We start from the raw sequence: 57,671 nt of genomic DNA on the forward strand, positions 1-57,671 counted from the left end.
CCCCGGCCGTGAAAGGGAAGTCGAGCGAGGAGCTTTGGGGCAGCACGGCGCGCACGCGCGCCAGTTCATCTCTGGACCAGCGTGCGACCTCGCGCCCATTGATCAACACCTTCCCGCTCGAAGGACGGATCTCGCCGCTCAGCGCGCGTAGCAGCGTAGTCTTGCCCGCGCCGTTTGGGCCGACGACGGCGACGATTTCGCCCGGTTCCAGAACGAGCGAAAAATCGCGCAAAAGAGCGCGGCCGTCGCTTTCGACTGAGATCTTCTGTGCTTCGAGCATCCTTGCTTCAAGCGTTGATCGCGCTGAATCGTAATCACCAAACGGCAACTTCGCGCGCGGTCCAAGCAGGGCTATCTTCAACTGCTCCGGCGTCGGTTGCGTGCCAACAGCCACAAGAAGAATGGCGCGCCGACTAGCGCCGTCACGACGCCGACTGGAAGTTCCGCCGGCGCCACCAGCGTGCGCGTTGTCGCGTCGGCGACGAGCAGCAAACAGGCGCCGAACAGCGCTGTGCCCGGCAGCAGCCAACGGTGGTCCGGCCCGATAATGAGCCGGAGCAGATGCGGCGTCACCAAACCGATGAAGCCGATGGCGCCCGTAAAAGCGACGCTTGCGCCGACGGAAAGCGCGACCAAGACGACGGCGCGACGCTTGACGCTTTCGACGGCAACGCCGAGATGCGCGGCTTCCGCTTCGCCGAGAAGCAACGCGTTCAACGCTCCGGCCACGCGCGGCAGGAGCAGCAACGCCGTCAAAACGAAAGGTGCGACGGCGAGCAACGTGGTCCATGTCGCGCCGCTCAGGCTGCCGAGGCTCCAAAAAGCTATGTCGCGCAACTGCGCGTCGGTTGCGATGTAGGTCAGAAAACCGATGGCCGAGCCGCTGAGCGCATTGATCGCGATGCCGGCGAGCAGCATCGTCGCCGCGCCCATGCGGGCGAAGACGAGCACGAAAGCGGTCGTGATCAATCCGCCTGCAAAAGCCGCGCACGGGACAAAGAACAGCGCCGCTGTCGCGCGCAGGGCAAAGCCCGCTCCTCCGCCAATGACGATCGCCGCAACCGCTCCCAGCGCTGCACCGCTCGACACGCCGACCAATCCGGGATCGGCCAGCGGATTGCGAAAGATCCCTTGCATCACCGCGCCCGCCGTCGCCAGTCCGGCGCCGACCAGCGCTCCTAGCAGCACGCGCGGCAACCTGATCGCCAAGAAGACCGCTTCTTGTCGTCCATCAACGGCGAGGTCGAGGCCGAGTTTTCGGGCGAGGATGGCGAGCGTTTCGTGCGGCGTGAAAGCTGCTGGTCCAACGCTCAATGAAAAGAGCGCGACTACGATGAAAAGAACGGTCAACAAGACGATAAGGTTACGCCGCGTGCGGACGAGTCTTTCGGTCGCTTGCATGGCGAAAGCTCAGCCATCATTGTTCTTTCCCCGCTTCGGGATAAGGTTGATGAATCTTCCAGCAGAGTTCGCGCACGGCGGCGCCCGTGCGCGGCCCAAAGCCGAGCAGCAGCAGGTCATCGAGCGCGACGACGCGGTTAGCGCGCCCCGCCGGAGTCATCGCCAAACCGGGAGTGCGCAAAAGGGCTTCGATGCCGCCCATGCTCTGAAGTCCGCGCGATGGGACGAGGATGACGTCGGGAGCGGCGGCGATGGCTGATTCAGGCGAGAGCGGCTTGTAGCCTTCGACATCTGAAACGGCGTTGATGCCGCCTGCCAGTTCGATCATCTCGTCAGGCGCGGTGCCTGTGCCAGCGACGTTCATCGCGTTGGGGCCACGCGCGATAAGGGCCAAGACGCGCGGGCGTCCCTTTTGTTCGGCGACGATGCGTTGCGTTTCGACCAGATCGCGTTCGAAAGAACGGACCAGTTCTTCGCCGCGCTCTTCCAACGCAAGAACGCGCGCGACGGCGCGGATCTTCGCCTTGACTCCTTCCACCGAATGTTCCGATGGGATGATCACGAGAGCAACGCCGGCGGATCGAATTTGCTCGATGGCCGCTGGTGGTCCAGCATCCGCAGTCAAAAGGACCAGCGTCGGACGAAGCGAAAGCACGCCTTCGGCGGAAAGCTGACGCATGTAGCCGACTTGCGGTAAGCGGCGCGCTTCCTCCGGATAGAGGCTCGACGTATCGACGCCGACTAAACGATCGCCAGCTCCTAGGGCGTAGACCGTTTCGGTGACCGATCCGCCGATGGAGACAACGCGCGCAGCGTTCCCCGTGATCGACGATCCCTTGGGCGCGCAGGCGGCGAATGCGAAAAGGCCGAACAGCGCGACGAGTTTCAGTTTAAAAACGGAACCGGTCATGAATCTTCACCAGATACCATGTCGCTTCAATGAGCAGCGGCGCTCGCCAGCGGTTCTTCGTCTTCGAAGATGGCCGAGTTCTGGCAATAGCATTCGATCACCGCGCGCGTGAAGGCGGCAAACTCTTCGGCTGTGAAGGTCAAGATGACCTGCCCGGCCCGCACGTGAAAAGCACGACAAGATGGGCAGTGCCAAACCCAGAGCGCATGACCGGCATGACTGCTCGGCGCGTGCATGATCCAACCTCCGTCTGTAAGGCCGCTCGAAAGCGAGCGGCAATGGATGATCTCGCTTTTCGATGATGCTCCCTGTTCGCATGCAGAGAAATCCCGCTGAACTTGAGCGCTGAAATGGAGGGCAGAGCGTCGCGCGCGAAAACTCCTGCGCGAGAAAAGAGTTCGAACGGCGCGCCCGTGGTCGGTCGCCAAAGCTTTGTGTGCATAGAGAGACCGAGCGGCGTGTTGAAGTGGTGGTGCATGGTCCGAGCGGTTGGCCCCGTTCAAGATCATCTCCGCGCAAATGGGTGAGAGCGTCGAAGAGCAATGCGCGTCCGGAAAGAAGCGCGATTTCATGCTCTTCCTCCCCGCCTTGGACGCACATGCGTTCGGCAGCGATTATCTGGAAGAGACGAATCGAAGCGGCGCTCGGTCTCTCTACGCGCACAAAGCAAGCTACGGAAAAATCCTCCTTGCCGGAAAGCTCTGTTACGCGGTCTCGTCGAGCCAGAAATCGCCCGGCTTTAGCCGCGGGGTGGGTCAACGAATGCGATCGTCTGCGTGAGCGATCCTCATCGGCGATCCATGTTCGCTCGTCGAACACAAAAGCGACCGAAGCCGAGCGAAGGTTCGCTGAGTCGCAGTTCAATATAGAGGGCAGTTCGATTCCAGAAACGCTCGCTGAGGAGGCACTGAGTAGGTGCCTCCCGTTGGAGGATCTGCGCTGAAGAAGGAGAAAGATCGTCAAGCGCAAAGCTTGGTGCCGAGTCTGTGCCGCCCATCCGGAACTACGTTCCGGCGCAGTGCGCTCCAGCGGCGATGTTGGGTTTGAGGCGCGCTTCTCCCATCCGGAACTACGTTCCGGCGCAGTGCGGCGCTTATACAAAGCCTGGCGCCGAGTTTGTGTCTTCTGATGGGAGATCGGCGCCCTCCGTTTTCGCGTTTCAATGAAATTGAAAATCATTTCCAATTTCGAAAGACGAGGATAATCGCTTGCGTCCCGTTTGTCAACCGCCGAGGCGAGCGCGCTGCCCCGTGATCCGTTCTCGTCTTCCAAACAAGAATCGAGCGGACGAATCTGTGGGCGACCGCAAACGGCTATCGCCATGGTCGACCGGCGAAGGACGGAATCGAGCGAGGCGAGCGCAGTTAACTAAAAGATCGAACGCCGAAGTTGATGGGTTGAACAAAGCGCCGACGTAAGCGAATTGGCCAGGCGGCGAGCGTTTGTTCAATTCTATTTCGAGGAGCGCAGAGTTTGCGCGGCCGCCTCTTCGACGATCTCTCGAGCGCGTCGGCGTGCGCCTTCCAGATCCTCACGGCGCAGCATTTCGATGATCTCGGAATCAACGAGCCTATACCAGAGCGCGACTCGCGGCGCAAAATCGGGAATTCGGCGCATGATCTCTTCGCGCAGTTCGGCGGCGATCTCCAAGAATGCCCCATACTCCGGTCCGATCTCCGCCGCCATTCGATCGCGCAGGCGAACGGCCAGTGCCGGAGCCTTGCCTGAAGTCGAGACGGCGATCGTAAGATTCCCTTGACGGTGAATGGCTCCAGCGATCAGGCTGCAGTGGGGCAGGTCGTCCACGGCGTTCAAAAAGACGCGCCGTTCTTCGGCCTCCCGCCAAACGGCGTGATTGGTTTCGCCGTCTTCACAGCAGATGGCCAGCCACGCGCCGAGGAGGTCGCCGCGCTGGTAACGGCGACGAACGAGTTCAATGCGTCCAGCGGCGGCCCACGCTTCGAGCGCGCTTGTGGGCTCGGCCCCGATCACAGCGACGTGCGCGCCTGCTTCGAGCAACGCGCGCGCTTTGGCCTCGGCCATCTTGCTGCTGCCGATCACCACGCAGCGGCGACCGCGCAGATCGAGGAAAGCCGGATAAAAGCTCGTCGGATTTCGTTCCGCAGACATCTTGAAATGACGAAGCGTGTGACGCGGCTCTGCGCGCGACCTTTTTGAACGGTCTTCGGAACGGCGTGGCGCCGCGGTTTCAGTCCAACGGCACATGTTCGCCGCGCGGAATCAACCGGCGCTGACGCTCTCGACGCGCACGCCATCGGCGCGCATGGCGAGCGTGATGGTCACGCCTTGACAACCGAGAGTCAAAGCGAAATGTCCGAGCGTGCGCATCTCCACGTGCACGGCCTCAATGCGGCGTCCTACCAAAGCTTGCAGCGCACGATTGACTGAGGCGATCTCGTTCTTGAGTTCGCGCCCACGTGCGGTGCGCAAGAGGATCTGCGTCCAAAGCTTCTCGCCGTGAGCGCCGGCCTGTCTGCGTGCGCGCCCTGTTTGCAACGTCAGCACGGCCAGCCCTTGGAGCAGATCGAGCAAGTCTTCAGGGATCGGCTCACCATTGCGCGCCGCTTCTGCCAGCCGCAACGCCGCTTCTCGTCGCGCGCCGGAGAGCGCAGCGGTCAACTCTGTTGCCTCTGCCGCAACCAGCGCCGCTTCCTCTTCGGCGAGCGTCAGTTCTTCGTCGGCTGGCACTTTTCACTCCGTTGCGCTTTGACCGAGGATGGCATGCGCTTCGTGTTCGAAGCCGCCCGTTTCGATCGGACAGTGAATGCCGCACTCTTTAGGTGCGCCTTGTTCCCACCACCAACGTCCGGCGCGATCCTCTTCACCTGGCCCGATGGGGCGCGTGCACGGGTCGCACCCGATGCTCGTGTACCCTTGGGCGTAGAGCGGGTGTACGGGCACGTCGTTCTCTTCGAGATACGCCCAAACTTCTTCTTTGGTCCAGTCGGCCAGCGGGTTGACTTTCACGATGCCGTCGTGGTCATGGTCCAGTTCGACCTTGCGGATGTTGGCGCGCGAAGCCCATTGTTCACGTCTAAGGCCTGTGATCCACGCATCGAGCCCGGCGAGCGCGCGCACTAGCGGGCGCACTTTGCGCACTTGGCAGCAGAGCAGGCGCAGCGGCACCGAACGGCGAAAGAGATTGAGGCCGTGTCGTTGGACGAGTTGCTCCACTTCGCGATGATCCGGAAAGATGATCTCGAAGCGGGCTTGCGCGTAGCGTTCGCGCACGTGGTCAATGAAGTCGTAGGTTGCCGACGGCAGCCGACCCGTATCGACCGTGATGACGCGCACGTCAGGGCGCAGCGAAACGGCCATGTCGAGGATAGCCATGCCTTCGGCTTGCAGCGCGGTGACTACGGCCACTCTGTCGCCGAAGGTGCGTAGCGCCCAAGCGATCACCTCGATGGGATCGTGGTCGTCTAACTCCATGGCGATCTCGCCGATCTCTAGGTCATCGAAGATGACACGCTCGCTCATCTGCTCACCTCCTCTGCTATCCGCCCGAAAGCGCCGGTAGGATGATCAACTCTTGGCCGGCAGACAACGGCGCGTCCAAACCGCCGAGCGCGCGCACGTCCTCTTCGCCGATGAAGAGGTTGATCGATGGGAGCAGACCTCCGTCGGGCGCGATGATCTGATCCACAAGTTGCGGAGATCGCTGGCGGAGTTGAACGAGAGCTTCGCCCACCGTGCGCGCTTCGACTTCGATTCGATCGGCGCCGCCAGTTAGTTCGAGGAACATGCCCGGAACGCAAACGACTGGACGCGCGGGCCGCTCCTCCTGCGTCGCGCTCGTTTGCGCCAACGCGATGGCGCGCAGTTGATCATCCGTGCGCGCATCGACGAAGGCGCGAAAATCCGTTGCGCCTTCGGACTTGGCTGCAAGCCACGCTTCGACTAAACGTCCGATGACCTCGGCGATCTGATCTTCCGGCACGCGGCGCAGCAGCGGTTTGCCGATGGCCGTTTTGGTTCCGAGCCCGCCGCGCAAACACACGTCATAGGCTTCCACGCGCACGCCCTTGATAGGGTGCGTGGTCGTTGTTCCTTGCAGCCCTATATCGCCGACCCAATGGTGCGCGCAAGCGTGCGGACATCCATCCATGAAGATGCGCAGCGTTTGAACCTCTGTGCCGAAACGGCGCTCCAGTTCGGCCAGTATCTCGCGGAGCTTGCCTTTGGTCTCGGCCACCGAGTAGTTGCAGAAGCGATGGTCGGTGCAAGCGATGGAACGCCCGTAGATCGGATTGATGTGCGGCGAAAGACCAATCTCTGCCAAGCGCGCGCTCAACCAATCCAATCGGCTCTCGGGTATCCCCGTGATGATCAAGTTCTGCAAGCGCGTAAAGCGCACATCTCCGCCGAGCGCGCCCACCGCTTCGCCGAGGGCGATCAGTTGGTCGCCGCTCACCCAACCCATCGGAACCGGCACGCCCATGTAGAAGAAACCTTCGCGCTTTTCAGCATGCACGCCCATGTGGTCCGAATCGGCCGTCGGCAAAGGCGCGCGCCCGTCGCACAGTTTGCGTCCGAGCCGCTCTTCGACCATGGCGCGCACGCCTTCCGGCCCATAGTCATCAACCAAAAACTTGATGCGCGCTTTGGCGCGGCTGACGCGGTAGCGCAAGTTGTGCTGCCATACATCGGTGATGGCGCGCAGCACTTCGACGGCTTCTTCCGGATGGATGAGAACGCCGAGATCGCGCGCCAGACGCGGCGTCGAGGAGAGTCCACCGCCGACGCGCACGGCGAACGCCGGCTGCCCGCCGCGGAGCGTGCCGATCAGCGCGACGTCGTGGATCTCGGGCGCGTTGCATTGGGCCGGACAGGCGCTGATCGTGTACTTGTGTTTGCGCGGCAGATTCGAGTAGTCGCGGTTGCCGTAGAAGAAACGGGCCACCTCGTCGATCACCGGGCGCACGTCGAATATTTCCGCCCGATCCACTCCGGCGACCGGACAGCTCGTCACGTTGCGCACGGTGTCACCCTCGCCGCCGACGGTGGTTAGCCCGGTCGCCGTGATCTCTTCGAGCACGCGCGGCAGCTCCTCGAGCCGCACCCAGTGGAACTGTATCCCTTGGCGCGTGGTCAATTCTCCGTAGTTCTTCCCGTAGCGCTGCGACAAACGCCCGAGCGCGATCAATTGTTCGGGCTCGAGGCGTCCGCCGGGCACCTTGACGCGCACCATGAAGGTCCCGACCTTCGGTTTATCGTGCGTCAACCCCCACCAGTTGAGCCGCACGATGTCCTCTTCGGGGATCGCTCCGTAGCCGCGCGCGATCAGCGCCGGCAGCTCCTCGATGATGTCGAGCGGGAACTTCTCATGCTTCAAACGCTCGATCGAATTGCGCTTGTGGACCAGTTCCCATGTCGGCTCGACGCGGCTTCTGTCGCTCGTACGCGAAACGGTCATCGCCTCGGCCCCGCCCGATCTGTGTTCAATATAACGGAAGTAATGTAAATCATAACGACGCCAGTGTCAAGCCGGTTTCGCGCCCTCCTTGACCGTCAGTGCGGGGCGCTCTTCACTGCGGTTTACGAGAACGAGTCCGCTTGGGGTCAGCGCAAGCGTGCGACGCTCGTTTCCAGCTCGCGTGTGACCGCTGCTGGGTCTTGGTCAGCGGAGAATCTTTGCGGCCCGCCGATGCAGAGGCGAACGTGCCCGTGTGGGGCGGTGCGGCGCCTTTGTTCTTTCAGTTCGAAGAGACCTTCGAGTTTGATTGGGACGACTGGGACACAGAGTTGCGTAGCGAGCAGGCCGACGCCTTTGCGGAAAGGTTCCATCTTTCCGGTTTCGGTGCGCCGTCCTTCGGGAAAGACGAGCAGGCTCCAGCCGCGATCGATCAGCTCGCCAGCGACCGAGAAGCTGCGACGAAAACCGCTTCGCTGCGGCAGCGGAAAGACGTTGAAGAGCGCGACGACTAGCGCGTACTGCGCGATGAGTCGCAAGCGCGTAAGGAGCGGGAGCGAAGGGTCGGGCCAGCGCCACGCGCGAAGCAGTTCGCCGTCCATGGCGATGGCCAACCGGTGGCGAAAGCGTGGCGGAAGGGCGACCAAGATCAACGCCTGATCGACCATGGTGACGTGGTTGGCGATAAACAGCGCTGGGGCTGAAAGCTCGCGCAAGCGTTCGCGCCCCGTGATCTGCGGGTGTGCCATCAAGCGGACGAGCGGCCAGACGAGCGCGTAGAAGAAAGCCACGCGGATCCATGTGAACGGGAATCGTCGCGGCCAATCGGCGTACGGATAGCGTGGCGAGGCGACGCCGACGCGATCGCGCTGGATCATCCGTTCGAGATCAGCGACCGTCGTCTCGTCCGTGATCATCTGTTCGTCAAGCGAAACTTGGAATCTATCTTCGAGCAGGCTCAAAAGTTCGACCCGTCCGAAGGAGTCAAGCCCAAGATCGGTCGCCAGTTTCGCTTCCGGCGGCACGCGCTTGTTTCCCGTCGCGTCTGCAAGTTGCGCGACGAGGTCGCCCAATCCGTGCGCGGCGCGCTCTGACGTGCCGAGGCGGGCGCGCACTTCGTGGCGCTTGATCTTCTGCGTCGGCGTGCGCGGGAAATCCGGCTCCGGCCAGATGGCCCAGCGGCGTATGCGTTGATGCGGAGCGAGCATCCCGTTGGCCTGTTCGACGGCGCGTGCTGCCGCGCGCGTCGCGTCGGCGGTGGTGTCGGCGAGCAGCAGAACTGCCAGAGGCTCTTCGCGCCCATCCTCTTCGAGACGAACGACGCACGCATCGCGCACTTCGGGTTGACGACGGAGCGCCGCTTCCAGATCCTCTGGGTAGACGTTCATGCCCGCCGCGGTGACGATCACGTCTTTGCGCCGCCCTTTGAAGATGATGTTCCCTTCGGCGTCGAGTTCGCCGAGATCGCCCGTGTGCAACCAGCCTTGATCGTCAACGGCGGGTTCCAAGCGTCCGGTCCAATAACCGCGCGCCACTGCCTCACCGCGCACGAGTATTTCGCCGTTTTCGGCGAGTTTGATCTCGCTCGATGGCAGCGCGCGCCCTACGGTGCCGCTTCGTGCTCTGAACGGATGATTGAGCGCGATGAGCGCCGCCGTTTCGGTCATCCCATAACCTTGGATGACGACGAAGCCGAGCCGTCGCCAAAAGCTCTCCGTCTCGGGACGCAACGTCGCGCCGCCGACGATGAAAGCCCAGAACTTCCAACCGAAGAGCTTATGGACTTCGCGAAACGCGAGCCAACGTTTAATTGCCGACATGTGCGCCGCGCGGTCGAGCAACCGCCGCTTCTTGTCCAAGATCCCACGCGCTGCCCACTCGCGCTCGATCTGTTCGCGCATGCTGTCGAGCAGGCGCGGGACGGCGACGATCACCGAGATTCGTTCGCGTTTGACCGTCGCGATCACCTCCGCTGGATTGAGCGAGCGCTGAAAGTGGACCTCGCCGCCGATGAGCGGCGGGATGAAGAGCCCCATGAATTGACCGAAGACGTGGCTCAAGGGGACGAGATCGAGAAAGCGGATCGGGTGGACCGGCCGTTCCCACTTGAGATATCGCTGCGCTTCGCGTTCGATCGGTGCGAGGTTGGCGAGTATGTTGTGGTGTGTCAGGCAGACGCCACGCGGTTCGGCCGTGGTTCCCGACGTGTAGATGATCTCTGCGATGTCGTCCGCATCGCTCTGGTCCAGCGGAAGCGGTTCGGTCGGATGACGCGCCGCTTGTTGAAGCAGCATCGCAAGCGTCACGGCCCGCTCTTCTACGCGTTGCGCTGCGTCGTGCAAGAGCAGTTTGGCTTGCGTTTGGGCGAGCACTCGCGCGCGCAAGTCGTCAGGGGTGCCGACATCGAGCGGGACCACTGCCGCGCCGCGCAGGCAGCATCCCCAGAAAGCGGCTGCCCACTCGGCGGAGTTGGCCGCCCAGAGGATGACGCGGTCGCCGCGTTGGATGCCGCGCGCTTCGAGTTCGCGGGCGACCTGTCGCGCGGTATCCACAACCCAGCGATAGGAACGGCGCACGGTGCGCAGTCCGCTCCGCTCGGCAAACGCCGTGGCGTCGCCGTGGCGAGCGTAAACGTCAAGCAGACGTGCGAGCGTCCTTCTCACTTTTCGCCCTCGCTTTCGGGGAGCCATCTCGGCAAGATCATTTTCGGCTCCGGCTGCGCCCGACCGCAAGTCGAGCCGCAGCGCCCGAGTTTCGCTTCGGTTCGATGCGCGTTACGCCCCGCCAAACGTTTTGTTCGATTCCGGCTTTGTGCTAGACTTCGGCGCCGGGATGGAGTTCATCGAAAAATCGCGCATCATGGATGAAGTGCGCGTCAACCGCGCGTTGGCTCGACTCGCCTCCGAGATCGTCGAAGACAATCAAGGCGTGCAAGACCTCTACTTGATCGGCATTCGCCGACGCGGGGTGCCATTGGCCGAGCGCATCGCCGACAAGATCGCCGATCTCGAAGGCGTGCGCCCGCCGGTCGGGACGCTGGACATCACGCTCTATCGCGATGATCTTTCAACCGTCGGTCCGAATCCGGTGGTCAACCGCACAGAGCTGCCGCTCGGCGTTGTGGATCGAAACATCGTCTTGGTTGATGATGTGCTCTATACAGGGCGGACGATTCGCGCCGCGCTCGATCAATTGATCGACTTCGGGCGCCCGCGCCGCGTTCGCTTGGCCGTCTTGATCGACCGCGGCAAAGAGCATCGCGAGCTGCCAATTCAGGCCGATTTCGTCGGCAAATTCGTGCCGACCAAAAAGAGCGAGATCATCAAGGTGATGCTCACCGAGTTCGACGAAGAGGAGGGGGTCGCCATTGTCGAGCGGCCCGGGACGCGAACTTGATAGGGATCGAACGAAGCGGCTCCGCGGAGCCGCTTTTTTTGGGCCGCGCGGTTGTTCGAGCGAGCGACGGATCAGCGATGTTTGCGCGCAAGGATTTGCTCGGCATACGCGACCTGACGGCGGATGAGATCACGCATCTGCTCGACGTTGCCGAGTCTTTCCGCGATATCTCGCAGCGCGAGATCAAAAAGGTGCCGGCGCTGCGCGGGCGCACGGTGATCAACCTTTTCTTCGAGCCTTCGACGCGCACGCGCACGTCGTTTGAGATCGCTGCCAAAAGGCTCTCCGCCGACACGATCAACATCAGTGCCTCAAGTTCAAGTGTCGTCAAGGGCGAAACGCTGCTCGACACGGCGCGCAATCTTGAAGCGATGGCGCCCGACCTGCTCGTCATTCGCCATCCATCGGCGGGCGCGCCCCATATGCTTGCGCGCATCTGCCGTGCCGGCGTGATCAACGCGGGCGATGGCGCGAACGAACATCCGACGCAGGCGCTGCTCGATGCCTTGACCATACGGCAGCACAAGGGACGGATCGCCGGTCTCAAAGTGGCCATCATCGGCGACATCCTCCACTCGCGCGTCGCGCGCTCGAACGCCTACCTGCTGACCAAACTCGGCGCTGAAGTCCGTTTGACCGGACCAGGGCCGCTCGTCCCAGAGGCTTTCGGCGCACTGACCGAAGGCGGACTGCGGTTGGAGCGAAACGTCGAACGCGCGCTCGAGGGAGCCGACGTCATCATCGTCTTGCGCATCCAGCGCGAGCGTCAAGATGCGGCCTTCTTCCCGTCTTTGCGCGAGTACGCGGTCCACTACGGCCTCAACCTGAAGAGATTGGAACGCACGGCGCCCGATTCGATCGTGATGCATCCGGGTCCGATCAATCGCGGCATCGAGATCGCTTCGGAGGTCGCCGACGGGTCGCGGTCGCTCATACTGGACCAAGTAGCCAACGGACTCGCCGTGCGTATGGCCGTGCTCTACCTTTTGCTCGGTGGCGGCGTCTCATCCCACGGCGACGAAACGGCGCGTCCGCCCGTCTCGGCTGTGGCCGACGAACGGCGCGCGTAAAAAGCGGCCGATGCGGCGCGCGAAGCTTCGCGCCGGAGCGTTGCGCGCGAGTTGGCGGTTGTGCGCTCGACGCGCGAAGCTTGAAAGGGTGAGAGGTTTATCGAGGGATCCGAGACCAGATCGTTTCAACGACTTCAAGATGAAACTGCTGATCGCCAACGGTTACTTGATCGATCCGACGCAAGGGATCAACGCTGGAAAGAGCCTATTGATCGAAGACGGGCGCGTCGTCGGCACGATGAGCCATTCCGATCCGGTGCCAGAAGACGCGATCTTGTTCGATGCTACGGGATTGATCGTTGCGCCTGGCTTCATCGACCTTCACGTTCACCTGCGCGAGCCGGGGCAAGAGTACAAAGAGACGATCGCCACGGGCGCGGCTGCCGCGGTAGCCGGTGGCTGGACCAGCATCTGCGCCATGCCCAACACCGATCCGATCAACGATAACGCCGCCGTCACACGCTTCATCGTCGAACAGGCGGCGCGCGCCGGTTTGGCCAATGTCTTCCCAATCGGTGCGATCACCAAAGGATCGCGCGGCGAAGAGTTGGCCGAGATGGGCGAGATGCGCGAGGCGGGCATCGTCGCCGTCTCCGATGATGGACGCCCTGTCCCTTCGGCGGGCATGATGCGTCGTGCGATGGAGTATGCGCGCGGGTTCGACTTGCCGGTAGTGGACCACTGCGAAGACCGATCGCTGGCTGCTGGCGGTGTGATGCACGAAGGAGTTTGGTCTTTGCGCTTGGGGTTGCGCGGCATCCCAGCGCTGGCTGAAGAGTTGGATGCGTGGCGCGATTGCGCCTTGGCTGAACTCACGGGCGCGCGCGTGCACATCGCGCATGTCTCCACGCGCGGCGCCATCGAAGCCGTGCGCCGCGCCAAGGAACGCGGAGCGACGGTGACGTGCGAAGTGACGCCGCATCACTTCACGTTGACGGATGAGGCCGTAGATGGCTACGACACGAACACCAAGATGAATCCGCCGCTTCGCAGCCGCGACCATCTGGAGGCGGTCCTCGAAGGGCTGCGCGACGGGACCGTGGATGCCATCGCCACCGATCACGCGCCGCACCACGCGGATGAAAAAGCTTTGGAGTTCGATCGCGCGCCGTTCGGCATCACGGGGCTGGAGACGGCAATCGGGCTGGCTTTCGATCGTCTCGTCCATCGCGGCGACATCAGTCTGGAACGATTGGTCGACCTTTGCGCGACCAACCCGGCGCGCATCTTCGGTCTCGAAGGGCGCGGCACGCTACGCGCAGGGGCGTGGGGCGATGTAACGGTGCTCGATCCAACGCTCCGTTGGACCTTCGAGGCGCGCCGCTCTCGTTCGAAGAGCCGCAACACGCCTTTCGATGGTTGGACCTTTCAGGGCGCTGCGGTTGCGACCATCGTCGCCGGACGAGTGCTCTACGTTCATCCTTCGGCGGAAGGGCGTTTGCGTCCCGCCGCACCAGCTTACGATGTCGGTTGAACGGAGAAGCAGGAGCGAACGGGCCGCTTCGCTGACCAGCGAAGATGCCCTTGGATGCGGGATCGCTAACAAGATGCGAGCCATCATCATGGCCCTATGTGCGCTGGTCGGCGAAGGGGCTCGTGGATGCGGCAGTCTCTGTCCTTTCGCTCATCCCTTAAATTGATCTGCGCGCAATGCAATCCGCAATCGGTCCGACGGTGAAGTTTGGAAGTTAACACTTCACGCGGTTTGAAGTCGCTGAACGGATTGATTGACTTATACGAGGTCCTATTGACATTTGACCAATGTGGGCGCGCGTCCGCGTTCGAGCGCGAAGGTCCCGATCTGCTCTTGCGTGTCGGTGAGCGTCACGGTTAAGGTCATGCGTTCGCCTTGGACGCGCCCCGTGTAGCGCGCCGGGTGTTCATCTTTGACGCCGACGCGCGTCGGGCCGGGCGTCTCGCGCACGTGTTTGCCGCTGGCTTCGAATTCGCCGCGATCGTTCAACGCCAACGGTCCTGTGATTTCACCGTGCGCACAGTCGTATTCGACCTGCGCCCCACGCTCATCAACTTGTAGGCCGATGCCTCGGCCTCCCCAAAGCCCGGTCGCCACGGTTCGCCTTTGCATGCGAGCTTCTTCTCCGGTGGTGGATCGCTTCGTTTCGGTGGAAGATGGCGCGCGGCGCGTAGCATCCTTGGGGCGCGCGCCGCAAGCTCCGTCTTGGATGTAGAGCGCTGGCAGCATCACAAACGCCACAAACGATCCGAGCCTTCTCATACGCTCACACTCCCGCTCATAGGTTTCGATTCTAACGGCGCCGATGTGCTGATGACAACTCGCTAGGTCGGTCGCATTGAACGAAAGGCCATCGATGGCGGTCGCTGCCTCAATAGAACTTATAAGATTTATAAATGGAAGCGATAAGAATTTTTGTCTTGACAACTGCGGCAGCGCCGCCGTATAAAGCCAGACGCTCTGAAAAATACAGAGGGCGGTATGCGCGATCTCGTCGCTCGATCGCGATGCGGATCTTTTCGCGCAAGCGAGGAGCTGCCAGTAGATTTATATCCCTCTTGCGATTGAGTTTGATGTTGCTTCTTCATAGGAAGTAGGAAACAGGCAACATCCGAGATTGAAGTGAGCGGTTAGCCAAGTTCCTCGCGAAAGCTTTCGGCAAGCCGTTATCAGTGAAGGCGGCAATTGAGCCGTTCAGTTCGCATACCCGCTCGATAAAGACACAAACGGAACTTCCCCTTCAAGGGGCATGAAAGTTCCGTGCGTCGAGCAAGAGAGCTCTTCAAGACCAAAAGCGATCTCTTCAAAACTTCGGAGGGATCACATCTCGGCTCGAAGGCCATTTTAACGAGTGTAGCTTCTCCTTATCGTGCGGCGGAGCTCATAAAACATCCGAAGGAGCGAGGGCTTACCGGGCAGGGCGCTTTCGAGTTCGGTTCGAAAAGCGGTGAGCTAGCAGTGGTTTCGCGTCAATTTGCCTTTAAGATAGGGAAGGGCACGCCCGAACCCAATGCCTGGGGAGAGACCGACCTCTACCGCCAGCAATCGGAGACCGCTCCAGCGGACGCGCGGTCTCGTCTAGCCAGGAATCCTCCGGCTGCGAGCCGTGGGGAGCGACGAGAAGCGGGAGCGCATCTCAGCGGCGGGCTACGTTCAACCGATCAGCGTTCAAAGAGAGAGCGCACGTGGTTGCGTCCGGCGACGGGGCCTTCGGTGCGCCTTGCGCCGCTTTGCAAAGGGTCATTCTTTTCGTTCGGTGGTGTCGGTTTCACTCGATCCGGCGCCACCTTCGTTTTTGTTTTCGGGGATTGAATTCGGAGGTAACAGAAAGATGTGGGTGGGACTCAACCTCTGTCCCGGCGGTATGACCCCCATCTTGCGTTCGCAACAGAACTTCAGGAGGCGTCATAACGATGAGGTATCGCATCTTTGCTTTAGCCGTTTCGCTATGTCTCGCCGCGGGGCTTATTTGGTCGTCGCTGCCGCACTCGGCGGCGCACGCCGAAGCTGCGCCGCCGACGCGCAAAGTGCGCGTCGAAAACCCAGAAGCTGGGCGCATGTTGCGCGCCGGCGGAGCGCGGTTGATCGCCGATTACGGGAGCTTCGCCCTGTATGAAGCGAGCGAGACTCTGGCCACTACGCTCAGCCAAACTGGGCGCGCCGAGTTGGCCGACGATTACAACCACATACTGCTGAACGCGGGCATCGTCAACACGGCTGCGCCGGAGACGAAAGCGCTCAGCAACGAGATCACCTACTTCGAAGGCAAACGCCTGCATCTCGTTCAGTTCGCCGGTCCGATCAAGCCCGAGTGGTACGACGAGCTGCTCAAGACGGGCGTCGAAGTCGTTACTTACATTCCGAACAACTCTTATCTCATCTATGGCGATGCGGCGAGTCTGAACCGCGTCCACGAGATGAAGACGCAAAGCGCCTTCTTGCAATGGGACGGCGCTTACCTTGGACAGTACAAGGTAGACCCAGCAGCGCGTGCCGCCCAAGTGGGCAAAGAGGCTCTGGCCAACGATCTTTACGCCATTCAGATGGTCGCCGACAAAGCGGCCAACGCCGATACGTTGGGCGTCATCGAGCGTTTCAAGTTGGATGAGATCTTCCGTCAGGAAGAGGCGCTCGGTTACTACAACGTCATCGTCCGACTAAGACCGGAAGCCTTGGATGAGATCGCCGCTCAACCCGAGGTCGTCTCCATTCAGCCCTACTTCATCCCGCAGAAGCGCGATGAACGGCAGAACATCATCGTCTCCGGCTTGCTCAACGGCAACGCGCCGAGCGGGCCTGGGTATTACGATCTGCTCGCCAGTTGGGGCTTCACACAGGAGCAGTTCGATGCCTCGGGCTTCGCCGTCGATGTCTCCGATAGTGGCATTGACAATGCGACCACCTCGCCAAACCATTTCGCGCTCTATCGTTTGGGTGTCCGTCCGGGCACGAGTCGCGTCGTCTACAATCGCTTGGAAGGCACGCCGAACACGGGCAGCACGTTGCAAGGGTGCGATGGGCACGGCACGATCAATGCGCACATCGTCGCCGGTTACATCCCGCCTTCGTTGAATGGCTTCCCGCATGTGGATTCGAGCGGCTACCGCTACGGGTTGGGCGTCGCTCCGTTCGTGCGAGTCGGTTCTTCCGTGGTCTTCGACCCAGACCGCTTTACGCGCCCGAACTACTTCGACCTTCAAGCGCGGGCTTGGCGCGACGGAGCGCGGATTAGCACCAATAGCTGGGGATCGCGTTCCAACACCTACACCTTGGACTCGCAGCAATACGATTCGCTCGTGCGCGATGCGCAACAAAGCGGCTCCGCCGTTCCTTCCCCGGGCAATCAGGAAATGGTGATCATCTTCGCAGCGGGCAATTCTGGACCTGGAGCTAACACGGTTGGAAGCCCGGGCACGGCGAAGAACGTCATTTCCGTTGGCGCTGCTGAGAACGTGCACCCGTTTGGCGGCAACGACGGCTGTAGCATCAGCGACGCGGAAGCCGATAGCGCCAACGACGTCATCTTTTTCTCAAGTCGTGGGCCGACCGCCGACGGACGCAAGAAGCCGGACATCCTCGCGCCGGGGACGCACATCACGGGCGGGGTCTTTCAGGTGAGCAATCCGCCTGTCAACGGACAAGCTGATTCATGCTTCGATGCTGGTGGCGTTTGCGGCGGTCCGGGAAGCAACTTCTTCCCCGCCGGTCAAGAGTGGTACACGACCTCTTCGGGCACGAGCCACTCGACGCCGGCTGTGGCTGGCGGTGCGGCGCTCGTCCGCCAGTACTTCATCAATAACTTCGGTGGCCCAGCTAGCCCGGCGATGACCAAAGCTTACCTGATGAACTCGACGCGCTACATGACCGGCGTTGGAGCCAACGACACGCTCTGGTCCAACAGCCAAGGCATGGGCATGATGAACCTTGGCCGCGCTTTCGACGGCGTGCCGCGGATTTTGCGCGATCAGCGCGCTGCGGACAAATTCACCGCGACTGGACAAGAACGGATCATCACTGGACGAATCGTTGATCCGACGAAGCCTTTCCGCGTGACCTTGGCGTGGACCGATGCGCCTGGGCCGACCAGCGGCTCGGCTTGGCGCAACGATCTCGATCTGATCGTCAGCGTCGGCGGGCAGACCTATCTTGGCAACGTCTTCAACGGCGCTTCTTCCGTCACGGGCGGAGCGCGCGATGATCGCAACAACGTCGAGAGCGTCTTCTTGCCGGCAGGCGTCAGCGGCCCCTTCGTCATTCGCGTGCGTGCGGCCAACATCAACTCCGACGGCGTGCCGAACGACAGCGATCCGCTCGATCAGGATTTCGCGCTCGTCGCCTATAACGCGCAAGAACAACCGTCCCCAGTGATCACGGGCGTAAGCGCCGACATCACCGTCGAGAGCTGCCCGCCGGGCAACGGCGTTATCGATCCGAGCGAGCGCGTGACGCTCAACGTCACCTTGCGCAACGACGGCACGGCGAGCGCTTCCAACTTGGTGGCGACGTTGCAGCCGTCGGCCAACGTGATCGCGCCGAGCGAGCCGCAAAATTACGGCGCGCTCGCCGTGGGCGCCTCCGCATCGCGTTTGTTCTCGTTTACGGCGGCGGGCAATTGCGGTGACCAGATCACGCTCACCTTCCGTTTGCAGGACGGTTCGTCTGACTTGGGCACGGTGACCTTCACCTTACGTCTCGGCCAACTCGTCGTCAATACGGCGTTTGCCGAAAACTTCGATGGCGTGACGCCGCCGACGCTGCCTTCCGGCTGGACCACGTCGCAAACTGGTGCCGCGCCGTTGTGGGTGACCAGCAACGTTGCGAGCGATACGGCGCCCAACTCCGCTTACAGCGCCAGCGTCCCGTCCGTGGGAGTCAATGAGTTGGTCACGCCGCCGATTAGCATCCCAACCAGCACGAACTTCCAACTCACATTCCGCCACCGTTACCTATTCGAGAGCGGCTCCACCATCGGCTTCGACGGCGGCGTGCTTGAGATCAAGATCGGCAGCGGTGGTTTCCAAGACATCATCGCCGCTGGCGGAAGCTTCGTCACGGGCGGCTATGTGCGTGCCTTGAGCACGAGCTTCGGCAATCCGCTCGGCGGACGCCAAGCTTGGACCGGCAGCACCAACAACGCCTTCATCACAACGACGGTGAACCTGCCGCCGAGCGCCAGCGGCCAAACGATTCAACTGCGTTGGCGCGCTGGGTTCGATCGGAGCGTATCGCCGACGGGGGCCGGTTGGTTTATTGATTCGATTCAGATCTCCGCTTCCAGCTACGTCTGCACGCCTTGCATGGGCGAGCCGAGATTGCTCACCAAGTCGCAACTTTCTTGTGGCCCAAATGGCGCGATCGTGGCGACGATTACGGTGAGCAATGCGGGCACTGGCGCGGCGAACGACGTCGTGTTGACCAACGTGCGGCTCGGCTCAACGTCGGGCACGCCATTGCCGCAATCTTTGGGCGACCTCGCCCCAGGCGCGTCGGCGACGGCGACCGTGCAGTTCCCGGCTGGAACCAGCGGCAACATCTTGCGCGTGGGGGGAACGTACAGCGGCGGCACGTTCGGCGGCGGAGCGCGCGTCACTCCGCCTAGCTGTCCGTAACGGCGCTCATGATCCGCACGAAACCCTTTAGGAGGTAAAAGTCGAAAATGAAAAGGAATCCGTTTGTGAGTTTGGCGGCGGCAGCAGCGTTCTTGCTGCTGCCCGTCGCGGTGAAGGCTGATCCGTTCACCTTCACGCTGAACAACCCAATTCAAACTGCGTCGCCCGGTCAAACGCTGAGTTTCTTCGGGACTCTTTCCAACGGTGGTCCGCCTATTATCTATTTGAACGGTACAAGCTTCAGTGTGCCGTCGGGCACGTCAGTCGACGACAGTCCCTTCTTCAGCAACGCTCCCGGGTCTCTTAATCCGGGGCAGTCAACCGGCAGCATCTTGCTGTTTGAAGTGACGATCAGCCCGAGCTTTACGGGGAACCTGATCACTGGCACGTTCTCGATCGTGGGTGGTCCGAACCAAGAGAGCCAGAACATCCTCGGGACGCAAGATTACCGGATCATCGTCCAGCAACAGGAGCCAATCCCCGAACCGGCGACCATGTTGTTGCTCGGAACCGGATTGGCCGGCGTCGCCATCGCGCGGCGCAAGAGACGTGCGCGCCGTTGAAGTGGGCGCTAAGTGATGAGGTGCGGATCATCACCGCTCTGCTCGGAGGAGAGGCTTTCTCCTCCGAGCTTTCCTCTTCTGTTTTTCCGCGCTGGATGACCAGCCCCGCCTCTTCAGCATGGAACCGTTGTGGACACTCATGGACATGCTCTCTCATGAACGGATGCGTGTCGCGGCTTATTTGAAGATTACGTGTTGCGGTAGCTCATGGACAGGCTCTCTCATGCGCGGCGCATCCCAGTGGGCTTGCTTCCTGCTTCATCCGCTGGCTTTGCCGCAGCGGCCACTGCCGATGGCAGCCCCTCGTCAATGCAAGAGGATCTGCAATTAAGCTACTACCGGCGAACTGGGGCGAAGCGTCCCCAGCAAGAGCGGCGCTCCTCTACTTAACGCTTGTGTGAAATAGAGTGGGTATTTCATTCGGTCTTGCAGATTTCATGGCGCCTGAACCGACGTCACTCGCTTTGCATCATCTCCGGCGTTGGAGGACCGCTTCGGTCGTGACATTGCAACCGGAATGCGATAGGATTCATCCAAACTTCCGTCGTGACGCGCCGCGTTCTTGAGCTGGTGCGTGCGCCTTGAACGCTCTCCCCCGAGCGTTATCGGCTCTCTGATGGGGGAAGAGGATCGGATGAGCGGCATGTCCCCCGATCGGATCGCTGGGCGTGCCGCTCTTCGAATTATGGCGCAAAAGGGGATACGGGGAGGGTTAAGATGCAAGCAGTCGAACGACAAAAGCCTTTCATCGTCGCGTTGACTTTGATCGTGGCGCTTGTCGTCGCGCCCGTCGGGGCGCAAACGCGCATCAGCGCGCCGAGCAATCGTTACAGCACGCGCGATGATGTGCGCCTCGGACAAGAAGCCGCCCGTGAGGTCGAGCGTCAGCTCCCGCTGCTCAGAGATGAGTTGGTGCAAGATTACATCGAGCGGGTCGGGCAACGTTTGGTGGCTGCGATCCCGCCGGAGTTTCAACATCCGGAGTTCCGTTACAATTTCAAGGTCGTCAACGCGCGCGACATCAACGCCTTCGCGCTGCCGGGTGGTCCTCTTTATATCAACCGCGGCGTGATCGAAGCGGCGCGCAGCGAGGGCGAAATGGCAGGCGTGATGGCGCACGAGATCTCGCACATCGCGTTGCGTCATGGAACGGCGCAGGCGACCAAAGCCCAATCGGCGAAGTTTCAGCTTCCGGCGATTGCGGGCGCTGTGCTCGGCGCGATCATTGGCGGCGGTCTCGGAGATATCATCGCCGGTGGAACGCAGACCGGACTCGGCCTCTACTTTCTCAAGTACAGCCGCGAGTATGAAACGCAAGCGGACGTGTTGGGCGCACAGATCATGGCGCGCGCCGGCTACGATCCGCGCGATCTAGCCAACATGTTCCGCACAATCGAGCGTGAGAGCGGACGCGGTGGCCCGGAGTGGTTGAGCAGCCACCCCAACCCCGGCAATCGCTACGAACGCATCGAACGCGAAGCGGCGATGTTGCGCGTCTCCAACCCGATTCGCAACGCTGAGGAGTTCGAGCGCATCAAAGCGCATCTGATCACGATGGGGCGCGCGCCATCGATGGCCGAGATACAGCGTGGCGGCGGGCGTTATCCGCAAGACAGCGGCAGACCACGCGCAGGGCGCGTCGAACCGCCGTCGAGTAATTACCGAACCTACACGGGAGGCACCCTCTTCAGCGTCAGCGTGCCCGATAACTGGCGCGAGCTGAGCGGAAACGGTGCCGTCATCTTCGCCCCTGATGGAGCTTACGGCCAAGTGCAAGGCCAGTTCGTCTTCACGCACGGCGTGCAGATCGGCACGGTCCGCGCCTCGAGTTCGGATCTGAGGCGCGCAACCGACGAATTCATCGCTTCATTGGTGCAGGGCAACGCGTATCTTACGGAGCGAAGCGGCTACCAGCGGGGTTATTTGAGCGGGCGTGAAGCGCTGCGAACTCGTTTGTCGGGCCAATCTTACATCACCGGACGAACCGAGGTCGTCGATGTTTATACGGCCTTGCTTAACAACGGCGATCTCTTTTACCTGATCACGGTCGCGCCCGATAACGACTACAGCGCTTTCCAAACGGCTTTCCGCAACGTCTTGCGTTCTTTGCGCATCAACGGCTGAGGCGAAAAACAGATCTCGCGGCGATGGGGCGGCGAAGACCGACAAACTTTTCGCTGCCCCGTTGCTCTTTGTCAAGCGTTGGCGCATCCTTCCTGCGACCGTAACGTATTTGGCCCAAAGCGAACTGTCTGCCCGCGCATTTCATTGAGCGAAAATTCGGTTGTGTGCAACGCGCGAGGTCAGCGCGTTCCTGAGATGCTTCCGATAGCGCGATGGGATCGAAAGCGAGCGCGAAAGATCGGTCGTGATGATGCCGCTCGTCTTTTCGCCACGAGAACAGACGATGCCTTTGCCGTCGGGCGACCAAGCGGAATCGAAGATCGAATTGGAAAGGAGGGCGTTTCGGCGGCGTGTCGGCCCACCGTTGAGCGACAGCGTTCGGATTTTTGACCTCCCCGCTCGTGACAGTCAAAGGCTCGAAGCCTTTAGTTTCACCGAAGCCAAACGCTCTGCTCCGAAACGAAGACGGGCGGCGAAGATACCGCCCGTCCCCTCTACCCGCTTTTGCCCCTTGATGGACGGAGGGAAAAGGATTTAACGGATCGGTGGCCCGATCAGGGCAACCCGAGGCGATTGACGATCACGCATCGCGTGTTGCTGTATGGTCCGACCACTGCCCCTTCGGGCGTGTCGAACAAGCCCGCGATGCGATAGAAATAGGTTCCGTTGTTGCGTCCTGTGATGTCAAAGGAGTTAACGCTTGCGCCGACCTCGGCCAGCGTGCGGAAATCATCGGCGCTGACACGTATGTCTTCGATGTACCAGCCAAGAGGCGCAGCATCCGGCGGACCGTTCAGCAGATCGCTCACCATGCGGAAGCGAAGCAGGATCGACCGTCCGGCGAAGGCTGAAAGATCGACCGTTCGCGTGCCGATGAAGTTATCTGCGTAGATGGCGACGGTGGTCCAATTCGCGCCGCCATCGGTGCTCACTTCGACGAAGCCGTTGTCGAAGCCGTCTTCAAAGTCCTGCGTCGTTGTGAAGGTGAGCGTTGCTCCGCCGGTCGGTAGCGTGATCGGGCTGCGCAGCGTGAGCGCTTCGTTTTGGTTCGCCAAATCGGCGATGTAGTAGGCGAGGCTTCCCGTGTTCGGATTGTTCTGCGTGGTCCACTGCGCGCTGCCGCTCCACTTCGAATTGCTTCCGGCGATCAGAGGTTCATCGGCGTTGTCGAAGAAGAGCGTCTGGCTGCGCGTTGCCTCTTGGATGCGGAAGCCGATGGGCAACGGTCCGCCGTTGGGCGGCGTGTAGCTCCAACGCAAGCGGTAGTTGCCGTTGGTGTCGGTGGGGCAACCGGTGGTGGCCGGTTGCTCCGTCCCTTCAATGGGGGCTTGATCGGGCGCAGCTAGGTTCGATACTTGCGCGCGCACCGCGCGATAGTAGAAGGGAACGCGCAACGTGCGCCCCGAGGAGGAGTGCGTCGCCGTGACGTACCACTGAAACTCCGTCGGATCGACCGTGATGCGACGCCCATCAGCGATGACGCGCACGAAGAAGGAGACTTGACCCCCTGCTGGGACGCTGACCGAATTGATCGGATTGCCGTTCGCATCGGTGAACGAGATTTGGAATCCCGGATTGTCCGCGTTGCGGTTGTTCTGGAAAGCGAGCGCATAGGGGCCGCTCCCGCCGCCGCGCGTGATGTCGCGAATGATCACTTCCTGCGTGCGCACGAGCGTCCCATTCAATCCCACCACTGGAACCGCTCCGAAACTGGCGCTCGGCAGCAGCACCTTGAGCGCGCCGTTGGCTTCGTATTGCGGCGGGTCGTTAGCTGGCGGCGTATACTCTTCTTTAAGCAGCAATGTTGGCGCGACCATGATGGCACGCGCGTCGAGCGCGCCAGCGACGTTGATCAAGCCGGCGCCCATGTCGTTGATGGACGCGACCGAAGCCGCGCCATCGCCTTGCGGGACGCCGCGTCCGTTGCGCAAGTTGGTTGCCGTGTTCATCAAGAGCGCGCGCGAAATGGTCACCGCATCGAACCGTTTCGAACGATACTTCGGATCGGAGATGTCGGTCGCGTCGAGTCTCAGTTCTTCGCGCACGCGTTGACGGATGAGCGCTACAGCACCGGCAGCGATCGGACCGGAGAAGCTAGTCCCATTGGCTTGCGTATAGCCGGTCGGACTTGCCAACCCGAGCGCTTCATCGGGCAAGCCGTCGGGCGTGGCCGCTCCGACGATGCCGACGCCCGGAGCCGTCACGTCCGGTTTGATCGTACGGAAGCGCGCGTTCGGATGATCATTGGGGCCGCGTGAACTGAAGCCCGCCATGTTCGGCTCGAAGGCGTCGAGCGTAATGCTATCGGAGAGGCGAAGGGGCAGCTCCGAGACGAGGCCCGGCGTGGGATCGCCTGCATCGTTGTCGGTGGACGAAAGAAGGTCGAGCAAGTATTCGCCGTCGTTCGGATTGATCGTATAAGTCGGAATGCCGCCCGCGACGACCACAGCGGTTGCGGACTCTACGGTAGTAACGATCAGAATCGCTGCTGGACGAAACGGCGCAACCGAATTAGCGATCGCGGCAAACGCGCCCGTCCCTTTGACTACGGCGATGCGATTGGTAACCGATGGCGGGATCGGATTGGCTGGATTGCGCCGATCAACGAAGACGTAGTGGGCGGAGAGCGAACCATTCGGCAGCGGTCCGCCGCCTGCGACCGGGAAGAGCTTCATGCCTTGTCGCGCGTTCGGTTGCGGCACGTTCTGCTCGGAGGCGGTCCCGGTTTCGGGTGGCGGTCCAGCCGTGGGCGCACGCGTCTCGCCCGGAATCTGATTGGGCGCAAGCACATCTGCGCCCGAAGTCGAGCCGGGATCGAGATTGGCTCCCACAGCGATGGCCAAAGTCGCTGCTGCTGGCGAGCCGACCGTGCCCGGCCCAGGGCCGCTGTTGCCTGCCGAGGCGACGACAATGGTGCCCGCCAGCGCGGCGTTGTTAGCGAAGATCGCCGTCGAGCCTTGTGGGTTGCCCGCTGTATCGCCGAGCGAGAGATTGATCACGTCGGCGACGGGTTTACGCACGGCGGTAGTCGTCAACGGGCCCCCGCTCGCCCCGACCAGTGTGTAAGGCGAAGCGGCATCTTCCATCGCCAACTCGATGTCGCCCAAGCATTGCGGCGCTGGTCCACAGACCTTGTAAGCCATGATGCGCGCTTGCGGCGCGGTGCCGTGAAGCTGCGTTCCGCTCGGCGTCGGTCCGATGCCGGTTCCGTCGCGTCCCGTTCCGTAGCCAGCGCGCGGCGGCGTGTTCCCATCCACCGCGTAACCGGCAGCGCACGCGGCCACCAGCGTTCCGTGACCGAAGTCGTCCGTCGGATCGCCGGGCGATGAAAGCGCGTAGTAGTAGATCACCTTGCGGTTGTCGTTTGGGCTTTCGGCCATACCGGAGATGCGCGGCAGCGGCGTGCTCTGACCGATACCGCCGAACATCGGGTGGCGCCAATCAACGCCCGAATCGATGATGGCGATGTTAATGTTCTGTCCTTCGAAGCCATCTCCGTTGCGGTTGGTCGAAGGCGCTTCCGGATGGCCCGGCGCGCCGCGCGGTTGCAATTGCTGTTCGTTGCCATAGACGGCCAATCGGCGTGCTAACGGGTCGAACTGCGTGCCCAATATGTAATCGATCGCGCGGTCGAGAAGGAACCTCGTCGGTTGCAGTTCGCGAATGGATTTGACTTCTGGCAGCGAGCGAAGTCGCGCCAGATCTTCAGCCGCCACGTAGAGCACCATGCCGTTGAACAGGTAAGTGAAGCGCCATTCCACGCGGCGCGTTGAACCGTCGGGTTGCGGCACGTCAGCGCGACGCAGCATGGCGCGCACGCCGCGTCCGGCGAGCGAGGAGAGAAACTGGTCTTGCGCTTGAACTAGATTGCGCGCGTATCCGGTGAGATCGTCGAAGGTCAGCGCACGCCCCAAATTTTCGAGCGAAAGGCGACGCAACACACCCGGCGTCTGATGTAATTCGACGAGCACCGGGCGCACTTCGCCGCCAACCGATTGCCGAAAATTGGCGAGATCCGGCGGCTCGGCGGTGATCAGTCCAGCGCTTTGCGGCGGTGCCGACGCCGCTTCCGACGAGCGCACGCCGACGGCGAGAGCTGCTAAACCGATCACTGCCAGCAACGTCAACAAAAGGCCGAACGCACTGCGACCTTTGCGGGAAAGTTCACGCTCCATGACTCCTCCTTTCTTCTTCGAACCTTTCGCAAAAGCGAGGCGATCATCGCTTCAGCGCGCGACGCCGACCGCGCGCATATGCCGCGAGACCAGCCACACCAGTGCCTAAAAGAAACATGGTCGCCGGTTCGGGAATAGCGTTAGGTGGCGCTTGCAATTGAGTTGCCATGAAGCGCGTGTAGAGGCCGAAGTTCCCCTCGGCTATCTGCCCGTTTGCCGGATTGCCGAAGGCGTTGTAGACGCGTCCCGTCTCGGGCGAAAAGCCCGCGAGGAAAAACTCGCGCCCTGTTCCGGTCGCCGAATTGATGACGATCTCGATCAGAAGATCGCCGAGACTTGAGTTGTAGATGAATGGGGTTGCGAAGTTGATAACTAAGTCGAAGTTGTTGGCGCCGGTCAGAGTTGCCGTTACCGGTCCGGAATAGACGATCGTGTAGTCTGATCCGCGATTGTTGGCGAAGTTGTTGCTCGGACTCGACGGCGTGGTTGGTGCCGTCGCCGCGTAAACGCTTAGGTTATACGCTGCCGGACTCGGATAGAAGCTCGTCGGCGTCGTGGTCGAGGCGAAGGCGATCTGTGTGATGCTCCAGACGCCCGGAAACTTGTTGCGCGTGTAGATCTGTTGATACGTTCCCGTGTAAGCCCCGTTGGTTTGAAAAGGGTAGTTGTTCGCGCTCGCGTTGCTGCCGATGATGATCGTATCGGCTTGAGCCGCCGCAGAGAGCAGAAGAGAAGCAAGCACAGCGAGGTAGAAAGTACCGCGTAAGTTGAGCATTCGATGGGATCCTCCTTTGCAAGTCTCCGTAAAACTAAAGATGATTGCCCAATGACGAAGAACGCCGAAAGTCGCATCCCTGCGCTCGCTAAAGACTGCGCTTCAGCAGACGAAAAGACCGAACACGCCTGCCGTGCCGCTCGCTTAGCTGACCTCGATCTCTTGACTCGCTAGACATATACGAAGCGAGCGTTCTTTTCGGATTTACCTCTTGCTGGATATATACGAACCGAACGCGCATCACGGATTCACTCCTTGGTCAGCAGCGATATCTTTGCTGTGTGATAAAGTTACAATCGCCCGCGGTGCCGATGGTTAAGTTTTTCTTGTAGAGAGATTAAGAAATAGTTATAGCGCGTCATCGGAACGGCTGCGAACATCCTTCGAGAATCGCTTGGGAAGTTTCTTCGTCGAACGAACTGCTCGCGCGATCTCGATTGATTTGCTTTGGTCGTGTCGCTGGCTGTCTTCTCAGTCTGCCTTTGGCTCACGTCGATTTAAGTCCATTTGTTGAACGAACCTTTGGCGAAAACCGGCGCGTGTTGAAGCGAAGGTCGTACGGTGGCATTAGGATGAAACGATCCGTCGATGAAAAGGCTGCCGGAAGTGGCGTGAGGTTGTCCGCTAGCTTTAGCGGGCGTGCGTCAAGCGTATGTGGTTGGATATGATCCAGGGTTTTTCAGCGATCAGCGGGATATCTTCGAGATAGACCTCGACGCGATAGGCACCCGCTTCGTTCGCCTGATGTTCCAGTAGGTTTGTGTGGCGCATCTCTTTGATCACGGCGCCGTCTTTAAGCAGGAGTATGCGTGCTGGTAGGGGCGTTTGCGCGCGAAGCAAGACGGGGCGTTCATCGAGCGCAAGGGCGTCGCCCATGATCCACCGTTTGCCGTCGCTTTCGGCGGAGAAAAGAAACCCCGTCGGATCGGAGAAGAGATCGAACGCGATGTAACAATGTCCGCGCGCGATGGCCGAAAGGAGCGATGTTTGATCGAAGCGTTCAGCGCGTTCGATGAGCACATGATTGCGGACCAAACGGAAACTGACCTCGTAGGGATCGAATTTGATCTCGAATAGCGGTTTGCCGGAAGAGTAGAAGAGACCTATTCCGATGTTGGCGTGCGCATCGTTGCCTGCAATGGCAAAGGTAGCCCGACGGCGTTGCGCTTCATCCCATCTCTTCAAAACTTCGGTTGGCCTGCTGTTGAGGCGCGTGAAGATGAGATCGGGGTAGCTTTGCCAAGACCATAGCGCATCGAAGACCAAAAGAGACATCCGCCAGCGCCGCGCGTCGGTATAAAGGTTGTAAACTTCCATCCCATCGAACTCCGTTTCTTGCCACGCGTGCGACTCGTCCGGGTAAGCGACGACAGTGGTTACTCCTTTGCTCCGCGCGCGAGCGATGAACTCGGCAGTCTTCATCTTTTCGGCATCATCTGCCGAAGCATCGCTTGGGAAGACGAGCAAACGATCGCCGTCGGCGGTTTTCACCTCGTTGCCGTTGATAAAGAGCACGCCATCTTGAAAGCCTTTGAGCGTCGCCTCGGCGGTGGAGACGTAACGCGCAGGATGTTCCGTCATGATGATGAAATCGAGAGCGTTAGCGCGTGCAGCGCGCACGATCTGCTCGAACGTGCCGCTGCTGTGTCCGCCGAGCCAAGAGTGGACGTGAATCACGCCGCGGTAATCTTTGAAGGTCGTTTCTGTCGCGGGATGTCTTTCGGCGGCGAGCCTGTCGATTTCGGCGCGCAAACGCGCAAGCTGTTGCCGCCGGTAGATGAAAGGCGCTTGCGCGAGCGCGGCGACCAAGAGGGCGATGGCGATGCGTTTAAGCGCGCGCATGCAACGCTAAACTTAACACGAGCTTTTTGAACGAGGAAGGATCAAACGCCGTGCAAGCGCCAGCGTGCGCCGGCGATGCGCATGTGAGGCGGAAACTCGCGGTGCGTGCTCATCAAGAAGGCGCTCGAACTCGGGAGCAAAGCGTTGCCGTGTGTTGCGAGCAGGCGGACGATGCGGCTAAAGAGCGACGAACCGTAGTAGTAGCCATCGCGCAAGCTGACCAGCACGTCAGCCGTGTTGACGACGCGCGGCTCGAAGATCGAGCCATAGAGATTGGCGAGCGCATCTGGATAGGTGTGCTCCGCTGTCCAACGGTACCACGTGGCATCTTCGGCGTAGCCATCTGCTCCGAGCTGCCCGCATTGACGCATCCGGCGTGCGGTGTCGAGAAGTTCGAGCGGATCGTCTTCTTCCGCCTCGTAGCGGTAAGAGGCCGAACCGATGTCCGATCTTCGAGCCCGAATTCGTGCGCGCCCTCGCGGGCCGACAAGCGCCAGTTCATCGCCGTCGGCATAGAGGGAGAAATCAACTCCTTCCAATTCGGCCATGTGTGCGGCGATTTTTGCCTTCTCGTTGGCGTCGCAATAGATCGCTACGTATCCGCACAATCCGAAGGCGGGGATGCAGACGTCGCGTCTCGCGCGCAGGCGTGAAACAACGCGATAGCCGTGGCGTTCGAGATGAGTGCGGACGTGAACCCGACGGTTCTCCACAAGGTTCATGCCGTGATCGGAGAAAAGAAAGATTTCAGTTCGATCGCCTTCGCGTTTACACATCTCTTCCAGCAGTTGATCTAGCTTTTCGAGGGCGCGAAGCAGCGCTTGTGAGCCGCAGATGTGCAGCATACCATCAACGCCTTTCAAGAAAGCGAAGAAATCCTTGCCGGGCACCGTTTGTTGAAAGCGGCGGCGGAAGCGCTCGAAATCGGCGTGGACCACCCTATCGGGCGCAACGTAAACGAGGAACTCGCAGGCTAACGGCTCTTGATAATCGAGCAAGCGCATGTACGACGACGGGATTTTGTCCGGCGTGCGGCGTCCGATGTACTTGCGCGCGCCGCCAGCCAGCGCTCCGCTTCGACGATCGAAATAGAGGCTCTCGTAACCGAGCGGAGCGCTTTCGTCGAACATCAACGAGAGCGCGATGTTGGTCATGGTCGGGAAGGGGGAAAGGAGCCGTGTTGGTCGGTGAAAGCGCGCGAAGAGGCCGCGCTTGCGCGCCATCGCGATCAACTCGAATGGCACGCCATCCAAGCACAAAAGCAGACGGCGCGGGCGCTGCCGCGCTGTTTCCGGCTGAGATCTCGCTTTCATCGGCAGCTGATTCTCTTCAACCGGCGTCGGAAAGAGGGCGTGCATCGTTCATCCTCCGTCGCGCGCGTCGCGCGTTGCTCCTGCGAATCGTGCGCCTCGCTCTTTTGCCAGAAGTCATCTCCCGCACCACGTTTTGGCCCCGCTCGCGCTTGCTCAATGCGCTCTTTTGCGCTTCGCTTGTCGCTGAATCTACTCTTTCACGCTCCAATGTCGCTGAAGGCGGTGATCGTTCACCGGCGTTCTTCCGCCCTTTCGCTGAACGGTTCGCGTAAGCCTCGCTGCGCCAGTTCGTGTGCGTCATAGACGTTGGGTCGTGCGAGCACAGCGCGATACTGGACCATCGCTTCGGCGCGCCGTCCAGCGAGATCCAGAGCCTGCGCAGCGCGAAGGCGCGCCATGGTTGCCAAAGAAGCTTCGGCTCCCGAGGCAGTCGCCGCGGCGAGAAACTCCTGCGCCGCGCGCATGGGCTGTCCCAGCGCCATCAGCGCTTCGCCGAAACGGAAGCGCACAAGGTCAGGGGCGCGCGCTGGGCGTTCGCGAAGCAGGGCGTCGAAGTTAGCGATGGCCTCGCGTTCCGCCGCTGTCGCTTTTTCGGTTTCGCCCGCGCGTTTGAAATCAACCGCGCGCAGCGCGAGCGCATCGGCCAGTTCGAGTTTGAACAGGTAGTTGCGCGGGTAACGCGCCGTCAATTCGCGCGCGGCGTTGAGCGCGTCTTCGATGCGCCCCTCGCGTTTGTAGATCGCGATCAGAATCACGCGCGCGTCATCTTGTGCCCAACGTCCTTCGCGCGCGACTCTTTCCAAAGTTTCGATGCCGCGCCGTTTCGAGCCACGATGGCCGACGATGCTCGCCAGCAGCTTCACTGGCAGCGGGAGACTGCCGACCACGTAGTCGTAAAGTCCAACGGTCAATTCCGCGTCGCGATACGAAGGATCGAGTTTCAGGAGTTCGCGGTGGCGGTCCACAGCGGTGTTGCCCTCGCGCAGTGCGGGGATGAACCGTCTTTCGACTGAACCGGCGAAGGCCGCGCGCAGGGCAGCGGTTGCGCCCAAATAGTAAAGCGCATCTGCGTCGCGCGGGTCTTTTTTCAAGCGCGCTTTGGCGAGCTTCTCAGCCCGATCGGTCAGCAGCCTAAACTCTTGTACCGTGCGTTCATCGACGCGGTCCTCGTTTTGGGCGTAGAAGGATTCGGAGTTGTAGAGCGATGATTGCAGTCGGCGCGCTTCGTTGAGCTTTTGCAACCAAAGTGTGGCGGCCAGTTGATACGGTCCAGCCGGATGGTCGGAGAAGCGACGCGCCATTTCAGCGAAATGTTGCCGCGCTCGTTCGTAATCGAGGTTGTAGAGCGCCGTGCGCCCTTCGGCGCGGAGCCTCTCGAACTCAAGCTCTTGCGCCCGTGCGTTGCCGGCGACCAGAAGGATAGCGAGAACAAATACGCTTCGTTTCATGGCGACTCCTTCCCACAGCTCGATTTCAGCGCGACGCTTTCGCTCTTAACGAGTTGCGCGGTTGGGCGAAACTCTGGATCTGCCGCGCTCCGATGCCGATCAAACCTTCGCCTGATCGCTGAACGGCTCGGTGAAACATTCGAGATATTTTACGCCTGCGCCGGTGTTGAAAAGAACCACTCTGTCGTGCTTGTCGATCAAGCCTCTTTCGATGAGTTTTCGGAGTGCTGGCAGACAGGCGGCTCCTTCCGGCGCGACAAACATGCCTTCGGTTTCGCCGATTTCGCGCACAGCGGCGAGCATCTCTCGATCCGTCACGGCGACGGCCGTTCCGCCGGAGGCGCGCACGGCGTCAAGAATGAGAAAATCGCCGATGGCGCGCGGCACGCGTAAGCCCGAAGCGACCGTCGTTGCGCCGACAAACTCTTCCGCATGGCGTTGGCCGCGTTCGAACGCGCGCACAATAGGAGCGCACCCGGCTGCTTGCACGACGATCATGCGCGGGCGTTGGTCTTTGATCAACCCCATGATCTCCATCTCGGCGAACGCTTTCCACATGCCGATCAGTCCGGTGCCGCCGCCCGTCGGATAGATGATCGCGTCGGGAAGCTCCCAAGCGAATTGCTCGGCCAGTTCATAGCCCATCGTCTTTTTGCCCTCGACGCGGTACGGCTCTTTGAGCGTCGAAACTTCAAACCACCCTTCCTGCTCTTTGCGCCGCGCGATCTCGGCAGCGCAATCGGTGATCAGCCCATCGACGAGCTGGACGTGCGCGCCCATCTGCTCGCATTCGATGATATTGGCGCGCGGCGTGTCGCGCGGCACGATGATGTGCGCTTGCAGACCGGCGCGCGCAGCGTAGGCCGCGAGCGCGCCAGCGGCGTTGCCCGCCGAAGGGACGGCCAGCTTTTGTGCGCCGAGCGCGAGCGCCATCGAAACAGCTGCCGACATGCCGCGCGCCTTGAAGCTATGCGTCGGATTCTGCGACTCGTCTTTGACGTAGAGTTCACGCATGCCGAGCCGTTCGCCCAGCCGCCGCGCGTGCACGAGCGGCGTCCAACCTTCGCCGAGCGTGACGATGTGTTCGTCGTTTTCAATCGGCAGCACTTCGCGGTAACGCCACATGTCAGCCCCTCTGCCCGCCAGCGACGCGCGCGTCAACGTGCGAGCGGCGCGTTGCAGATCGTACTTGACAAAGAGCGGCTTACCGCAGCGAGCGCAGAGATTGAGCAAGCGGCGTGCCTCGTGTTCCAATCCGCACGCCGCGCATTCCAGATGAGTGACGTTCATCCCTTTATCTCCGAGAAAGTGTGATTCGAATATCTCATGTCGATGCGAGAGCATCTGAACTCGGCCAATCGCACCACGCGGGAGGATTATGCCACTTGGAGCGCTTATCCTGCATCTGATGTTGCGCCCGGCGTTGATCGGACAGACTGCATTTAATGCAGAATCCTTGAAGCGATCGTTCTGCATTCGACGTTGCGCTCGGAGCAGGTCTTACCCTCGACGAACAAAAGTCACCGTTTGGGATTCGGTTGCCCTGCGGAGTTTTGCGCGCTGCGCGTTCAGTTGGCGAACGGTTTCCGTCTGTTTGGTGCTCCGGCGCTTTTTGGCGGATCGCACAGCGGATGTGTTAGATTGATCGGTGAAATGGCGATCAAGTTGCTCGCGCTCGATCTGGACGGAACGCTTCTCACATCACACGGCCAAATCTCTCAGGTGAATAGACGGGCCATCGACGAGGCGCGACGGCGGGGCGTGCACGTCGTGCTCGCTACCGGGCGCAGGTTCCGCGATGCGCGTCCTGTGGCGCTCGATCTGGATCTCGGCGACGCCCCGATCATCGCGCACAACGGCGCACTGACGAAACATGCGCGCACGGCGACGACTGTCGCCGCGCGGTTGCTGCCGCTTGAAGCGGCGCACGCTGTTTTGCGCGTTGGACGCGCGTGCGGCGCGGATGCGATGGTCAGCGACGATCCGCACGGCGCAGGGCTGCTCGTGTACGAGCGAGCGAGCGAAGGGAACAGGGAACTGGCGAGGTACATCGAATGGTCGCGGCGCGTAGCAGGCACGGAGAGCGAGGTCCTCGCGGTGCCATCGCTCATCGACTATCTGGACCATGACCCGGTCCACATCGCTTTCGCTGGCGGGTGTGCGACCATGAACGATCTCGGTCGCGTGTTGGCTGCCGAGCTGAACGGGCGAGTACGCATCGTGCGCACTTTCTACACGAAAAAGGATTTCGCCCTGCTCGACATCATCAGTCCGCAAGCCTCGAAAGGAGCGGGGTTGGCCGCGGTGGCCGCCGAATACGGGGTTGCGCGCGAAGAGGTGATGGCCATCGGCGACAATTTCAACGATCTCGAAATGTTGGAATTTGCCGGCACAAGCGTCGTGATGAGCAATGCGGAGGCGGACTTAAGCCGCGGGCGGCCGTTTCATTCAACCGCTTCCAACGACGAAGATGGCGTCGCTTTGGCCATCGAGCGGTTCATCTTGAACGATTGACAGGCCGTCCCTTTCGATGGAGGCGCGATTGGGCTTCGTCGCCTTGCAAAAGCGCCACCTCGCGACGCTGCCCGTAGCGACGTTCAATGCGATCAGTCGCTCGTCGCTCTTCCGGTCGCTTGCGCATCCGTGATCAGGGGAACGTTCTCCATGGTCCGTTCGATCAAACGATCGACGACGGCGCGCAGGTCTCCCGTTTCGCGGTAGACGTGCAGTTGCTCTTCGGCTGAAGTCGCGCGGTCGAGAATGGTGTAAATGTGTTCGATCTCTTTGCGCGAGCCGAGTTCATCGACCACGTCGTCGACGAACTGAAGCAGTTCGCGAATCAGGTCACGCGCCGGAACTTCCTTCTGTTTACCGAAGTCGATGAGCTTGCCGTCTAGCCCGTAACGCACGGCGCGCCACTTGTTCTCTTGGATGAGCATTCGACGGTAGAGACGAAAGCCCAAGTTCTGCTCGATCAGTTTATCGAGTTTGGCGACGATGGCTTGAAAGAGCGCAGCGATGGCGATGGTGTCATCGATGCGCGTTGGAATATCACAGATGCGGAATTCGAGCGTCGGGAAGAACGGATGAGGACGAATATCCCACCAGATCTTTTTGCCATTATCGATGCAATTAGTGCGGATCAATAGATCGACGTAGCGCTCGAAGGAGGCGTAAGAATCGAAATGGTCCGGAATGTCCGTGCGCGGGAACTTCTTGAAGATCTCCGAACGGTATGATTTAAAACCGGTGTTGACGCCGAGCCAGAAGGGCGATGAGGTGGAGAGCGTCAGGACGTGCGGCAGAAAATACCGCGCCGCATTCATGATGTGCATGGAGCGCTCGCGGTCTTCGACGCCGACGTGCACGTGAAGACCGAAGATCAAGAGCGAGCGCGCGACCACTTGTACCTCTTCGACCAGCAGCTCGTAGCGTTTGTCTTCGTAGATCTTCTGGTCGATCCAATGGGAGAAAGGGTGGGTCGAGGCGGCGACGATCGCCAGACCTTGCTTGCGCGCCAGATAAGAGACGATCGCGCGAAGCCGCGTGATCTCGCGACGCGCCTCTTGAATGTTCTGGCAGACGCCCGTGCCGACCTCCACCGTCGATTGGATCATCTCAGGTTTGATCTGTTCGCCGAGGAGCATACGCCCTTCGGCGAGTATCTCGGAGACGTGTGAGCGCAGTTCGCGCGTTGCGGGATCGACGATTTGGAACTCCTCTTCGATGCCAAGGGTGTACTTGCCGAACATAGCCCCCTCCCCCTGCGTTTAGCGTCCCGGTCGGATAGCTTGAAGTTTACAAGAAATCCAAGCCGATTGCAGCAGAAATTTCTCGCCAGTCCGGGCATCTTCTCAGCAGTTTTTCGCCAAAAAGGTGGCCGAGGGCAGTGGTCATCGAAAAGACCGGGCTCAGGCGGTCGAAGTGCACGCTCCAGCGATTGCGGGGGGCGTCTTCGAAGACGAGGTGCAACGTCGCTTCAGCTCGCGAACGTTCGAAGAAGCCGGTGATCGCGCTGCGCTTGCTGGCCCACCGGCTTTCGCGCAAGCGCGGGCAGTCGCGCGCTCGTCGGAGCAGTGAGGCATGTGCTGAAAAGCTCGCCCCGACGCCGCCCGTGCCGTACAGGTTTTCGATCTTTCGCACTTCACTCCAAAGATCGAGGTCGCAAAGTCGCGCAGCGAGAAGAAACAGGCTTGCCCGTTTGTCCGGCGCGAGCGAATCGAAGGCTGTGCGGTCGTCGCCGTGCGAGTAGAGTCCGGCGAGCTTGCCGGCGAAGCAGCGACGCAGCTTGCAATCGAGCGCGTTCCAGTCGGAGGCTATCGTGTGGCGAAGCGATTCGCCAGCATCGCTTTGCGGCCAGCAAGGTGATCGGTCGGCGACGCGATCGTTTCGCGCCGGGAGCGGAATGGGCCGCGCCGTCTTGCCGAAGAACATCGTGAGCCTCTTCAATCACGGCTCGATGCGCGGCGAATGGCCTCTTCAAGGCGCGCGCGCTGTTCATCCGTCAGACCGTCGAATTCAACGCCGACGCCGCGCCCTGGATTGCTGTAGACGACCCTGCCGCGGATGATCAGCGGTTCTTCCCCCAAAGGAAGGCGCAGCGTAAGCATCGTGCCTTCTGGCAGAACGGTTTGCGTGTTCATGTAGAGTCCGCCGACGCCGATGTCGCGCGTGTTCGCTATGCCTGTGCCTTCGTGTCCTTCGAAGTAGAGATCGATGATGAGTCGCGCGCGATCGTGGCGACGCCGTTCGTCTTGAGGCAAGTTGGCACCCATGATCTTCATTCTTGAATCCCTCAATCAGCCTCCCCGTCGATGATGAACGTTGGGACCATGCCGCCGCCCGCCGAGACGTTGGCCAGTTCCGTGGAAGACAAGCGCGTGAAGGCCGAACCGACTTTGCCGTTGAACAACAACGGGTCGAGATCAACCAACTGTTCGAGGAATTCGACGCTGTCTCCGATCAGCATCGGAAAGACTTCGCGCGCCGTCGGCACGCGCTCTTGCACCAGATAATCGCCGTTCTCGACGGCCAGCGCGACCGCTTCAGCCCATTCGGCAGGCGTCGAGTTCCAGCCGATGAAGATGCCGTGCCCGCCGTAGTCATCGTTGGGTTTGAGCACGAGCCGCTCTCGCTCGCGTTCGATAAACGCGAGCAGCTCGATCCGCTCGCCATCGCGGTTGGTCCACCCATCGCGCACGCGGCGCGTCCAAGGGACGTGCGCGCGGATCGCCTCGCGCTCTTCGCGATCGAAGAGCGCCGCATGGCGTTCGTCCGTGAGCACGGCGAAGAGAGCCTTTTTGTGAATCAACTTCGAGCGAAAACTGTTGACCATGCAGATGGCGCGCGCGCGATATGCTTCGAGCAACGCCGGCGCGCTTTCAATGATGGGTAGGTACTCGTTGACCAGCAGCCTTTTGTAAACGATATCGATCTCGAAATCGTCGCAGCGCAACCTGCCGTTGCGAAACTCCAGTTCCTCCGGCGTGCAGATACGCGCCGGATAGCCTTCGCGCGCGAAGAAGTCGCGGAACAGCTCGAACTCTTTCTGCGTCGGCACATCTTTCAGATCGACGATGGCGATGTGGGGTGGTTGTGCGGGAGCGTTTCCGAGGAACTCGCGATAAGCGTCGAGCAGCACGTCGAGCAGTTGCCGTCGCCCGTACATCGGACGCAAGCGGTACTTCGCTGCGAAGCGTTGCATGACGGGCAGACGCGAGAATATTTCGAAAGCGGCGTCGGCGTAAGCGATGCCCGCGGGACTTTCGCCGTTGAGTTCGACGAAGCTGTATGCTTCCGGCGTCAGAAAAGAATCGAGGCGCGCCGTCGGCGAGACGGCGCGGTAGCCGGGGTCGATTTGAACCAACTCGCGTTCTTTTTCGGTCAGTCCAAGTTCTTCGACCAGACTCGCGTCTGCGATGGCGGCATCTTTCACCTTTTGAATGGCGCGCCAGACCGTTTCGCATACGCGCGAAATGCGCGCGAAATCCCTCGCCGTGACGAAGTGCGGGCGCAGGTAGGGCGACAATCGCCGTCCGCCGAAGATCAGTCTGGCGCGTTCGAGTTCGGCATCGAGCATGGCGCGCGAGGCGTCGGCCAAAGTCGAATCGGTGAGAAGGTCGTGGTAGTCTGCGACTGCTCGCTGCAACATCGGTCGCTCCTTGCGAGAAGTTGAGGCCAGCGATTAAACCGGCGATTAAATTAGCATAAAGACGGTCGCTGAGAAATGGTCAACCGCGCATGTGAACGCAAAACGAAGAGGAGACGGCAAGGTGAGGGGCGTTCTCGCCTTCAGCGAGGTGCGCTTTGTGGGCGCGCTCGCTCAAGGGTGAAGTGAGTGGGGTGTTCTCGCCTTCAACGAGGCGCGTTTTTGCGCAGCGTGAGTTCGATCCGTTCTGCGCCGCGACGGATGCCGAGGCGCACTTCCGCTTCCATCTGGCGCAGCACCTTTGCGGTCCAGTCCTGGAGCGTCAACGGCGCTCCATCGAGCGTCTCGATGTAATCTCCGACGCGGAGTCCGGCGCGGTCGGCGGCCTTATCCGATGCGACGTCCAGAACGAGCAGACCTCGCTCCGCGAAACCGAGTTGCTTCGCAATCGTCTGTTCGAACACGATGCCTTGAAGCCCAAGCGCATCGGCGCGCCTTTCGTCCTCGGGTTTCGATGCCGCCGTTGTCGCTTGCTCCTGCGGCACGTTGCGGAGCCGCGTCAAACGATGATGGGCGCGAGATGTTTCTACTTTCGCGTCAGGCGCGGCATGCTTGACGAGCAGTTCGCTAGCGATCTTCTCAACTCGCCATCGCGGGATCACCCGCGCTTGCTTTTGTTCGATCTGTCCGACGATGCCCAACCAACGCCCATCCGCGCTCAAGGCCATGGCACCGGCGAAAGCTGGAGGCAAATGCTCGGCGCGCACGATGATCTCTTCAACGCCTGGGCGTTCGACTTCGCTCAACGTCCCTTTCGCTGAACCAAACAACACGCGCAAACGTCGAGCATCGCTTTGGACCTGCGTCGGGGCGAGAAGATCGACAAGCGCTGCGACGTTCTCGTCATCGGATCGACTCTCCGCGAGCCGACGCAAAGGCGCCGATCTCTCGTCCCGGCCATTTTTCGTGGATTGCGAGGGGGAATCTGCCGTGAAGATGAGTTGCGTGGAAGGAGCGGGTTGAAGATTCGCCTCTTGCTCCGCAGTTGCTTTTTGCATCGCCTTGTTTTCGAGATCGAGCGTGCGACGGGCGGCGCTGAGGTGATCTGGTGAGCCGCCTTTTGGGGGCAGCGACGGCGCTCGCGTGGCGAAGCGGGTCTGGCGCCGCGTCTGCGGGACGGTGAAGACAGGCTCGTTCGTCCTTAGAAGCGACAGTCCGGTCTCATCATCCACGCCGACGAGCGTGGCGTGAAACGCCGTGCCATCGGGGTGCACCACGAGAAAATCCGAAGCTCGCATCGCTGAACCGCCGCTGAGCGGTGGAAGTGCAAGCTGCTCGGCACGCGCGTTTGGCAATCGGGCGATCACCGTCTGCCCATCATCGAGCACACGTCCGGCAACGATGTTAGCGTGCGATGGAAGTTCTTTTGAGAGCAGAAGCACAGGGGCGCCGCTCTGTTTCGCCATCCACCAGGCGAGACGCAGCCCATAGAGTCGATGGATCACGGCGAGCACTTGCGGCGGAATCTGAGCCGTTCGTCCCATTGCGTCCCGTTCTCGGCGCGCGACGGAAGCGGCTTGTTGCGCCCGTCCTGCGTCGGGCGCAACGAGAATGAAGACGGATAGCAAACATCCAGTTGCCCATCGGAAATGGACTGCGCGAGAGTGAAGAGCAAAGAGCGTCCGCCCGGCTTTTTTGTTGAGCTGTGTCATGGGTGTTTCTGGCCCGGTTGGCGCTGCGTTCATTGTTGCTTCGTGTGTGGGTCAGCCGGGATGATCTTGAGCGCCGTTTCGTCGCCGAAAGAAACAGGTTCAATCCGCATCGTTTGAACTTCGCCCGCTTCGTTCAAGAGTCTGGCCTCTACGACGCGGGCCACGAGCGGGTCATCTTCGGTTTCGATTACCGGAGCGATCTTGACGGCGAAATCTTTGGCGACGATCTCTGGTCTATTCAGCATCGCCCTCGCCCGAACGGTTCGCCGCTTGTGCTTGACGGTCTTCGTTTCGGTTGGTTCGATCAGTGCGATCCGATCTTGGAAAAAGAGCGGCACCGCCTTTTCATCGTGGTGCGTTGAGAGGATCTTTTCGCGCGGCGACCAACGAACGTTTAGTAAAAGTGCGATGGTGACGGATAGCGCCGCCAACGAGGCGAGCACCGTTGCTGGATCCAAAAGGCGCAGCGGGCGCATGCGTGAGCGTGTGACAAGGGCGGTTTGCAGCCCCTGTTCGAAGTCTTCCGGCGCTTCGACGCGCGGCAGCTTGCGAAGTAGCTCGACCAAGGCGAGGCGCTCGGCGTAGAAGGCGCGACAGGCCGCGCAGCCGGAAAGATGTGCGCGCACGCGCTCATCGGGCGCGCGCTTAGGCAGCGTCGCCTCGATCGCTTCCCTACATCTTCGACACTCCGTCATGGCAGAACTCACAAATGCGCGCGCAGCTTGTCGCGCAAAAGAGCGCGAGCGCGACTGATGCGCGATTTCACCGTCCCTTCGCTGACGCGCAAGATCGTTGCGATCTCTTCGTAACCGCGCTCTTCGAGATCGCGTAGGATGAGTGGGACGCGATACTTTTCGGGCAACGTCGCGATGGCGCGTGCTACGGCGCGCTGTCTTTCGGCGGCGATCAAGGTCGCGTCAGGCAGCGGACCAGAATCCGCCGGATCGATCTCGCTCTCTTCGTCCCCTTTGTGCGATCGAAAGATGGCCGTCAGCGAGACCAGCTTGCGCCGCTTGCGGCGGCGCAGCTCGCTGATCGCGAGGTTGGTTGCGATGCGGTAGATGTAGGTTGAAAAGGCGTAGTCCGTGTGGTAACGAGCCAACGCTCCATAGACGCGCAAGAAGGTCTCCTGCGCGATGTCCACCGCCAGATCGTAATCATTGGTCAGCCGATAGACGTAGTTGGTGATCGGATGACGGTAGCGCCGGACCAGCTCAGCGAACGCTGCTTCATCGCCCGCGCGCGTCGCTTCGAGCAGCCGATGGTCCGTCACCGCATCGAACGATTGCGAGACGGCAACGAATAGATCCTCGATGGAAGAGAGGGCACCCATAGAACGGCTCGACCTTGGCTCATCGGCGATCGTCGTGGGCGAGACCGCGTCGGCGATTATACACCACCAACGTCTCTACACGCACGAACTCTTCATGTCGTTCCAAAGAGCTCGCGGCGAATTCGACCCTTGAGGCGCACTGCAAAAAGGTTCGCGAAAGCTTCCCGCTCAGCTTTTGGTTTTCTGCCGTTCGTTGCAAGTCACTTGCAGCCGTCGTTCACCGCGGTTTTGTGCTTACGGAGGTCATCATCGCCGCGATGCGCACGATGTCAGCAAGACATGCGGACGATGTCGCAAGGTCTCTTATCGGGCGGTCATTGTTCAATCGCGATGCGCACGACGTCAGCAAGCGACAGACGTTCGATGCGTCCATCGTCGCCGACGATGACGACTTGATTCCGGTCCACCGTGAAGCGTCGGACAGCGCGCATTTCGCGTTCGATGCGCGTGCCGTCGCGTAATTCGAGCACGAGACGTCCGCTTGCCAAAGGCGGCGGCGCTGGCGCTGGGCGCACACGCGGCGTCCGGCGCGAAGCTCTGCGACGTGGCGCGGGACGAGGCTCGGTCTCGCGTGTGACCTCCTCTGCTCGCGTCGCGGAAGGGGCTTCAACGTTGCGTGCGGCGGCTCGAGGCGTCTTGTCGTCGCTCGTCGCAACGGTTGCTTCGCGTTTCGCTTCTTCTGCCGCCTCTTTCGTGACGGTCTTCGCCTCCTCTTCGGTCGTTCTCTCGGCGCTGCGCTCTGCGGGCGCGCCTGCAATGCGTCCGCCCGTTGCCGTGCGCAACTCCCCAACTGGTGGAGGAGCGACCAGCAGCGGCGATTCGACCATCTCTGGCGCATTTAGTTCGGGCGCGAACGCTCCGCTGAAGCGTATGCGGTAAGTGCCAGCCACATCGCCCGTGGCGCGCGCCTCGACGCGCAGAATCAACCTCTCTTCGCGTCGCAGGAAAACCGTCTTCGAGATGCGCGTCGCTTCGCTGGCGACGTAAAGCGGAATTTTGACGAGCGGGCGAAGCCCATCGGCGATGTAAAGATCCACATCGCCCTCAAGCCCACTGGACTCGACCGTGACCTCCAGTTCGCCGGGCGTGCCACGCAAGAGATAGAAATGTCGCGTCAAACGCGCATCGCCTGGCTCGCGTGGCGCGATGCTGCTGTTGATTTCGTTGTTCCGGATCGGAGTTGGAGTGGCGGCATCGCCTGATTGAGCCCACACGGCGGGCGCAAAGCCTAATTGGAGCGCCGCGAAGAGCGGCAGAGACAGAAGCACGCGCCGTATCTTCAGCGAGATGCCGATTCGATATGTCGAAAGTGAAAGCATTGCGAACTCGCTCGCGCGCGAGGGAGCCAAAATCCCTTTCATCAATTTAGGACGGCGCGGATGCCCCACCCACGAGGGCCGGGCAGGAACGCCGACGCGCCCCCCTTCACCATACGGTCGGAATTAATCTACACCATAAACACATGAATCTCACCTTGATGGCGAAGTTGCAACCGACGCCTGAACAAGCTGCTGCGCTGTTGGCGACGATGGAGCGGTTTAATGTTGCATGTAACCGAGCGCCGATTTTGTTCGGCACACCGCCGACGGTTCAGTTGACGAACCTTCGCATGCGGACGCTGATGGCAAAGCCGATACCCATGAAGGTGGCCAGCACCGATGAGACGCCTGCGCTCATCAACGGCAGCGGGACACCGATCACTGGCAGCAGGCCGAGCACCATCCCGACATTGATGAAAATCTGAAAGACTATTCCGCTGGCAAGCGCGGCGATGACGAGCATTCCCGCGCGATCGGGCGCGCGTCGGGCGTTGAAGAACAGTCGCGATAAGAAGAGAGCATAAGCGATGAGCAACGCCATGGAGCCGACAAAGCCGGTCGTCTCCGCCGTCACGGCGAAGATGAAGTCCGTATGCGGTTCGGGCAGGAACTTCAAACGGCTCTGCGAGTATTCCGTCTCGCCCAGTGTGCCGAAGAGCCGTCCGCGCCCGACCGTGAGGATAGATTGCCACGTGTGGTAGCCGTAACCGCGCCGGTCAGCGCTTTCGGGGTCGAGGATGACCTTGATGCGCTCTTGCTGGTAGTTTTTGATGAAACCGGTTTTGACGCCGACGGTGTAAGCGGTCGGCACGCTTGCCAGTCCGAGCACCAACGCCGCAATCACCAACCACATCCGAATCGAGGAGAGGAAAAGGACGACGGCGAGCAACGGAAAATAGGTAAGGGCTGAGCCAGCATCCGGCTCGAGCAAGATCAAAGCGACCGGCAGCGCGAGAATGGCGATGCCGACCATGATCTCTTTCCAGCGCAGTGCGCCTCGTTGATGCTTGCTGAAGTAGTGCGCGAGCATCAGGATGGTCGGGATTTTAGCGAACTCCGAGGGTTGAAACTGCCCTATGCCGGGCACGCCGATCCAGCAACGCTGCCCATTGATCTTCAAGCCGATGCCCGGAATAAGGACGATGATCAGCAGGAGAATGCCGATGGCGTAAAAGACCGGCGCGTATTGGACCACCTTGCGGTAATCTGTGAAAGCGACGACGAACATGGTCGCCAGCGAGATGCCGAGACCGATCAGTTGCTTTTGCCAGAAGTTGGCCGTCGGTTGCGCGTTGTAGATCTGCCACGTGCCGAACAGCACGATCAGCGTCGCCAACGAGGCGAGAAACCAATCGAAATCGCGCAAACGCCTCTTTTCGAAGATGGTCGCCATCACTCGTTCCGTTGCGAAGGATCCGGCATGGTTCGCCGCCTTTCGATCTTTACCTCTTCAACGCCACTTGTTGCGGCGGCGGTTCGCCTCGCGTTTTTTCGTAATAGACATCGTAAACAGCGCGCACAGCGGGCGCGGCATAGCTCGCCCCGAAACCGACGTTTTCGATCAGCGCGAGCACGGCGACCTCCGGCTTGTAAGCTGGAGCGTAAGAGACGAACCACGAGTGGTCTTTGTTCTTGCCCACGTCTTTGCCTAGGCTGACGACTTGTGCCGTGCCGGTCTTGCCCGCGATGTCAAAGCCGGCCATGCGTATGCGCGCCGCCGTGCCCGCATCGTTGACCACAGCCCACATGCCGTCAACGACCAACTTATGGTGTTCCGGGCGAATGGGCACGATCTTCGGCTCCGGATGGTCAAAAGTCTTAGCGGGGCGCGCCGGAAACGGCCCCATCTCGCGCACCGGCTTGAACTCTTTGAGCAGATGCGGTGTGTAGAGTTTGCCGCCGACACCGATTGCGGCGATCGCGCGCAGCAACGCTAGCGGCGTAACGAACTCGTAAACCTGGCCGAACGAAGCGTAGACCGTATCGATCTCTTTCCACTGTGGGTCGCGCGGGTTGAAACGCGCCTTGAATTCCGGCGACGGCGTCCAGCTCCGGAGTTCGTGCGGCAGATCGACGCCCGTGCGTTTGTTGATCTCGAACTCGTCGACCATGCGCATGATCCCCTCGATGCCCATCTTCAAGCCGAGGCGGTAGAAATAGCCGTCGCACGATTTCATGATCGCCGTGCGCAGGTCTGGCGTCCCATGGTTGCCCATGCAGCGCGTGAACTTGTTGCCGATCTGGATGCCGCCGCCGCAGAGCAAGCGCGAATGTTCGACCGTGATCGCGCCCTGTTCGAGACCAGCGACGGCCATCGGAATCTTCCACGTTGAACCGGGCGGATAGCGTCCGCGGATGGCACGATTATAGAGCGGATGCTGCGGATCGCGCAGCAGGGCAGCGTATTCGGCGCGCCCCTCGCGCGTCGTGATGCGTTGCGAGAAGAGGTTCGGATCGAAAGTTGGGTATGAAGCCATCGCGAGGATCTCGCCGCTGTTCGGATCCATGGCGATGATCACGCCGCGTTTGCTCGGCATCTGCGCCAGTTGTTCTTCGGCCTTACGTTGCAGGTCGAGATCAATGGTGAGCACCATGTCTTGACCGGGCTGCGGCGGAACCTCTTCGAGCACGGCTCGTATGTGGCCGCGACTATCGACGACGACGCGACGGTAGCCATCGCGCCCGCGCAAGTACTCGTCGTAAATGGCCTCGACGCCCTCTTGGCCGATGATGTCGCCCGGTTTATAGCCTTTCTCCTTGTACTTAGGATCTTCGAGCTGCTTCGGGCTGATTTCGCCGACGTACCCGACGACGTGCGCAAGCAGCCCGTTGGGTGGATACTGACGCTGCGGTTGCTGCTCGACGCGCAGCTCGGGGAACTCCAGCTTGTGGGCTTCGACCCAAGCGATGTCGGCGGGCGTGGCGTTCTCCTTGATGCGCACGGACTCGAAAGCGGGCATGGTGCGCATTTGTTCGAATCGTTCGCGCAGGATGTCGGCGTCGATCTTCAGTCCGCGCGAGAGCGGTTCGATGAGCGCCGACAGATCCTTGCCCTGCACGTCCTCGCGCGAGAGGATGACGTTGTAGATTGGGCGCGAATCAACGATGACGCGCCCGTAACGATCCATGATGACGCCGCGCGGGGCCGGGATCGGCAACAGCCTGATGCGCTGGTTTTCGGCCCGTTCGGCGTAGTAGCTGCCGCGCACGATTTGAAGGAAGTAGAGCCGTCCACCGAGCACGGCCAGCAGTACGAGGGCGATGATTTGCACCGCCGCCAGACGGGCGCGCAAATTTTGCGAGTCGTCCTCGAAGAACTTCATCGACCGCCTCCCATTCGGCTCGAAGCGGGAACTATTCCGCTCGTTTGAGCATCAGCGCAAGCGACGCCCCGGCGCGCGCCGCGCCACGCGACGACGAAAGGCGAACTGGCGTCGCCGCTGCGCCTTCTCACCGAAATTATAATCGTAAAGCAAGATCAGCAACGTCCCGCCCACCGTGGTCGCGATCAATTTGAAGGCCAAAGTCTCGACGAACGGATAGGGCAGCGTCTGGTTGAAGAGTTCATGAAGCAACACATAAACGATAGCATCAAGCGCCGTCGCACCAGCTAAGACGAGAATTCTGACCACAGGGTTGTCGAGCACGACCCGCGTGCCGAGCACGGCAATGACGTAGGCGACCACCGTTTTGCTGAATCCGCCCGCGCCGAGAAGCCCGCGGCTGAGCGCATCGGCAGCAAGCCCCGCTGCCCAGCCAATCAACACCGCTTGCACCGGATCGCGTCGCAAAGCGAAATAGACGACGGCGATGAGCGGCAGGTCCAAGTAAACGGATGACGGCCACACGACGCGCAAAGCGGCTTGCACGACCACGGCGAGCGCGATGACGATGGCAGCCCTCCACTTCATGACCTTACAATGGCGACGCGCGTCCGGCGGCTTGCGTTAAGTACGCGCGTTGCGGTCTCCACATGCGACCCGCTTCTGCCGCGCGGCGCAGGCCAAAGACGTCTATCTTCTGCCACGCCGAACCGGACGCATCAAGCGCGTTCGTATGCGCGGCGCGTGTGCAAGGACGTTTACCTTCTCCTTTCCACGTTGGGCAGTGCGCGATCCATCTCAGGCTTGTCCGGACGGTAGAGGAGCACGGCTACCTCTTCCAACGAATCGAGCCGCGCGCTCGGTCGGATCACGATCTCGTGCGTGGTGGTCGCCGCCCCCGGTTTGACTTCGATCACCGTGCCGATGCTCCAGCCAGGCGGATAAATGCTGTCTTGTCCGGTGGTGATCACGCGATCGCCGACGTTGACCGTCTCCAATCCCGAGACGTAAAGCATCTTGAGCAAACCATTGTGCTCATCGGATCCGCGCACCACGCCGATGGCCCCCGACGAACTGAGCTGACCGACCACGGCGCCGACGCCGCTACGCTCGTCCGTGATGAGCATCACTTGCGCCGTCCACGGGCTGGTGGCGACGACGCGCCCAACGATGCCTTCGCTTGTGACCACGGGCATCTGGAGTTCGACGCCGGACGAGCGTCCGCGATTGATGATCACGGTGTCGAACCAAGCCGACGGATCGCGCGCGATGACGCGCGCCGGGACGATCTTGTATTGCTTCTGCTCCTTGAGTTCAAGCAAGCCTTTGAGGCGTTCGTTCTCATCGCGCGCCGTGCGAAGTTCGTGCAATTCAGCCTCGGCGGCGGCGACGCGCGCGCGCAGCTCTTGGTTTTCACGTGCGGCACGGCGAAGCTCGGCGAGGTAGCCGATGGCATCGGAGCCGGTGCCGAACAAGGCGGACAGCAGGCGTTCCACAGGCGCGGCAGCCGCTTGCAGCCAAACGCGCACCACGCGCTGTTTAGTCACAGGATCGCGCGCATCGAACGTCATCAAGGCGAAATTGACCAAGAGCGAGGCGATGAGCCAGAGCGGAGCGCGCTGCCTGATCTCTCTTTCTGAAAGCATGACTCGCGAAAAGGACGCGGGGCAAAGGACGCCTGCTGGTTCGAACGAGCCTCGAGCGAAACAGGTTCGTTCAAACGAGGTGCACCAGACTGGAGCGGAGTCGCTGCTCGTACTCTTGACCGATCAAACGCCCGTGGTGATCGTGTTGTCCCACTTGACGCGTTTGAGCAGGTTGAAGTCCGAGAGCATTTTGCCCGCGCCGAGCACGACCGACGAGAGCGGATCTTCGGCGATCGACACGGGCAGTCCCGTTTCGATCGACAGCCGTTTGTCGAGGTTTTTGAGCAACGCGCCGCCGCCCGTCAGGACGATGCCTCGCTCGACGATATCAGCCGACAGCTCGGGCGGCGTCCGTTCGAGCGCCACGCGCACGGCGTTGATGATGGTCGAGACCGAATCGGCCAACGCTTCGCGCACCTCTTCGTCAGTGATCGTGATCGTTTTCGGGATGCCTTCGATCAGATTCCGCCCGCGCACTTCCATCGAGAGCGGTTCATCGAGCGGGTAGGCCGAACCGAGTTCGATCTTGATCAATTCAGCCGTGCGTTCGCCGATCAGGAGGTTGTACTTGCGCTTGATGTACTGCGTGATCGCTTCGTCCATTTCGTTGCCGGCAACGCGTACGGCGCGCGAATAGACCACTCCACCCAGACTGATGACGGCGATGTCAGTCGTGCCGCCGCCGATATCAACGATCATGTTGCCGTGCGGTTCGGTGACGGGCAGCCCCGCGCCGATGGCCGCGGCCATCGCCTCTTCCACTAGATAGACTTCCGAGGCGCGCGCGCGATAAGCCGAATCTTCCACGGCGCGCCGTTCGACTTGCGTGATCTCGGACGGGATGCCGATGACGACGCGCGGACTGACCCACGTCTTGCCGTTGTGAGCCTTGCGAATGAAGTGCTGGAGCATCTTTTCGGTCATCTCGAAGTTGGCGATCACGCCGTCCTTCATTGGACGGATCGCCACGATGTTGCCCGGCGTGCGCCCCAACATCTCCTTAGCCTCTTTGCCGACAGCCTCAACTTCACCGGTCACTTTGTTGATGGCGACGATGGACGGTTCGGAGACGACGATGCCGCGCCCCTTGGCGTATACAAGCGTGTTCGCCGTGCCGAGATCAATAGCGAGATCGCTGGAGAAAAGACTGAAGATAGACTTGAATGCCATTTACGCTCTTTCCATGCCCTACGATAAAGTTTAGATGCCTTTCGAACCCGAACCGTCACCGTGCCGCGCTGGCGAACGACTTCGGGTGCGAGTGGTGAACGGGCAAAGATACACGAAGCAGCCCCGCAACGCTAATCAAGCGGCGTGATTTTCGCTTTGCGAGTCCGAAGCGGCGGCCATCGCCGCCACGCGTACGCAGTCCTTGCGCGCTGCTTTCGCTTCATACATAGCAGCATCGGCGCACGCAAGCAACTGCTGCGGCGACTGCGCGTGTTGAGGGAAGGAGGCGACGCCGAAACTGGCCGTCAAACGCAGGCGGAGCCCGCGTCCGCCGGTGAAGACGTGTCCGGCGATGCGCGCCCGCACGCGCTCGGCGACGCGCGTCGCCTGCTCGGCAGCCGTCTCTGGCAGGATGATGACGAACTCGTCGCCGCCGTAACGCGCGACCACATCTGTGTCGCGCACTGAAGTGAGGATCACGGCGGCCATCTCCATGAGCACGTGTGACCCGACCAAATGGCCGTGCTCATCATTGACGCGCTTGAAATCGTCCAGATCAAGAAAGAGCGCTGCGACCGGAGAGCCGTAGCGCCGCGCGCGCTTGATCTCGCCGATCAGATACTGGCGGAGGAAACGGGCGTTGTGCAGTTTGGTCAGATCATCCGTTTGCGATAGGCGTTCAGCTTCGGCGACGCGCACCGAACGAGCGATGGCCGCTCCTACGGGAACGGCCAAAGCTGCCAAAAGCTCGCTCTCTTCTGCCAGCAAGGGGGCCGTCGCGCGTTCAACTTCGATCACGCCGAAAACCCTTTCGCCGTAAAGCAACGGCACGGCCCATCTGTTGTCGTCGCTGGCTGGTTCGATGCGCGAGGCAGCGAGCAACGCCGCTTCCGAGATGCTCTGTTCTTCCGTCTCGTTGCGCGGAAAGGAGAGTAGTGGTTCAAGTATGGTCTTTTCCCCTTCGTCCTGCGCCGCGTAATAGGTCCAGCGATCGGCGGCGATCAGGGCTGCCAACTGCTCGAGAGTGATCTGCGCGGCATGGCGTTGGTCGTCGGCGAAATGGAGCGCGGCCGCCAACTTGAAGGCGGCGCGCAGTGTATCCGCGGTGAGCGCCGACGGGAGCGGGATTTCGGGAGCGCGCGAAACTTCATCCTCTTCTTCATCCAGCTCGGTCAAAGGGGCGCGCCCCTCGATCTCGTGGAGCAACGCTGGCAGTTGAGCTGATTCCTCGACGATGAGGTGAAAACCGAGCCGCTTCAACGCCGCATTGCCCAAGCGGCGGCGTGCGCTCTGCTCTTGATCGGGCGAGCGCAGTCGGCAAGCGATGACTGGCACCTGCGACCAACGTTTGGTCGCTTTGCGCACCAGCGCTTCGATGATGTTCGTCCGATCGCCCGCGACCACGCCGTAGACAAGGGCTAAGGGCGCGTTGCGCACCTCATCATCCGGTGACGCGACGGCGAAGCCGGCCACGCGCAGCATGGTCGCTAGCTCGCCCATGAGCGTGGCGGGTTCATCGTTGAGTAGAATAACGCGCTTGGTCATCGCCGATTCGCCGCGTCGGACGTTCCGCGCCCGCCGTTCAGAGCAAAACGGTACTGCCCGCGGTAGCCTTGCGAATCCTCCGCCTCGATGTTCAATTCGCGCGTGGCCGGCGGCACGACGATCTGTAGTTGAAACGTGCCGTCGCGCGTCGCCAGCGTTTCACGCCCGGCGATGCGGACGGTGTTGCCAGCTTGCGTGCGTCCACGCACGAGGTAGATGTTACCGGCGACGTACTCCACCGAAACATCCCAAATGACCACTTGGCCGCTCCCTTGCGCGACGACGATGGAGAACTTCTGCGGTTCGCTCCACTCGCTCGCTTGTCCTGATGGTGCCACCGCCCGCACGCGCCAATAATAGATGCCAGGGCGCAGTTCGCCAATGTTGTACTCGGTGTTGGTCAACTGATCGCGTTCGATCACCTTGCCCGCTGAAACGAAGAAAGGCGAGGTGGCGACTTCGACGCGATAATAGGCCGGGGTGCCAGAAGCGGGCTTTTGCCACCGCAGCGTGATGCTGGTCCCTGATGAGCTGGCGAAGATGCGCTCCAGATCGCGCGGCGCCACGGGTACGGGAACGTCGAGCAATCGTTCGCGGCGCGCGATGTTGCCCGTTTGATTGATCGCCACATATTCGCCAGCGCGCACCACGGTCTTTTCGCCGCCTCGAGTTGTCGTCTCGATGCTGCCCGCGCTGACGCGAATGTCCTCGGTGTTATCCTCACGCACGCCGAAACTCGCCCCTGTCTGCGCGGCCAGACGGCTTTCGGTCAATCGCGTCTCGACGATGTTGCTCGTCTTTTCGGTCTGTTCCTCAGTGCGCACGTTGATCTGGCCGCGTTCGACCGCAACGCGCACGTGGGTTTGCTGTCCGCCTTCGGCGGCGCGGCTGTCGCGAATGGTAACCACGCTGTTGGGACGCACCAGCAACGTCGAGCCATCGGCGAGCAGGATGCGCGCACGTCCGTCGGTCTGCGTTTGCACGATGTCGCCCGGGTAAAGCTGCGTGTTGGCGTTGACTTGAACGGTTTCGCGCGTTTGCGCCCGAACGACGCGCACATCGCCATCGAACGAGATGAACCGCGCTCCGGTCGGTGCTTGTGGTCTCGACTCCTTCTCGAACGGATTGCCGTAGATCCAAAGGTAAACGGATAGCGCTCCGACGAGCACGCCGAACAGAAGCAGCGCGATGATGAGGTAGATGGATCGCTTGGAGATGACCCACCACTCGATTTCGAACAACGACTGCTTATGACCCATACGGGAAAGCTCACTTCGTCGGGCTTCGCTCAAGTGGCGGGGCGACCACGAGAGCGCGTCTTCCGACGTGAGAAGGCGAAAGAACGCTGGTGAGGAGAAGGGCGCGCGATTCTTCCGGCGCCCCTTCGAGCAAGTTACCACAGTCCACAAGAGCGCTTCAAGCGCCGTCTGAACAGCGGAACGGGCGGCAGCAGGATCCTCCGTGCGAGCGGTTAGCGCAAAAGTTCGGGTCTGCTTTTGGTGGGCCGAAGGGGGATCGCTCGTCGAAGCCGACGCTGCGTCATCGCGCTCGGACGGAAGGCGCGCAAAAAAGCTCAACGGTTTCACCGCTCGATGGCGAAACCGTTTCGGCTGGCTTGGATGCTCGCGCTCCGACGCTTGACACGGGACCGCGGTTCGTATGATGGTACGCGCGAACAGTCCAAGGCTTGCGTGAAACAACGTCACAGGCTAAAACGCTACGTTCAGTAAGCGCCCCGTTCATCGGCGGTCAACTGTCTGAACGCTGGCGTCGCGCTTTCGCCGTTTGTCGGAAGCAGCGCGCAGGCCTCTCGCAACGTTCTCGAACGCCAAATCTCTTCGAGGAGAAACCCGAATGATCCGACGTCTCGTTTTGCTTCTTGCGCTCACTGCGTGCGCATCGTTGAGCGCGCGCGCGCAAGACCGACCGCAAGCTTTCATCGGCGCACAGGTCATCCCGATCGCTGGTCCACCCATTGAAAACGGCGCGCTCGTCGTTCATCGCGGCAAGATCGTCGCCGTTGGTCCGGCCTCGCAAGTCGCCATCCCGCCCGATGCCGAGCGGCACGATGTCACGGGCAAAGTCATCATGCCTGGCCTTGTCGACACGCACAGTCACATCGGCGGCGGCGCGGGCGGCGACGCCTCAGCTCCGATGCAGCCCGACGTGCGGATTCTCGATTCAATCGATATCCGCGACACTTCGCTCAAACGCGCGCGCGCGGGCGGCATCACCACCGTCAACATCATGCCCGGATCGGGCCACCTGCTGAGCGGCCAGACCGTTTACCTGAAGCTTCGAAACGGCAACACCATTGAAGATCTGCTGATCCGCGATGCGCAAGGCAACTATATGTGGGGCATCAAGATGGCCAACGGAACGAACTCGTTGCGCCCCAATTCGCCCGGCCCATTTCCGGGCACGCGGGCTAAATCGGCGGCCATCGTCCGCGACATGTTCACCAAAGCGGTTGACTACCGCGACAAGATTCGCCGGGCTGGCGGTGACCGCTCGAAATTGCCGCCGCGCGATCTCGGGCTGGAAGCGCTGGTCGAAGCGATGGAAGGCAAAAGGATCGTCCACTTCCACACGCACCGGCACGACGACATCTTGACGGCGATCCGTTTATCGAAAGAGTTCAGCTTCCGCGTCGTGCTCCATCACGTTTCGGAAGGATGGCGCGTCGCAAACGAGATCGCGCAAGCGCGCGTTCCCGCTTCGATCATCGTCATCGACAGTCCGGGCGGAAAGCTCGAGGCCGTCAATCTCATCCTGCAAACTGGCGCCGCGCTGGAACGGGCTGGCGCACTCGTCGCCTTTCACACGGATGATTACATCACCGATTCGCGCCTGTTCCTGCGCTCGGCTGCGCTGGGCGTGCGCGCCGGAATGTCGCGCGACAACGCCCTTCGTGCCATGACGCTCGCTGGCGCGCAGATGCTCGATCTACAAGATCGCGTCGGAAGCTTGGAGCGCGGCAAGGATGCCGATTTCATCATCCTTTCGGGCGACCCATTGAGCGTTTACACCAAAGTGCTCGCAACCTACGTCGAAGGCATCAAGGTCTTCGACCGCAACGACCCGCAAGATCGCCTCTACGCCGTCGGCGGTTACGGCGCAAGCCGCGGTCAAGACGTGCACATCGAATGCTTCGAAGATGGGGAGGGACACAGATGAAAAGAACCGAAAAAACTTTGCCTGCGCTCACGTTCATCGAGATACACGGAAAGTTGCTGCGCGCGTTGATCGGCCTTCTGTGCGCTTCCATCGCCGTGCAGGCGCAGATCGCCGTGCGCGGCGAGACCGTTTACACCATGGTGGGCGCGCCCATCCGTGATGGCGTCGTGCTTATCCGCGACGGCAAGATCGAGCGCGTCGGTCCAGCTTCGCAAGTCGCCATCCCATCGGGCTACAAGGTGTTAACGGCGCGCGTCGTTACACCTGGTCTGATCGACGCGCGTTCCACGGTCGGACTTTCCGGCTACTTGAATCAGCCGCACGATCAGATGCAGCTCGACACATCGGCCCCGATCCAACCGGAACTACGCGCCATCGACGCCTACGACGCGCGCGAATTCCTGGTCGGTTACCTGCGCTCTTTCGGCATCACGACCGTGCACACGGGACATGGTCCCGGCGCGCTCATCTCCGGCCAGACGATGATCGTCAAGACGACGGGCGAGACGATCGATCAAGCGGTGATCGTGCCTGAAGCGATGATCGCCGCTTCGCTCGGTCAAGCCGGACTGGGCCAAAGCGGTAAGTCTCCGGGCACGCGCTCGAAACAGATCGCCATGCTCCGGGCCGAACTGTTGAAGGCCCAAGATTACGTCGCCAAGCAAAAAGCGGCTGGAAACGATCCGACCAAGGCTCCAGCGCGTGACATACGGATGGAAGCGCTCGCGCGCGTCATTCGCGGCGAAATCCCGCTTCTCGTCAACGTCCACCGAGCGCACGATATCGTTTCTGCATTGCGCGTCGCCAAAGAGTTCGGCATCAAGATCGTGCTCGATGGCGCCGCGGAATCATACCTTGTCATGGACCAGATCAAGGCTGCTGGCGTGCCGGTCATCATCCACCCGACGATGTACCGTGCGGCGGGCGACGCCGAAAACCTGAGCATGGAGACGGCAGCGAAACTTCGCCGCGCTGGCATCCCGGTCGCCATGCAAAGCGGATACGAATCCTACGTGCCGAAGACGCGCGTCGTGCTCTTCGAGGCGGCCATCGCCGCGGCCAACGGTTTGTCGTTCGAAGAAGCCTTAGCGACCGTCACCATAGATGCGGCGCGCATTCTCGGCATCGCCAACCGCGTTGGTTCGCTGGAACCGGGTAAAGACGCCGACCTCGCGCTCTTCGACGGCGACCCGTTCGAATACACCTCGCACGTTACGGGCGTCATCGTCAACGGACAGGTCGTCAGCGAAGAGAAGAGATAAAGTCGGGCGAAAGAGGATCGGGAAGGGGCGAGAAGCCGAAACTCGTTTCTCGCCCCCCTACACCCATTGAGCGCCCTTTCTTTGAAGAGGCAAACTTTGCTGAGCGCGCCTCTCTCCTCTTTCTGGAAATCGGCGCCCATTGGTCGTTGAATAAGAAACTAGGGGCCTCCGAAAAACGGACCTCATCGCAAAGAGGCCAGACTGGCGGTTCTCGGTGAAGGCATTTCAGTCAACTACCCCATAGCTCGTGGCTAGGGGCTTGCACCTAGCCCGCTTCAAGCGGGCTGGCATGCGAGGCCGGTTAACGGCTGGGAAGCCAGCGGTAGGGATTCAGGCGTTGGCAAGAACAGGAAACCTATTGGGTTTCGTCTCTCTTCCACCGGCCGCAGCCGGTAAACGGCGCTTGAATCGGTTCTCTACTCACAGCATTGAAAGCGTTTCAGCGCGCCGTTTCACGAAGACAAATAGGGAGGATTTGAAGACTTTGAAGACAAGGAGACCAAACGTATGACGGCAGAATCGAGAAATCGTTCCTTTGCGACAGGCAACGGGTTGATTCTTGGGATTTTGACGCTGTTCGGCGTCTTTTTCGCGGCAGCGATCGAGGGACGGGCGGAGAGTTTTTCGTTTGCTTCATTCCCTTCAAGCACGACTGGGATTCAGACGAACGGGAGCGCGACGCTAGGGGGCGGGTCGAGCGGTGATCGGCTGCGTTTGACGCCGGCTTCCCAGAGCTCGGCTGGTTCGGCTTACTACAACAGCCTCGTCAGCGTGCAGGCGGGATTCACCACGCAGTTTCAGTTTCAGATAACGAATGGAGGCGGACTGAGCGGAGGGGCTGATGGATTGGCTTTCATCATCCAGAATAGCCCGAACGGGGTTGCAGCTCTCGGAGGCAGCGGGGGAAGTATGGGCTATGGCGGGATACCAAACAGCCTTGTCATTGAGTTCGATACTTTCGACAACACTAACTTTGGATTCTCCGACCCCGACGGCAATCACATCGCCGTTCACACGAACGGAACCGCTCCGAACGATCCTGGACCTGCCAGTCGTCTCGGCTTTTTTAGTCCGAGCGCTTCTTTCAAAAACGGGCAGGTGTACACCGTAAAAATCAGTTATTCTGGAACCACGCTTAGCGTCTACTTAAACAATCTCTCTTCACCTGTCCTTTCGGTCAATTACGACCTCTCCAATCTCGGGTTGAACGGCGGCAGAGCTTACGTCGGCTTTACCGCCGGCACGGGTGGCGCTTTCGAGAACCACGATATTTTGTCCTGGAGCTTTCAGAGCGCGGAGCAACCGGCGGCCGTGCCTGAACCAGCAACGCTGGCGCTGCTGGGAACTGGGTTGGCTAGCGTAGCGGGTGCCGTCCGACGCCGCCGAAGAAAAAGTTCTGAATTTGCGCCGCGCTCGTAGAATCGCCAGATTGTCCGCGTCGCCGAAGGACTCTTTCGTCGGGGACAGGCGCTCTCTAGCGTAGATCTGCTCGCGTAGGGCCGACGAGGAGAGCGCGGTTCTCCGAGTCAGGGCGAACTGGATTTCAGGGCCTTGGTCGAAGCTAGGCGAAGCCATTCGCGTCTGAGCTTCGACGCAAGGCCCTTTTGTCTTGCTGATTTTCCACGATCGATCGGCGAAACTAAACTTAAACCTGAAAATGTGATAGAGATTTAAGCGCTTTCTAAAAGGTGCGTCTAAAAGCTCTATCAACCGACAACGAGGAGAGGGGAGATGAAAAGATCTCCAGCCATTATCCGCGTTCCGTTAGCTCTGCTGCTGCTGTTGTGCTTTTCCGTCTCGTTCAGCGCGCAAGAAGCATACGATGTGCGCGCCAACTATGAGAAGAGCGAGTACCAGATCCCCATGCGCGATGGCGTCAAACTCTTCACGGTCGTTTACGCGCCGCGCGATAAATCGAAGAAGTATCCGATTCTGCTCAACCGCACGCCCTACAGCGTCGGACCATACGGCCCAGATGCTTACAAAACGTCGCTCGGTCCATCACCGCTCTTCATGAAAGAGGGCTATATCTTCGTTTATCAAGATGTGCGCGGGCGCTATATGTCCGAAGGCGAATTCGTCAATATGCGCCCGCACAAAGAGCGAAAGAGCGGTCCGACCGATATAGACGAAAGCACGGATACTTACGACACAATCGACTGGCTCATCAAAAACGTGCCGAACAACAACGGGCGCGTCGGCATGTGGGGCATCTCCTATCCGGGCTTCTACGTCGCGGTGGGGATGATCGATGCTCATCCGGCTTTGAAGGCCGCTTCGCCGCAAGCGCCGATCGCCGATTGGTTCATCGGCGACGATTTCCATCACAACGGCGCGTTCTTCTTGCCGCACGCTTTCAACTTCTTGGCGACCTTTGGCCGCCCACGCCCGCGTCCGACGACCGAGACGCCGCCGCGTTTTCAGCACGGCACGCCCGATGGCTACAAATTTTTCCTCGAACTCGGGCCGTTACAGAACGCCGACCGTAAATATTTCAAGGGGCAGGTCGCCTTCTGGAACGAGATCATGGAGCATCCGAACTACGACGACTTCTGGAAGGCGCGCAACACGCTGCCACATTTGAAGAACATCCATCCGGCGGTGATGACCGTCGGCGGTTGGTTCGATGCCGAGGACTTATATGGTGCGCTCAAGACCTATGAGGCGACCGAAAAACAGAGTCCGGGCGCTTACAACACGCTCGTCATGGGGCCTTGGTACCACGGCGGCTGGGCGCGCTCGGACGGTGATTCGCTCGGTCCGATTCAGTTCGGTTCGAAGACGGCGGAGTTTTACCGCCGCGAGATTGAACTTCCGTTCTTCAACTGCTTTCTGAAGGATAAGTGCGACCACAAGCTTCCCGAAGCTTACGTCTTCGAGACCGGCTCGAACCGTTGGCGGATGTACGCCGAATGGCCGCCGCGCACGGCACAACCGCGCGCCATATACTTGCGCGAGAACGGCAAACTATCGTTCGATCCGCCGACCGACGAACGGAACGCTTTCGACGAGTACGTGAGCGATCCCAATAAACCCGTGCCCTACATCAATGGCATCGCCATCGGCATGACGCGCGAGTACATGGTCGAGGATCAGCGCTTCGCCGCGCGGCGTCCGGATGTGCTCGCCTACCAAACCGAACCGCTCGCACAAGACCTAACGGCCGCAGGTCCGGTCAAAGTTACGCTCTATGTCTCTTCGACGGGTACGGACGCCGATTACATCGTGAAGCTGATCGACGTCTTTCCAGATGATGCTCCGGATCCGGAGCCGAACCCGACCGGCGTGCGCATGGGCGGCTACCAAATGCTCGTGCGCGGCGAGCCCTTCCGCGCGCGCTTCCGCAATAGCTTCGAGCGGCCTGAGCCGCTGCCTCCCGGCGAGGTGACCAAGATCGAGTTCGTCATGCCCGATATCAACCATACTTTTCTCAAAGGCCACCGCATCATGGTTCAAGTGCAGAGCACGTGGTTTCCGCTCGTCGATCGCAATCCGCAAAAGT

At 60.9% G+C, this 57,671-nt stretch carries 42 protein-coding genes (1 of these 42 running past the window's edge); 11 read left to right on the forward strand and 31 right to left on the reverse strand.

Annotated elements, in window-relative coordinates:
• The 9 genes from C4334_RS02695 to C4334_RS02735 form a co-directional block, all read right to left on the reverse strand.
• The coding region (locus tag C4334_RS02695) for an ATP-binding cassette domain-containing protein (RefSeq protein ID WP_352430541.1) at positions 1–280 on the reverse strand (280 nt) is incomplete at its 3' end.
• Between the two features lie 77 nt (positions 281–357).
• Positions 358–1,401, reverse strand: coding sequence for a FecCD family ABC transporter permease (locus C4334_RS02700; protein ID WP_352430542.1), 1,044 nt, complete (start codon positions 1,399–1,401; stop codon positions 358–360).
• Positions 1,402–1,417: 16 nt separating this feature from the next.
• Entirely contained in the window at positions 1,418–2,311 is an 894-nt protein-coding gene (locus C4334_RS02705; protein WP_352430543.1) for a heme/hemin ABC transporter substrate-binding protein, read from the reverse strand.
• Between the two features lie 26 nt (positions 2,312–2,337).
• Entirely contained in the window at positions 2,338–2,547 is a 210-nt protein-coding gene (locus C4334_RS02710; RefSeq protein WP_352430544.1) for a hypothetical protein, read from the reverse strand.
• A 1,216-nt stretch (positions 2,548–3,763) separates the two neighbouring features.
• Positions 3,764–4,441, reverse strand: coding sequence for a precorrin-2 dehydrogenase/sirohydrochlorin ferrochelatase family protein (locus C4334_RS02715; protein WP_352430545.1), 678 nt, complete (start codon positions 4,439–4,441; stop codon positions 3,764–3,766).
• 111 nt (positions 4,442–4,552) lie between these two features.
• Entirely contained in the window at positions 4,553–5,020 is a 468-nt protein-coding gene (locus C4334_RS02720; RefSeq protein ID WP_352430546.1) for a hypothetical protein, read from the reverse strand.
• 3 nt (positions 5,021–5,023) lie between these two features.
• On the reverse strand, positions 5,024–5,812 hold the full coding sequence (locus C4334_RS02725) for a phosphoadenylyl-sulfate reductase (RefSeq protein WP_352430547.1): 789 nt from the start codon (positions 5,810–5,812) through the stop codon (positions 5,024–5,026).
• Positions 5,813–5,828: 16 nt separating this feature from the next.
• Complete coding sequence (locus tag C4334_RS02730) at positions 5,829–7,748, reverse strand: ferredoxin-like domain-containing protein (protein WP_352430548.1); 1,920 nt, start codon at positions 7,746–7,748, stop codon at positions 5,829–5,831.
• 146 nt (positions 7,749–7,894) lie between these two features.
• On the reverse strand, positions 7,895–10,408 hold the full coding sequence (locus C4334_RS02735; protein WP_352430549.1) for an AMP-binding protein: 2,514 nt from the start codon (positions 10,406–10,408) through the stop codon (positions 7,895–7,897).
• A gap of 169 nt (positions 10,409–10,577) precedes the next feature.
• Between C4334_RS02735 and pyrR the strand changes: the two genes are divergently transcribed.
• The 3 genes from pyrR to C4334_RS02750 all read left to right on the forward strand — a co-directional run bounded on the left by pyrR (position 10,578) and on the right by C4334_RS02750 (position 13,685).
• Positions 10,578–11,141, forward strand: a complete 564-nt coding sequence (gene pyrR, locus C4334_RS02740; RefSeq protein WP_352430550.1) for a bifunctional pyr operon transcriptional regulator/uracil phosphoribosyltransferase PyrR — start codon at positions 10,578–10,580, stop codon at positions 11,139–11,141.
• 77 nt (positions 11,142–11,218) lie between these two features.
• Complete coding sequence (locus C4334_RS02745) at positions 11,219–12,211, forward strand: aspartate carbamoyltransferase catalytic subunit (RefSeq protein ID WP_352430551.1); 993 nt, start codon at positions 11,219–11,221, stop codon at positions 12,209–12,211.
• A 139-nt stretch (positions 12,212–12,350) separates the two neighbouring features.
• A complete protein-coding gene (locus tag C4334_RS02750; protein ID WP_352430552.1) occupies positions 12,351–13,685 on the forward strand; it encodes a dihydroorotase in 1,335 nt (444 codons plus the stop codon).
• 270 nt (positions 13,686–13,955) lie between these two features.
• Here C4334_RS02750 and C4334_RS02755 read toward each other — a convergent pair whose 3' ends face one another.
• Positions 13,956–14,447 carry a hypothetical protein gene (locus C4334_RS02755; RefSeq protein ID WP_352430553.1) on the reverse strand — a complete coding sequence of 164 codons (492 nt, stop codon included), beginning with the start codon at positions 14,445–14,447 and terminating at the stop codon, positions 13,956–13,958.
• A gap of 1,151 nt (positions 14,448–15,598) precedes the next feature.
• Here C4334_RS02755 and C4334_RS02760 point away from each other — a divergent pair.
• The 3 genes from C4334_RS02760 to C4334_RS02770 all read left to right on the forward strand — a co-directional run bounded on the left by C4334_RS02760 (position 15,599) and on the right by C4334_RS02770 (position 21,981).
• A complete protein-coding gene (locus C4334_RS02760; RefSeq protein WP_352430554.1) occupies positions 15,599–19,294 on the forward strand; it encodes a S8 family serine peptidase in 3,696 nt (1,231 codons plus the stop codon).
• 47 nt (positions 19,295–19,341) lie between these two features.
• Positions 19,342–19,857, forward strand: coding sequence for a PEP-CTERM sorting domain-containing protein (locus C4334_RS02765; RefSeq protein WP_352430555.1), 516 nt, complete (start codon positions 19,342–19,344; stop codon positions 19,855–19,857).
• A gap of 717 nt (positions 19,858–20,574) precedes the next feature.
• Entirely contained in the window at positions 20,575–21,981 is a 1,407-nt protein-coding gene (locus C4334_RS02770; protein WP_352430556.1) for a M48 family metallopeptidase, read from the forward strand.
• A gap of 554 nt (positions 21,982–22,535) precedes the next feature.
• Here the strand turns inward: C4334_RS02770 and C4334_RS02775 are convergent.
• The 6 genes from C4334_RS02775 to C4334_RS02800 form a co-directional block, all read right to left on the reverse strand.
• Entirely contained in the window at positions 22,536–26,156 is a 3,621-nt protein-coding gene (locus C4334_RS02775) for a S8 family serine peptidase (protein ID WP_352430557.1), read from the reverse strand.
• 43 nt (positions 26,157–26,199) lie between these two features.
• Entirely contained in the window at positions 26,200–26,931 is a 732-nt protein-coding gene (locus C4334_RS02780; protein WP_352430558.1) for a PEP-CTERM sorting domain-containing protein, read from the reverse strand.
• 630 nt (positions 26,932–27,561) lie between these two features.
• Positions 27,562–28,773: a CehA/McbA family metallohydrolase domain-containing protein gene (locus tag C4334_RS02785; RefSeq protein ID WP_352430559.1), complete on the reverse strand. Its 1,212-nt coding sequence runs from the start codon at positions 28,771–28,773 to the stop codon at positions 27,562–27,564.
• Positions 28,774–28,814: 41 nt separating this feature from the next.
• On the reverse strand, positions 28,815–30,086 hold the full coding sequence (locus tag C4334_RS02790) for an alkaline phosphatase family protein (RefSeq protein WP_352430560.1): 1,272 nt from the start codon (positions 30,084–30,086) through the stop codon (positions 28,815–28,817).
• 230 nt (positions 30,087–30,316) lie between these two features.
• A complete protein-coding gene (locus C4334_RS02795) occupies positions 30,317–31,534 on the reverse strand; it encodes a tetratricopeptide repeat protein (protein ID WP_352430561.1) in 1,218 nt (405 codons plus the stop codon).
• Positions 31,535–31,633: 99 nt separating this feature from the next.
• Positions 31,634–32,824 (reverse strand): threonine synthase, encoded by a 1,191-nt coding sequence (locus C4334_RS02800; protein ID WP_352430562.1) that lies wholly within the window; start codon positions 32,822–32,824, stop codon positions 31,634–31,636.
• A 363-nt stretch (positions 32,825–33,187) separates the two neighbouring features.
• On the opposite strand from C4334_RS02800, the gene C4334_RS02805 reads away from it, so the two are divergent.
• Entirely contained in the window at positions 33,188–34,048 is an 861-nt protein-coding gene (locus C4334_RS02805; protein ID WP_352430563.1) for a Cof-type HAD-IIB family hydrolase, read from the forward strand.
• 92 nt (positions 34,049–34,140) lie between these two features.
• On the opposite strand, the gene C4334_RS02810 is transcribed toward C4334_RS02805, so the two are convergent.
• From C4334_RS02810 to C4334_RS02880, 15 genes are all read right to left on the reverse strand, one after another.
• Positions 34,141–35,286, reverse strand: coding sequence for a carboxylate-amine ligase (locus tag C4334_RS02810; protein WP_352430564.1), 1,146 nt, complete (start codon positions 35,284–35,286; stop codon positions 34,141–34,143).
• Positions 35,287–35,332: 46 nt separating this feature from the next.
• Complete coding sequence (locus C4334_RS02815) at positions 35,333–35,968, reverse strand: hypothetical protein (protein WP_352430565.1); 636 nt, start codon at positions 35,966–35,968, stop codon at positions 35,333–35,335.
• 11 nt (positions 35,969–35,979) lie between these two features.
• Positions 35,980–36,318: a PilZ domain-containing protein gene (locus C4334_RS02820; protein WP_352430566.1), complete on the reverse strand. Its 339-nt coding sequence runs from the start codon at positions 36,316–36,318 to the stop codon at positions 35,980–35,982.
• Between the two features lie 11 nt (positions 36,319–36,329).
• Entirely contained in the window at positions 36,330–37,685 is a 1,356-nt protein-coding gene (locus C4334_RS02825) for an ATP-grasp domain-containing protein (protein WP_352430567.1), read from the reverse strand.
• A 203-nt stretch (positions 37,686–37,888) separates the two neighbouring features.
• Positions 37,889–39,226, reverse strand: a complete 1,338-nt coding sequence (locus C4334_RS02830) for a PDZ domain-containing protein (protein WP_352430568.1) — start codon at positions 39,224–39,226, stop codon at positions 37,889–37,891.
• 197 nt (positions 39,227–39,423) lie between these two features.
• Positions 39,424–40,101 carry a hypothetical protein gene (locus C4334_RS02835; RefSeq protein WP_352430569.1) on the reverse strand — a complete coding sequence of 226 codons (678 nt, stop codon included), beginning with the start codon at positions 40,099–40,101 and terminating at the stop codon, positions 39,424–39,426.
• Positions 40,098–40,727, reverse strand: coding sequence for an RNA polymerase sigma factor (locus C4334_RS02840; protein WP_352430570.1), 630 nt, complete (start codon positions 40,725–40,727; stop codon positions 40,098–40,100). The genes C4334_RS02835 and C4334_RS02840 overlap by 4 nt, the downstream gene beginning before the upstream one ends.
• 314 nt (positions 40,728–41,041) lie before the next feature.
• Positions 41,042–42,046 carry a hypothetical protein gene (locus C4334_RS02845; protein ID WP_352430571.1) on the reverse strand — a complete coding sequence of 335 codons (1,005 nt, stop codon included), beginning with the start codon at positions 42,044–42,046 and terminating at the stop codon, positions 41,042–41,044.
• Between the two features lie 271 nt (positions 42,047–42,317).
• Positions 42,318–43,439, reverse strand: a complete 1,122-nt coding sequence (locus C4334_RS02850; protein WP_352430572.1) for an FtsW/RodA/SpoVE family cell cycle protein — start codon at positions 43,437–43,439, stop codon at positions 42,318–42,320.
• A gap of 49 nt (positions 43,440–43,488) precedes the next feature.
• On the reverse strand, positions 43,489–45,369 hold the full coding sequence (mrdA, locus tag C4334_RS02855) for a penicillin-binding protein 2 (protein ID WP_352430573.1): 1,881 nt from the start codon (positions 45,367–45,369) through the stop codon (positions 43,489–43,491).
• Between the two features lie 51 nt (positions 45,370–45,420).
• Positions 45,421–45,957, reverse strand: coding sequence for a rod shape-determining protein MreD (gene mreD / locus C4334_RS02860; RefSeq protein ID WP_352430574.1), 537 nt, complete (start codon positions 45,955–45,957; stop codon positions 45,421–45,423).
• 170 nt (positions 45,958–46,127) lie between these two features.
• A complete protein-coding gene (mreC, locus tag C4334_RS02865) occupies positions 46,128–47,015 on the reverse strand; it encodes a rod shape-determining protein MreC (RefSeq protein WP_352430575.1) in 888 nt (295 codons plus the stop codon).
• A 123-nt stretch (positions 47,016–47,138) separates the two neighbouring features.
• Positions 47,139–48,185, reverse strand: a complete 1,047-nt coding sequence (locus C4334_RS02870; protein ID WP_352430576.1) for a rod shape-determining protein — start codon at positions 48,183–48,185, stop codon at positions 47,139–47,141.
• A gap of 135 nt (positions 48,186–48,320) precedes the next feature.
• Complete coding sequence (locus tag C4334_RS02875; protein WP_352430577.1) at positions 48,321–49,730, reverse strand: GGDEF domain-containing protein; 1,410 nt, start codon at positions 49,728–49,730, stop codon at positions 48,321–48,323.
• Complete coding sequence (locus C4334_RS02880) at positions 49,727–50,989, reverse strand: glycoside hydrolase family 78 protein (RefSeq protein WP_352430578.1); 1,263 nt, start codon at positions 50,987–50,989, stop codon at positions 49,727–49,729. The genes C4334_RS02875 and C4334_RS02880 overlap by 4 nt, the downstream gene beginning before the upstream one ends.
• Before the next feature lie 595 nt (positions 50,990–51,584).
• On the opposite strand from C4334_RS02880, the gene C4334_RS02885 reads away from it, so the two are divergent.
• From C4334_RS02885 to C4334_RS02900, 4 genes are all read left to right on the forward strand, one after another.
• A complete protein-coding gene (locus C4334_RS02885; RefSeq protein ID WP_352430579.1) occupies positions 51,585–52,907 on the forward strand; it encodes an amidohydrolase family protein in 1,323 nt (440 codons plus the stop codon).
• Entirely contained in the window at positions 52,904–54,169 is a 1,266-nt protein-coding gene (locus C4334_RS02890) for an amidohydrolase family protein (protein WP_352430580.1), read from the forward strand. Before C4334_RS02885 ends, C4334_RS02890 begins: the two co-directional genes overlap by 4 nt.
• 507 nt (positions 54,170–54,676) lie before the next feature.
• Positions 54,677–55,588, forward strand: coding sequence for an L-type lectin-domain containing protein (locus tag C4334_RS02895; RefSeq protein WP_352430581.1), 912 nt, complete (start codon positions 54,677–54,679; stop codon positions 55,586–55,588).
• Between the two features lie 312 nt (positions 55,589–55,900).
• Positions 55,901–57,671, forward strand: partial view of a CocE/NonD family hydrolase gene (locus C4334_RS02900; RefSeq protein ID WP_352430582.1) — the 5' portion only. 110 nt of this gene lie beyond the right edge of the window; 1,771 of the gene's 1,881 nt are visible here — the first part of the coding sequence; the start codon lies at positions 55,901–55,903; its stop codon lies beyond the right edge, outside the window.

The organism is Pyrinomonas sp., from assembly GCF_040289685.1.
GTDB lineage: Bacteria > Acidobacteriota > Blastocatellia > Pyrinomonadales > Pyrinomonadaceae > Pyrinomonas.

Excerpts from the sequence above, each read along its gene's own strand:
- C4334_RS02700 (WP_352430542.1), bottom strand. The coding sequence starts at position 1,401 with ATGCAAGCGACCGAAAGACTCGTCCGCACGCGGCGTAACCTTATCGTC.
- C4334_RS02840 (WP_352430570.1), bottom strand. The coding sequence starts at position 40,727 with ATGGGTGCCCTCTCTTCCATCGAGGATCTATTCGTTGCCGTCTCGCAA.
- C4334_RS02815 (WP_352430565.1), bottom strand. The coding sequence starts at position 35,968 with ATGTTCTTCGGCAAGACGGCGCGGCCCATTCCGCTCCCGGCGCGAAAC.
- C4334_RS02780 (WP_352430558.1), bottom strand. The coding sequence starts at position 26,931 with ATGCTCAACTTACGCGGTACTTTCTACCTCGCTGTGCTTGCTTCTCTT.
- C4334_RS02825 (WP_352430567.1), bottom strand. The coding sequence starts at position 37,685 with ATGTTGCAGCGAGCAGTCGCAGACTACCACGACCTTCTCACCGATTCG.
- C4334_RS02805 (WP_352430563.1), top strand. The coding sequence starts at position 33,188 with ATGGCGATCAAGTTGCTCGCGCTCGATCTGGACGGAACGCTTCTCACA.
- C4334_RS02820 (WP_352430566.1), bottom strand. The coding sequence starts at position 36,318 with ATGAAGATCATGGGTGCCAACTTGCCTCAAGACGAACGGCGTCGCCAC.
- C4334_RS02775 (WP_352430557.1), bottom strand. The coding sequence starts at position 26,156 with ATGGAGCGTGAACTTTCCCGCAAAGGTCGCAGTGCGTTCGGCCTTTTG.
- C4334_RS02760 (WP_352430554.1), top strand. The coding sequence starts at position 15,599 with ATGAGGTATCGCATCTTTGCTTTAGCCGTTTCGCTATGTCTCGCCGCG.
- C4334_RS02725 (WP_352430547.1), bottom strand. The coding sequence starts at position 5,812 with ATGAGCGAGCGTGTCATCTTCGATGACCTAGAGATCGGCGAGATCGCC.
- C4334_RS02785 (WP_352430559.1), bottom strand. The coding sequence starts at position 28,773 with ATGCGCGCGCTTAAACGCATCGCCATCGCCCTCTTGGTCGCCGCGCTC.
- C4334_RS02810 (WP_352430564.1), bottom strand. The coding sequence starts at position 35,286 with ATGTTCGGCAAGTACACCCTTGGCATCGAAGAGGAGTTCCAAATCGTC.
- C4334_RS02765 (WP_352430555.1), top strand. The coding sequence starts at position 19,342 with ATGAAAAGGAATCCGTTTGTGAGTTTGGCGGCGGCAGCAGCGTTCTTG.
- C4334_RS02800 (WP_352430562.1), bottom strand. The coding sequence starts at position 32,824 with ATGAACGTCACTCATCTGGAATGCGCGGCGTGCGGATTGGAACACGAG.
- C4334_RS02850 (WP_352430572.1), bottom strand. The coding sequence starts at position 43,439 with ATGGCGACCATCTTCGAAAAGAGGCGTTTGCGCGATTTCGATTGGTTT.
- C4334_RS02895 (WP_352430581.1), top strand. The coding sequence starts at position 54,677 with ATGACGGCAGAATCGAGAAATCGTTCCTTTGCGACAGGCAACGGGTTG.
- C4334_RS02770 (WP_352430556.1), top strand. The coding sequence starts at position 20,575 with ATGCAAGCAGTCGAACGACAAAAGCCTTTCATCGTCGCGTTGACTTTG.
- C4334_RS02745 (WP_352430551.1), top strand. The coding sequence starts at position 11,219 with ATGTTTGCGCGCAAGGATTTGCTCGGCATACGCGACCTGACGGCGGAT.
- C4334_RS02705 (WP_352430543.1), bottom strand. The coding sequence starts at position 2,311 with ATGACCGGTTCCGTTTTTAAACTGAAACTCGTCGCGCTGTTCGGCCTT.
- C4334_RS02875 (WP_352430577.1), bottom strand. The coding sequence starts at position 49,730 with ATGACCAAGCGCGTTATTCTACTCAACGATGAACCCGCCACGCTCATG.
- mreD (WP_352430574.1), bottom strand. The coding sequence starts at position 45,957 with ATGAAGTGGAGGGCTGCCATCGTCATCGCGCTCGCCGTGGTCGTGCAA.
- C4334_RS02715 (WP_352430545.1), bottom strand. The coding sequence starts at position 4,441 with ATGTCTGCGGAACGAAATCCGACGAGCTTTTATCCGGCTTTCCTCGAT.
- C4334_RS02830 (WP_352430568.1), bottom strand. The coding sequence starts at position 39,226 with ATGGGACGAACGGCTCAGATTCCGCCGCAAGTGCTCGCCGTGATCCAT.
- mreC (WP_352430575.1), bottom strand. The coding sequence starts at position 47,015 with ATGCTTTCAGAAAGAGAGATCAGGCAGCGCGCTCCGCTCTGGCTCATC.
- C4334_RS02755 (WP_352430553.1), bottom strand. The coding sequence starts at position 14,447 with ATGAGAAGGCTCGGATCGTTTGTGGCGTTTGTGATGCTGCCAGCGCTC.
- C4334_RS02750 (WP_352430552.1), top strand. The coding sequence starts at position 12,351 with ATGAAACTGCTGATCGCCAACGGTTACTTGATCGATCCGACGCAAGGG.
- C4334_RS02890 (WP_352430580.1), top strand. The coding sequence starts at position 52,904 with ATGAAAAGAACCGAAAAAACTTTGCCTGCGCTCACGTTCATCGAGATA.
- C4334_RS02885 (WP_352430579.1), top strand. The coding sequence starts at position 51,585 with ATGATCCGACGTCTCGTTTTGCTTCTTGCGCTCACTGCGTGCGCATCG.
- C4334_RS02845 (WP_352430571.1), bottom strand. The coding sequence starts at position 42,046 with ATGCTTTCACTTTCGACATATCGAATCGGCATCTCGCTGAAGATACGG.
- pyrR (WP_352430550.1), top strand. The coding sequence starts at position 10,578 with ATGGAGTTCATCGAAAAATCGCGCATCATGGATGAAGTGCGCGTCAAC.
- mrdA (WP_352430573.1), bottom strand. The coding sequence starts at position 45,369 with ATGAAGTTCTTCGAGGACGACTCGCAAAATTTGCGCGCCCGTCTGGCG.
- C4334_RS02790 (WP_352430560.1), bottom strand. The coding sequence starts at position 30,086 with ATGAAAGCGAGATCTCAGCCGGAAACAGCGCGGCAGCGCCCGCGCCGT.
- C4334_RS02870 (WP_352430576.1), bottom strand. The coding sequence starts at position 48,185 with ATGGCATTCAAGTCTATCTTCAGTCTTTTCTCCAGCGATCTCGCTATT.
- C4334_RS02730 (WP_352430548.1), bottom strand. The coding sequence starts at position 7,748 with ATGACCGTTTCGCGTACGAGCGACAGAAGCCGCGTCGAGCCGACATGG.
- C4334_RS02795 (WP_352430561.1), bottom strand. The coding sequence starts at position 31,534 with ATGAAACGAAGCGTATTTGTTCTCGCTATCCTTCTGGTCGCCGGCAAC.
- C4334_RS02710 (WP_352430544.1), bottom strand. The coding sequence starts at position 2,547 with ATGCACGCGCCGAGCAGTCATGCCGGTCATGCGCTCTGGGTTTGGCAC.
- C4334_RS02880 (WP_352430578.1), bottom strand. The coding sequence starts at position 50,989 with ATGGGTCATAAGCAGTCGTTGTTCGAAATCGAGTGGTGGGTCATCTCC.